This is a genomic window from Protofrankia sp. Cas3 (assembly GCF_963555955.1).
GTDB lineage: Bacteria > Actinomycetota > Actinomycetes > Frankiales > Frankiaceae > Protofrankia.
The window spans coordinates 1-44,073 of the sequence record NZ_CAUVXP010000031.1 but is presented as its reverse complement, the minus strand read 5'-3'; the positions used below and the strand labels follow the sequence as shown (position 1 = coordinate 44,073).

The 44,073-nt window shown below is 67.6% G+C and carries 30 protein-coding genes; 20 read left to right on the top strand and 10 right to left on the bottom strand.

Annotated elements, in window-relative coordinates; translation table 11 throughout:
• The first annotated feature begins 99 nt into the window (after positions 1-99).
• Entirely contained in the window at positions 100-1,095 is a 996-nt protein-coding gene (locus tag U9983_RS08665; protein ID WP_322753521.1) for a tetratricopeptide repeat protein, read from the top strand.
• Between the two features lie 216 nt (positions 1,096-1,311).
• Here U9983_RS08665 and glgB read toward each other — a convergent pair whose 3' ends face one another.
• From glgB to U9983_RS08645, 4 genes are read right to left on the bottom strand one after another with little or no spacing between them, the layout of a single operon-like run.
• Complete coding sequence (gene glgB / locus U9983_RS08660; protein WP_322753520.1) at positions 1,312-3,675, bottom strand: 1,4-alpha-glucan branching protein GlgB; 2,364 nt, start codon at positions 3,673-3,675, stop codon at positions 1,312-1,314.
• Positions 3,676-3,705: 30 nt separating this feature from the next.
• The gene (locus tag U9983_RS08655) at positions 3,706-5,061 is read right to left on the bottom strand and encodes a maltokinase N-terminal cap-like domain-containing protein (protein WP_322753519.1); all 1,356 of its coding nucleotides are present in this window, start codon (positions 5,059-5,061) and stop codon (positions 3,706-3,708) included.
• Positions 5,062-5,111: 50 nt separating this feature from the next.
• The gene (treS, locus tag U9983_RS08650) at positions 5,112-6,833 is read right to left on the bottom strand and encodes a maltose alpha-D-glucosyltransferase (RefSeq protein WP_322753518.1); all 1,722 of its coding nucleotides are present in this window, start codon (positions 6,831-6,833) and stop codon (positions 5,112-5,114) included.
• Positions 6,830-8,815 carry an alpha-1,4-glucan--maltose-1-phosphate maltosyltransferase gene (locus tag U9983_RS08645; protein WP_322753517.1) on the bottom strand — a complete coding sequence of 662 codons (1,986 nt, stop codon included), beginning with the start codon at positions 8,813-8,815 and terminating at the stop codon, positions 6,830-6,832. Before U9983_RS08645 ends, treS begins: the two co-directional genes overlap by 4 nt.
• 595 nt (positions 8,816-9,410) lie before the next feature.
• Here U9983_RS08645 and U9983_RS08640 point away from each other — a divergent pair.
• The 10 genes from U9983_RS08640 to U9983_RS08595 all read left to right on the top strand — a co-directional run bounded on the left by U9983_RS08640 (position 9,411) and on the right by U9983_RS08595 (position 23,852).
• Complete coding sequence (locus U9983_RS08640) at positions 9,411-9,986, top strand: TerD family protein (RefSeq protein ID WP_322748853.1); 576 nt, start codon at positions 9,411-9,413, stop codon at positions 9,984-9,986.
• 436 nt (positions 9,987-10,422) lie between these two features.
• Positions 10,423-11,574: a DUF475 domain-containing protein gene (locus U9983_RS08635; RefSeq protein ID WP_322753516.1), complete on the top strand. Its 1,152-nt coding sequence runs from the start codon at positions 10,423-10,425 to the stop codon at positions 11,572-11,574.
• Positions 11,575-11,649: 75 nt separating this feature from the next.
• Positions 11,650-12,336, top strand: coding sequence for a Tellurium resistance (locus U9983_RS08630; protein ID WP_322753515.1), 687 nt, complete (start codon positions 11,650-11,652; stop codon positions 12,334-12,336).
• A 28-nt stretch (positions 12,337-12,364) separates the two neighbouring features.
• Positions 12,365-13,432 carry a hypothetical protein gene (locus U9983_RS08625; protein ID WP_322753514.1) on the top strand — a complete coding sequence of 356 codons (1,068 nt, stop codon included), beginning with the start codon at positions 12,365-12,367 and terminating at the stop codon, positions 13,430-13,432.
• Between the two features lie 30 nt (positions 13,433-13,462).
• On the top strand, positions 13,463-15,133 hold the full coding sequence (locus U9983_RS08620; RefSeq protein WP_322753513.1) for an Hsp70 family protein: 1,671 nt from the start codon (positions 13,463-13,465) through the stop codon (positions 15,131-15,133).
• A 210-nt stretch (positions 15,134-15,343) separates the two neighbouring features.
• A complete protein-coding gene (locus U9983_RS08615; RefSeq protein ID WP_322753512.1) occupies positions 15,344-18,577 on the top strand; it encodes a zinc ribbon domain-containing protein in 3,234 nt (1,077 codons plus the stop codon).
• Positions 18,578-18,611: 34 nt separating this feature from the next.
• Positions 18,612-19,889, top strand: coding sequence for a glycoside hydrolase family 26 protein (locus U9983_RS08610; RefSeq protein WP_322753511.1), 1,278 nt, complete (start codon positions 18,612-18,614; stop codon positions 19,887-19,889).
• 223 nt (positions 19,890-20,112) lie between these two features.
• A complete protein-coding gene (locus tag U9983_RS08605) occupies positions 20,113-21,300 on the top strand; it encodes an HpcH/HpaI aldolase/citrate lyase family protein (protein WP_322753510.1) in 1,188 nt (395 codons plus the stop codon).
• Positions 21,301-21,369: 69 nt separating this feature from the next.
• Positions 21,370-22,722, top strand: a complete 1,353-nt coding sequence (locus U9983_RS08600) for a phosphoribosyltransferase family protein (protein WP_322753509.1) — start codon at positions 21,370-21,372, stop codon at positions 22,720-22,722.
• On the top strand, positions 22,719-23,852 hold the full coding sequence (locus U9983_RS08595; protein ID WP_322753508.1) for a cysteine protease StiP family protein: 1,134 nt from the start codon (positions 22,719-22,721) through the stop codon (positions 23,850-23,852). Before U9983_RS08600 ends, U9983_RS08595 begins: the two co-directional genes overlap by 4 nt.
• A gap of 192 nt (positions 23,853-24,044) precedes the next feature.
• Here U9983_RS08595 and U9983_RS08590 read toward each other — a convergent pair whose 3' ends face one another.
• Complete coding sequence (locus U9983_RS08590) at positions 24,045-24,533, bottom strand: hypothetical protein (RefSeq protein WP_322753507.1); 489 nt, start codon at positions 24,531-24,533, stop codon at positions 24,045-24,047.
• A 426-nt stretch (positions 24,534-24,959) separates the two neighbouring features.
• Between U9983_RS08590 and U9983_RS08585 the strand changes: the two genes are divergently transcribed.
• The 5 genes from U9983_RS08585 (at position 24,960) to glgP (ending at position 33,082) form a co-directional block, all read left to right on the top strand.
• Positions 24,960-25,853, top strand: a complete 894-nt coding sequence (locus tag U9983_RS08585; protein ID WP_322753506.1) for a sucrose-6-phosphate hydrolase — start codon at positions 24,960-24,962, stop codon at positions 25,851-25,853.
• Positions 25,854-26,056: 203 nt separating this feature from the next.
• Complete coding sequence (locus tag U9983_RS08580; protein WP_322753505.1) at positions 26,057-26,674, top strand: TetR/AcrR family transcriptional regulator; 618 nt, start codon at positions 26,057-26,059, stop codon at positions 26,672-26,674.
• A 104-nt stretch (positions 26,675-26,778) separates the two neighbouring features.
• Positions 26,779-28,272: an MFS transporter gene (locus tag U9983_RS08575; protein WP_322753504.1), complete on the top strand. Its 1,494-nt coding sequence runs from the start codon at positions 26,779-26,781 to the stop codon at positions 28,270-28,272.
• 126 nt (positions 28,273-28,398) lie between these two features.
• Positions 28,399-30,420 (top strand): acetate--CoA ligase, encoded by a 2,022-nt coding sequence (gene acs, locus U9983_RS08570; protein ID WP_322753503.1) that lies wholly within the window; start codon positions 28,399-28,401, stop codon positions 30,418-30,420.
• Positions 30,421-30,523: 103 nt separating this feature from the next.
• Positions 30,524-33,082 carry an alpha-glucan family phosphorylase gene (glgP, locus tag U9983_RS08565; protein ID WP_322753502.1) on the top strand — a complete coding sequence of 853 codons (2,559 nt, stop codon included), beginning with the start codon at positions 30,524-30,526 and terminating at the stop codon, positions 33,080-33,082.
• 54 nt (positions 33,083-33,136) lie between these two features.
• Here the strand turns inward: glgP and glgX are convergent, their stop codons facing one another.
• Positions 33,137-35,401, bottom strand: coding sequence for a glycogen debranching protein GlgX (glgX, locus tag U9983_RS08560; protein ID WP_322753501.1), 2,265 nt, complete (start codon positions 35,399-35,401; stop codon positions 33,137-33,139).
• A gap of 247 nt (positions 35,402-35,648) precedes the next feature.
• Here glgX and U9983_RS08555 point away from each other — a divergent pair, with 247 nt between their 5' ends.
• Together U9983_RS08555 and U9983_RS08550 are read left to right on the top strand one after the other, a co-directional pair.
• Complete coding sequence (locus U9983_RS08555; RefSeq protein ID WP_322753500.1) at positions 35,649-36,425, top strand: enoyl-CoA hydratase/isomerase family protein; 777 nt, start codon at positions 35,649-35,651, stop codon at positions 36,423-36,425.
• Positions 36,426-36,635: 210 nt separating this feature from the next.
• On the top strand, positions 36,636-37,640 hold the full coding sequence (locus tag U9983_RS08550) for a M48 family metallopeptidase (protein WP_322753499.1): 1,005 nt from the start codon (positions 36,636-36,638) through the stop codon (positions 37,638-37,640).
• A 104-nt stretch (positions 37,641-37,744) separates the two neighbouring features.
• Here the strand turns inward: U9983_RS08550 and U9983_RS08545 are convergent, their stop codons facing one another.
• The gene (locus tag U9983_RS08545) at positions 37,745-38,743 is read right to left on the bottom strand and encodes an endonuclease/exonuclease/phosphatase family protein (RefSeq protein ID WP_322753498.1); all 999 of its coding nucleotides are present in this window, start codon (positions 38,741-38,743) and stop codon (positions 37,745-37,747) included.
• Between the two features lie 258 nt (positions 38,744-39,001).
• Complete coding sequence (locus U9983_RS08540) at positions 39,002-40,213, bottom strand: transcriptional regulator (RefSeq protein ID WP_416211321.1); 1,212 nt, start codon at positions 40,211-40,213, stop codon at positions 39,002-39,004.
• Positions 40,214-40,689: 476 nt separating this feature from the next.
• On the opposite strand from U9983_RS08540, the gene U9983_RS08535 reads away from it, so the two are divergent.
• Positions 40,690-41,475 carry an electron transfer flavoprotein subunit beta/FixA family protein gene (locus U9983_RS08535; RefSeq protein WP_322753496.1) on the top strand — a complete coding sequence of 262 codons (786 nt, stop codon included), beginning with the start codon at positions 40,690-40,692 and terminating at the stop codon, positions 41,473-41,475.
• A gap of 13 nt (positions 41,476-41,488) precedes the next feature.
• Complete coding sequence (locus U9983_RS08530; protein ID WP_322750175.1) at positions 41,489-42,448, top strand: electron transfer flavoprotein subunit alpha/FixB family protein; 960 nt, start codon at positions 41,489-41,491, stop codon at positions 42,446-42,448.
• Between the two features lie 120 nt (positions 42,449-42,568).
• Here the strand turns inward: U9983_RS08530 and U9983_RS08525 are convergent, their stop codons facing one another.
• Together U9983_RS08525 and mftE are read right to left on the bottom strand one after the other, a co-directional pair.
• Entirely contained in the window at positions 42,569-43,360 is a 792-nt protein-coding gene (locus U9983_RS08525; RefSeq protein ID WP_322753522.1) for a mycofactocin-coupled SDR family oxidoreductase, read from the bottom strand.
• A gap of 14 nt (positions 43,361-43,374) precedes the next feature.
• The coding region (gene mftE / locus U9983_RS08520) for a mycofactocin biosynthesis peptidyl-dipeptidase MftE (protein ID WP_322753495.1) at positions 43,375-44,073 on the bottom strand (699 nt) is incomplete at its 5' end.

The window sequence follows — 44,073 nt, the reverse complement described above, 5'->3', positions numbered from 1 at the left end:
AATGGGGAGATGCACGCATCGTAGGCATCCGGTCCGCGTAGGCCGTGTCCGGTTTCGCTGTTCAGATGCAACGATGGAGCCATGCCACGGAGGTCAACCATGTCACCTGGGTCCCGTTCGCCACGATCGGTACCGCCCGGGTCGAGGAACGCAGCGGCCGGGGATCCACGGATTCCCAACGAGCTCGCCAGTCTCCGCTTTGCCGGCGCGGTCCCGCTCGATCCCAAACCCGTGCCGACGCGATCCCCGGCGAGTGCCGCGGGCGCCGGCTCCGGCCCGGCGCGCAACGGGTCCGCGGGGCAACCCGTCGTTCTGGACGTCACCGAGGAGACGTTCGAGGCCGAGGTCCTGCAACGGTCCCTGCAGGTCCCGGTCGTGGTCGATTTCTGGGCAGCGTGGTGCGGCCCGTGCAAGCAGCTCAGCCCCATCCTTGAGCGCCTCGCCGAGGCCGACGCCGGGCGCTGGGTGCTCGCGAAGATCGATGTGGACGCGAACCCGCAGCTCGCCCAGGCAGCCGGCGTCCAGGGCATCCCCGCGGTCAAGGCGGTCGTCGGGGGCCGGATCATCGGCGAGTTCACCGGGGCGGTTCCCGAAGCCGAGGTCCGCAGCTGGCTCGACCAGCTGTTGGCACTTGTCGACGAGGCGGCCGCGGGCTTGGCGGGCGCGCCGGCTGACGCCGCGGCGGAGGAGGACCACAGCGCCGCCGAGGAGGCGCTCGCCAAGGGCGACCTCGACACCGCGGCGCAGGCCTACCGCCGCCGGCTGGCGCAGGCCCCCGATGACGTGGACGCCACGCTCGGGCTAGCCCGGGTCGAACTCTTCCAGCGGGTGGCCACGATCGACGTGGCCGCGTTGCGCAGCCGGCTGTCGGCCGATCCCGATGACGTCGAGGCGGCCATCATGCTGGCCGATGTCCTGGTCGCGAAGGGTGAGATCGAAACGGGCCTGACCCGGCTCGTCGGCGTGGTCCGGCGGACCGCAGGCGACGAGCGGGAACGTGTGCGGGCCCATCTGGTCAGTCTGTTCGAGGCGCTCGGTGATTCCGAGCCGGCGGTCGTACCCGCGCGTCGAGCGCTGTCAGCCGCCCTCTTCTAGAGGGCCAAAGGGTGCGCGACGATTGTCAGATCGCGCGCCCGGAGGCCGCAGGTTCTGGCACTGACCGGCTCTCGGTGGCTGGCTGTCGGTGGCTGGCATCCTGCCGGTTGTGTGGTTCGCTGCCGGCATGGTGCGCTGCCGGCCTGGTTCCGCCTGCCGGCCACGTCCCGCCGCCCGACTCGTGATGCGGCGGGGCGTGGCCGGCCACCCTGGGGATCAGGGCCGGTCGTCGTGCTCGTAGGCCAGCCAGAGGGTTGCCAGCGCGGGCACGGTCAGCGTCACGGATGCGGGTTGGCCGTGGTGGGTGGTATCGACGGCTATCACCGCGCCCAGGTTCCCCAGACCGCTGCCCGCATAGTCGGTGGCGTCGGTGTTGAGAACCTCGCGCCAGCGGCCGCTGAACGGTAGGCCGAGTCGGTAGTCACGGTGCGCGACGCCCGCGAAGTTGGTGACGCAGGCCAGCACCGTACCGGTCGGCCGGCGCTGGGATGTCGCGTCGCGGTCGGCCCACCGCAGGAAGGAGAACACGTTGTCCTCGGCGTCGTTGGCGTCGATCCAGGAGAAGCCGTCGGGAGAGGTGTCCTGTTCCCACAGGGCGGGCGTGGCCCGGTAGGTCCGGTTCAGATCCCGCACCAGTGTGGACACCCCGCGGTGGGGTGGATCGTCGAGGTGCCACCAGTCCAGTGACCGGGCTTCGGACCACTCGGCGTCCTGGCCGAACTCGCCGCCCATGAACAGCACCTGCTTGCCCGGGTGCGCCCACATGTATCCGTAGAGTGCGCGCAGGTTGGCCAGTTGCTGCCAGCGGTCACCGGGCATCTTGCCGACCAGGGAACCCTTCCCGTGCACCACCTCGTCATGGCTGAGCGGAAGGATGAAGTTCTCCGAGTAGGCATACATCATGGAGAACGTGAGCTGATGGTGGTGATATGCGCGAAATACCGGCGCCCGCGAGAGATAGTCCAGCGTGTCGTGCATCCAACCCATGTTCCACTTGAAGCCGAAACCCAGGCCGCCGAGATGGGTCGGCCGGGTGACGCCGGGCCATGCCGTCGACTCCTCGGCAATCATGAGTACGCCCGGTACGCGCCGGTAGACCGTCGCGGTGGTCTCCTGCAGGAATGACACGGCTTCCAGGTTTTCCCGGCCACCGTGGATGTTGGGTACCCAGCCACCGTCGGGTCTGGAGTAGTCGAGGTAGAGCATGGACGCGACGGCGTCGACCCGCAGCCCGTCTATGTGGAACTCCTCGAACCAGTACACCGCGTTCGCGACCAGGAAGTTGCGTACCTCGGGCCGGCCGAAGTCGAAGACGTAGGTTCCCCAGTCGGGCTGTTCACCGCGCCGCGGATCGGGATGTTCATACAGCGGCGTGCCGTCGAATCGGCCCAGGGCCCAGATGTCGCGGGGAAAGTGCGCGGGTACCCAGTCGACGATGACGCCGATGCCGGCCTGGTGAAGCTGGTCGACGAGATGGCGAAAGTCATCGGGGTCACCGAATCGTGACGTAGGGGCGTAGTAGGCCGACACCTGGTAGCCCCAGGACCCGCCGAAGGGATGTTCGGCGACCGGCATCAGCTCGACGTGGGTGAACCCCAGCTCACGCACGTGGTCCACAAGCTCGGTGGCGAGCTCCCGGTAGGACAGCCCCCGGCGCCAGGAGCCCAGATGCACCTCGTAGACCGACATCGGCGCGGCATGCCACGGGGTGTTGCCGCGGCGCTCGAGCCATTCCTGGTCGCCCCAGGTGTATTCCGACTCGAAGACGACGCTCGCCGTGGCCGGCGGGATCTCGGTGTGCAGCGCGAGCGGATCGGCCTTCTGCCGCCAGACGCCGTCGAAACCGAGGATCTCGTACTTGTAGCGGCAGCCGCTGCCGATGTCGGGTACGAACAGCTCCCACACGCCCGCGGCACCCAGCGAGCGCATCGGGTAGGCCCGGCCGTCCCAGAAGTCGAAGTCGCCCACCACCCGGACGCCGCGCGCGTTCGGCGCCCACACGGCGAAACCGACACCACTGATGTCGCCGGCCGTGCTCGGGTAGCGTCGCACCCGCGCGCCGAGCGCCCGCCAGAGCTGCTCGTGGCGGCCTTCACCGATGAGATGGCGGTCCATCTCCCCGAGGGTCGGCAGGAACCGGTAGGGATCGTCGACGACGTGCGTCGCGTCGCAGTACCTGACCTCGAGCCGGTAGTCCGGGACCGTACTGGTGGGCAGTGCCACAGCGAACACCCCGCCGCTGTGTAGCCGGGTGCATTCGTGGCGTTCACCACCGGTGAGGACGACGACTCCCACCGCGTCCGGTCGCAGCGCCCGCACGATCGTGTGATCACCATGGGGATGGGCGCCGAGCACGCTGTGTGGATCGTGATGCGCGCCGCTCACGAGCCGTTCAAGATCGGCATCCTCAACGAGCAGGGACGCGGGTGGGCGCTTCTCCTGGTCGGCGCTCGCGCCATGCTCGGCTACCGCGACGCGCCGCGAGCCGGTGCCGGTGCCGGTGCCGGTGGAGTTGCTGTCAGAAAGATCGTGCGGATGATCCCGGCCGGGGCCGCCCACCGCGTCGTCAGATATGATCATGGACAACACGCCATCCTTAGTAAAAAACGATCATCCGCTCGTGGACGTCAGTCGTTCGACCGAACCGAGCGGGATCGGCAGCCACGACGGTCGGTGCCGCGCCTCGTAGACGACTTCGTACACGGCCTTGTCGAGCTCGAAAGCCCGCAGCAGAACCGTGTCCTCGCGTGGGTCATACCCACCGACGCCGGCGTACCCGGCGCAGAAGGCGTCGCGGTTGCGCGTCGCCCATTCCTGCGCGCGGTAGCTCAGCGCCGACTCGCCCTCCCGTTCCAACAACATCGACTGGGCCGCGTAGTCGAACGACCGGAGCATGCCGGCGACGTCACGATGGATGGACTGTAGCGCCGTCCGGTCGGCAACCGGACGCGCTGGTTCCCCCTCGAAGTCGAACAGCACCCACCCCGAGTCGACCCGTAGGACCTGACCAAGATGGTAGTCCCCGTGAATGCGTTGCAGCGTGACCGGATGCCGGCGATGGGCGAGTTCGTCGAACGACTCGCGCAGCCCTGCCTCGAAGGATCGCAATTCCGGCACGGCCTCGATCGCGGCGTCCAGCCGGCGGTGCATCTGCACCGCTTCCGCTCGCAGGTTCCCGGCGTCACCGACCGCGGTGGGCAGCACGTCCGCGAGCAGGTCGTGCACCTGCGCGGTGGCGGCGCCGAGGCGCTCGGACTCGGCCGCGAAGTCCCCGCCGACCTCGTCGGCATGCAGGTCCACCTCGGCGTAGAGATCGCGGACGCTGGTGAGGGCGAGCCGCCAGCCCTCGGTGCCGCTGCGCATGAACTCCTGCATGAACGCGAAGGTGGTGGTGACTCCGTCGAGGATGCCGTCCAGCCAGGAGACCGGGCGGGCCACATGGACGCTGCCCGCATCGGCGAGCGCACGGGTGATCTCCAGATCCGGGTTGCCGCCGACCCACAGCCGCCGGAAGACCTTCAGGATATAGGCGTCGCCGTAGACGATCGAGGTGTTGGACTGCTCGGCCCCGACCGCGTGGGCGGGCAACGTTTCCAGCTCCTCCAGCGTGTGCGGCACCAGACCGTGGTGGGCCTTGTCGCCCTGAATGAACGCCAGCAGGGCGGCGCTGCCGTCCGGGTCGTGCAGGCCGTCGTACACCAGACCGTCCGCGGCCTTTCCGAGCAGGAAGCTCTCGTGCCCGTAGGGCGCGTCCGGCCGGGTGACCAGCGGCACCTGGTAGTGATCGATCGGTCCGCGATCGGCGTAGCGGACCTCCACGACCAGGTGCCGGAGACGGTCGGACAGGTGCACGTCCCCGATGATGCGCAGGCCGCCCCAGGGCCGTCCCTTGCCCGCGAACCAGCGTTGCCGCGGCAGCCAGGAGGTCAGGAGGTCGACCAGGTCAGAATCATCGCCCACCGTCATCGCCCTCCCGCGCGTCGTCACCCGATTTATCGATCGTAGGCATTGGTTCGTCAGGGGGTGAATTCCCCCGGTCGGGTGAGCGCGAACCAGTAATGTCCGTGACCGGGCAAGGTCAGTAGGTAGGGCAGTTCGCCGATCGGCGGGAAGTGCACGCCGCCCAGCAACTCGACCGGAACCAGTCCGACGAACCGCCGTAGATCAAGTTCGACCGGCTGTGCGAAACGCGATAGGTTGGCCACGCACAGTACCCGGTCATCGCCGAATTCTCGCACAAAGGCGAAGACGGACGGATTGGACGCGGGCAGCTCCTCGTATGTGCCGAGGCCGAAGACGGGATGCCTCTTCCGCACCTCGATCATCCGGCGTGTCCAGGAGAGGAAGGACGTCGGCATCCGCTGCTCGGCCTCGACGTTGAGCGCCTGGTAGCCGTATACCGGGTCCATGATCGGCGGCAGGTACAGCCGGGCCGGATCGCCGGTCGAAAAGCCGGCATTGCGGTCCGGTGACCACTGCATCGGAGTTCGGACGCCGTCCCGGTCGCCCAGGTAGATGTTGTCGCCCATCCCGATCTCGTCGCCGTAGTAGATGACCGGCGAGCCGGGCAGCGACAGCAGCAGCGCGGTGAACAGCTCCATCTGGTCACGGCTGTTGTCCAGCAGCGGCGCCAGCCGACGGCGTATCCCGATGTTCGCCTTCATACGCGGGTCCTTCGCGTACTCGGTGTACATGTAGTCGCGCTCCTCGTCGGTGACCATTTCCAGGGTCAGCTCGTCGTGGTTGCGCAGGAATATTCCCCACTGGCAGTTCGGCGGAATCTCCGGGGTCTGCGCCAGGATCTCCGAGATGGGATAACGGGATTCTCGACGGACCGCCATGAAGATACGCGGCATCAATGGGAAGTGGAATGCCATGTGACACTCGTCGTCGTTGCCGAAGTACTCGACCACGTCCGAGGGCCACTGGTTCGCCTCGGCAAGAAGGACCCGATCGGCGTACTTCGCGTCCACCTCCTTGCGGATCCGTCGCAGATACTCATGGGTATCGGGCAGGTTCTCGCCGTTGGTCCCCTCCCGCACATAGAGGTAGGGGACCGCGTCCAGGCGGAAGCCGTCGATCCCGAGGTCGAGCCAGAATCGCAGGACCTCGAGCATCGCCTCCTGGACGTCGGGGTTGTCGTAGTTGAGATCAGGCTGGTGGGCGAAGAAACGGTGCCAGTAGTACTGCCCACGCACCGGGTCCCACGTCCAGTTCGACTTCTCCGTGTCGACGAAGATTATCCGTGCGTCCGGGAACTTGTCGTCCGTGTCCGACCACACGTAGAAGTTGCCGAAGGGGCCGTCCGGGTCGGTGCGGGACGCCTGGAACCAGGGGTGCTGGTCGGACGTGTGGTTCATGACCAGGTCCGCGATGATCCGGATGCCGCGCCGGTGAGCCTCGTCCACCAGAGTGACGAAGTCCCCGAGGTCGCCGAACTCCGGCAGGATGCGGAAATAGTCGGCGATGTCGTAGCCGCCGTCCCGCAACGGTGAGTCGTAGATCGGCAGCAGCCACACGCAGTCGACTCCGAGCCAGCTCAGGTAGTCGAGCTTGCTGGTGACTCCTCGGAGGTCGCCGGTACCGTCGCCGTTGGAATCGGCGAAACCACGGATGAGGACCTCGTAGAACACCGCCCGCTTGAACCACAGGGGGTCACGCGACGGCTCCTCGGAGTCGGTGTCGGAAGCCGCGCGGTCAGCGGTCACGTTGTCGGCGCGGGAGTCCTCGGCGCTCATCCTCTGCGCCGGATGGTGAAGACATGGGCCGGTTCCGTCGCCGGATCCAGCCGGACGTAGTTCTCGTGCCCCCACCTGTAGTTCGCCCCGCTGATCTCGTCGTGGATATCGAATGTGTCCCACCACTGCAGGCCGAGGGCGGGCATGTCGAGACGAACCGTCGTCTCCTGGATGTTGTGGGAGTCAAGATTGACGACGATCAGAACACGGTCGTCGTCGGGTGCCTGTCCGACTCGCTTGGAGAAGGCCATGATTGCGTCGCCGTCCGCGTGGTGAAAGCGGAGATTGCGTAGCCAGTGCATGGCCGGATGATCTTTTCGTATTCGGTTGAGCGTGGCCAGATAGGGCGCCAGTGAACGTCCCGCGGCTTCGGCACCGGCCCAGTCCCGGGGGCGGAACTGGTATTTCTCGGAGTCGAGGTACTCCTCGCTCCCGACCCGGACGGGAACGTTTTCGAACAGGTCGTACCCCGCGTAGACCCCCCAGGTCGGGGACATCATCGACGCCAGCACCGCACGAATCTTGAATGCGGCGTCGCTGCCGTCCTGGAGATATCCCGGCAGGATGTCGGGAGTGTTGACGAAGAAGTTCGGACGCATGTAGTGCGCGGTCTCCAGCAGTTCCCGCCCGTATGTCTCCAACTCCGCCTTCGTGTTGCGCCAGGTGAAGTAGGTGTAGGACTGGGTGAAGCCCACCTTGGCCAGCGCCTGCATCATGTGCGGCCGGGTGAACGCCTCGGACAGGAACAGCACGTCCGGTTCGGTCGACTTCACTTCGGCGATGAGCCACTCCCAGAACTGGACCGGCTTGGTGTGGGGGTTGTCGACCCGGAATATCCGTACACCGTGCGAGGTCCAGTACCTGACCACGCGGAGCACTTCATGATAAAGACCGACCGGGTCGGTGTCGAAGTTCAGCGGGTAGATGTCCTGGTATTTCTTGGGCGGGTTCTCGGCGTAGGCGATGGACCCGTCGCTCTTCACCGTGAACCACTCCGGGTGCAGCTTTGCCCACGGGTGGTCCGGGGCGCACTGCAGGGCGAGGTCGAGAGCGATCTCCATACCGAGCGCCCGGGTCTGGGCGACGAACTCGTCGAAGTCCTCGATCGTGCCCAGGCCCGGGTGGACGGCGTCGTGGCCGCCGGCCTCACTGCCGATCGCCCATGGCGAACCGGGGTCGTCGGGGCCGGGGATCAGAGTGTTGTTCGGACCCTTGCGGTTGATCTCCCCGATCGGATGGATCGGCGGCAGGTAGACCACGTCGAAACCCATCGCGGCGACGGCGGGCAACCGCTGCGCCGCGGTCGCGAAGGTTCCCGAGCGGGGCGGATCCAGACCCGCCCCTTCGGATCGCGGAAAGAACTCATACCAGCTCCCGAACAGCGCCAGCGGACGGTCGACCCAGATCCGGTAGAACGGCGAACGGGTGATGAGCTCCCGCAGCGGGAACCGGTTGAGCAGGGCGACCACCGCCGGGTCGCGTGCCGCGGCTATCCGGCCGTGTGGGTCTGTGAGGGTGTCATCGCGTAACGCGTCGACGGCCCGCTGGATGTCGGCACGGCGGCTTTCCGGGACCCCCGGTAGCGCGCGGAGCAACAGCCGGGCCCCGTCTTCGAAGTCGACCGCCAGTTCGTCCAGGCTCTGGCCGGCCGCTGTTTTGATCTCAACGGCGTGCAGCCAGGTTGCCACCGGGTCGGCCCATGCCTCGATGCGAAAGCCCCACAGGCCCTCCGAATCGGTGCGTACCTCGGCCTGGTACCGGTCGGTCCCCACGTCGACCGGCTGCATCCGTGTGAACGGCGTGCCGCGGCCATCCGGACCTGACAGCGCCACATTGGCACCGATCAGATCATGGCCATCCCGAAACACCGTCGCGGTGACGGTGAGGATCTCACCCTCTACCGCCCGCGACGGCCACTGTCCACATGATACGGCGGGGCTGATGTCAGAGATGACAACCCGGCCTATTGAGCGTCCGATCATCGCCGCGACCTTATCGAGGGGAACCACTCCTTGATAATCCGCCTCTGCTGTACCAGTCGGAGGCGCCCCAACGTGAACAGCGTGGGACCACCGGGTGGGGTTGTGTTGGTGATACGGAGGCGGTCCGCCGGGCGGGGAGGATGTCGGCATCGGATCGAAGTCTCCACGTTGATGCGCGTTCCGGGTAGGTCAGTTGCCATGGGTGGACCGGCCCACCGTCGGTATCGGCTGGGGGATACCCATGCCGGCCACGCTCACGCGTGGGTGGGCCGTTGCTGCCCCGGGGACTACGGCCTCCGGGCGCGCGATCTGACGATCGTCGCGCGCCCTTTGGCCCGTTGCTGCGCCGGGGAGTGCGGCCTCCGGGCGCGCGATCTGATGATCGTCGCGCGCCCTTTGGCCCGTTGCTGCGCCGGGGAACCCCCGCGTGGCCCCGTTCGTCCCGCAGGAGGCAGACCCCGGTGACCCCATGTCGCCGTGGGTATGCATGATCGAGTCCAGTAGGCTGCGTCGCGCTCGGTGCGGGGGGCGGCCAGGGCCCCGAAACACCCGGGATACAAGACCAGCCCCGATCGCAAGGACAGCAGGAGGAGCAGTGGGAGTCAGCCTCAGCAAGGGCGGAAACGTTTCGCTGACCAAGGAGGCGCCGGGCCTCGCCAACATCGTCGTCGGCCTCGGGTGGGATGCGCGGAGCACCACCGGCGCAGATTTCGATCTTGATGCGAGTGCGATCGCGTGCAGGGCCGACGGCAGGGTGCTCTCCGACGGCCATTTCGTCTTCTTCAACAACCTCAAGAGCCCGGACAGCGCCATCGAGCACCAGGGCGACAACCTGACCGGTGAGGGAGAAGGCGACGACGAAGCGATAAACGTGAATCTCGTCAGCTTGCCAGCAGAGATCGACAAGGTTGTGTTCCCGGTTTCGATCTACGATGCGGAGTCACGCCAGCAGAACTTCGGCCAGGTACGCAACGCGTTCATCAGGATCGTGAACGGTGCGGGGGGCGCCGAGATCGCACGTTACGATCTCACCGAGGACGCCTCCACCGAGACTGCCATGGTCTTCGGTGAAGTTTACCGGCACGGTTCGGAGTGGAAGTTTCGGGCGGTCGGTCAGGGTTACGCCACCGGTCTTGCCGGCATCGCCCGGGACTACGGCGTCAACGTCTGATCGCCATCTCCCCCACGCCCGTTGCCGGTGTGGCGCACGTCCGCAACGGTCCGGGTGTGACGGGGGTGCTGGTTTGGGCGGTTACGATGCCCGGGACCCGGCGCTCGGCCGGCCGGGTAGGTCAACGTGCGGGCGACCATGGCGCAGGGTAGACGGCGCACGGTAGAGGGCGAGGCGGCAGGGTAGAGGGCGAGGTGGGATGGCGAAGGTATCCCGCCCGGCGCCCGTCACGGGGGACCCGTCAGAACATCTCGTGATCGGACGAGTCCCCCGGGACCCCGGTGGCCGCGTCATCGTCGGCCCTGACGATTCCCGGTGGACCGCTACGTAGACCTGCGGTTGACGTGCTGCCTCGATGCTCCGGACCGGGGTCGGGGCGCGGTGGTGCTCCCGGCGCCGCGCCCCGACCCCGGTCCGGGGGAGGTACCTGTTCCTCGTGCAAGTCTTGCGCATTTTTGGTTGGTCACTGGCGGTCACCGTCGTAGGTATCGCAGTGGCGGGAGTGATCGGGGGTCCTCAGACCGCCGCTCTCGTCGCCATCCTCGCGGTCCTTGAGATAAGCCTGTCGTTCGACAATGCGGTGATCAACGCGACCATCCTGGGTCGGATGAACGAGTTCTGGCAGAAGATCTTCTTGACCGTGGGCGTCCTGATCGCGGTCTTCGGGATGCGGCTGTTGTTCCCGATCGTCATCGTCGCCGTCACCGCCCATCTGGGGCCGCTGGAGGTCTTCGACCTTGCGCTGAACAACCCGGACGAGTATGCGGCGCGGCTGGCCGACGCCCATCCCTCGATCGCGGCCTTCGGCGGGATCTTCCTCTTCATGATTTTTCTGGATTTCATGTTCGATCCCGAGCGCGACATCCAGTGGCTGCGCTGGCTCGAGGAACCGCTGCGCAAGGCCGGCCGCCTCGACGTGCTGTCGGTCGTGGTCGGGCTGGTCGCACTGCTGGTCGTGGCGGAGGCGTTCTCCGATGACCACACCCAGCAGGTGCTGAGCGCCGGTGTCGCGGGTCTTGCGACCTACCTGGGTGTACGTGGTCTCGGGGAGTTCTTCGAGGCGCGCGGCGTCGGTGCGGACACCGAGGAGGACGGCGCGGAATCCGACGGGGTCGGAGCCGGGACCGGGTCAACCGGCGGTGCGAACGCGGTGGTGCTGGCCGCCGGGAAAGCCGCGTTCTTCCTCTTCCTCTATCTGGAGGTGCTCGACGCCTCGTTCTCCTTCGACGGCGTGGTGGGCGCATTCGCGATCACTCAGAAGATCTTCGTCATCGCGGCTGGCCTTGGTATTGGCGCGATGTACATCCGGTCGCTCACCGTGTATCTGGTTCGCCGGGGAACCCTGCAGGAGTATGTGTACCTGGAGCATGGTGCCCACTACGCCATCGGCGCCCTGGCGGTGATTCTTGCCGTCAGCATCGAGACCGAAGTTCCCGAGATCATCACCGGTCTTGTCGGTGTCGGGTTCATCGCCGTCGCGTTGGTGACCTCCATCCGCAACCGCGACCGGCAGCGGGCTACCGGTGCAGGGGGGCAGGACGGCGATCCCGACGCTCGGTCCGGCGAGGTGGTGGCAGCCCGTTCCTAGCCTGTTCCCGCGACGCCACGCCCCTGTCGCCGGGCGCTCTAAGCTCATATCACGACCACCGCAAGGGAGCGGATCATGCCTATTGACTACACCAAGCGGTCCGGCGGCCAGGATTCCAACCCGGCGCCGGTGTCACTGAGCAAGGTCACTTTGACCAAGAATGCACCTTCGGTGTCTCTGAGCAAGCAGGGCGGAGGCGGTCGGCTACACGTCAACCTCAACTGGACGGCCCAGAGTGCCCCGGGCTCGGCCGGCGGCCCGGGCGGATTCCTCAAGCGTGTTCTCGGCGGTGCCTCCGACGGGGTCGACCTCGACCTGGCGTGTCTCTACGAGCTCACCGACGGCCGCAAGGGTGTCGTCCAGGCGCTGGGTAACACCTTCGGGTCCCTTGACGCACCGCCGTACGTCCAGCTCGATGCCGACGACCGGACCGGAGCGTCCGTCGGCGGGGAGAACCTGTTCGTCAACCTCGCCCATGTCCGGGAGATCCGCCGGTTGTTGATCTTTGCTTTCATCTATGCCGGTGCCCCCAACTTCGACCAGGCGAACGCCGTGGTGACGTTGACGCCGGCGCGCGGCGCGCCGATCGAGGTACGGCTGGACGAGAGTGCCGGCAACGCCCGGATGTGCGCTATCGCCCAGTTGACCAACTCCGGGGGTGACGACCTCGTGGTGAACAGGGAGGTCCGCTATGTCACTGGTCATCAGGATCTTGATCGAACCTATGGATGGGGTCTGAACTGGACACCGGGACGCAAGTAGGCGGCGGAACACAACCATGAATCGCCCTGTGTCGTCACCTTTCGGGGATGACGGTCGTTATTCGATGTTCCGGCCGCGCCAGGAGCCGGTGCCCGACGCGCCGCGCTGGTACCCGCCGGATCCGCCGCCGGCAGACCTCGGTCGGCCGCCGACCGCCGGGACCGCCGGCATGGACGGGACCGCCGGCATGGACGACGAGGTTGTGGAGGCTGTTGTTGTAGAGGACGCGCTGGCGGAGGACTCGCTCGAAGTGGATGCCCATCCCCTCGGGGACGCCCCCCTGGGGGACGTGGATGTGGCTGTCGCTGTGGACCTCCCCTGGCGCGATGACCGGGTCGGCCCGTTCGCAGCCGCGGCGACGGGGCCGACCGACGAGGCAGCTGAGGCCGACGAGGCCGACGAGGCCGACGAGGCCGCTGAACCCGACGAGGCCGACGAGGCCGACGAGGCTGGCAATGCCGACGAATCCGACGAGGCTGGTGAGGTTGAGGATCTGGCCGGGCCGCGATGGTCGGATGATCATGGTGACGGAGAGGTTCGCGACGACCCAGCCATCGAGGTCGATCTTCCGCCGGCCGCGGCAGGGGCGGCTGACGCCGACACTGCGAACCTTGGCGCCCTCGCCGACCTCACCGCCGCGAGCGCCGCGGCGGCCCTGCGGTTGGACGAGCTCCACCAGCGGGCCGAGGAGCTGATCAGGCTCCGGCGCCACGACGCCGACCTGGTGGACCGTCTGCACGCTGAGAACACCCGGCTTCGGGCCGGCGAACTGACCGAGGCGATGGCACCGTTGCTGCGGGGACTCATGCGCCTGCACGACCAGATGACCAGTCTCGGCGCGGACGACGGCCAGAGCGTCCCAGGCATCCTGCGTAAGCAGTTGCTGCAGGTGCTGGACGTCGCGGCGGACGTCCGTCCGTATACCGCGGTGGTGGGGATGCCCTTCGACCCGGTCCGGCACGTCGGCATGCGCCGGGTCGGCACTGACGACCCCGGCCGTGACCGGACGATCGCCCGCACACTCAAGCCCGGATTCGTCCGCGGTGAGTCGACCGTGGTGCGTCCAGCCGAGGTGGAGGTTTTTCGGGCACACTGAAACCGGCGGCGGTTTGTTGGAGGGACCTTCATGGCGCGAACAAAGGTGTTCGGCATCGACCTGGGAACGACGTACTCGTGCATCGCCCAGGTGGACGAGTACGGACGTCCCGACGTGATCCGCAATATCGAGTCGCAGCCGACCACACCATCGGTGGTGTTGTTCGACGAGTCCGCGGGCGGCGGTGTGACGTTTGTCGTCGGCACCCAGGCGAAGCGGCAGTCCCGGATCCGCCCGGACGACGTGGCGAGCCTGGTCAAGCGGCACATGGGCGAGGCGGACTGGCGATTTGTCGTGCACGGGGAGGAGTACAGCGCGCCTGCCGTGTCAAGCCTCGTGCTCAAGTCTCTCGCCGCCGACGCGCAGCGGGCGACCGGCGCCCCGGTGACGGACGTGGTCATCACCGTCCCGGCCTATTTCGGCGACGAGGAGCGTAAGGCGACGAAGCTGGCCGGCGCGCTCGCCGGGCTGAACGTGTTGGACATCATCAACGAGCCCACAGCCGCCGCCTTCGCGTACGGGTTCGCCCAGGACGGCGCGGCGGAGACGACCGTGCTCGTCTACGACCTGGGCGGAGGCACCTTCGACACCACGGTCATCCGGCTGTCGAAGAACGCGATCACAGTTGTGGCCACTGACGGTGACCACGAGCTTGGCGGCGCTGACTGGGATGCGGAGCTGGTGCGCTTCCTGGCCCAGAAGTTCACCGAGGCGCAGCCCGACGCCGGTGATCCGCTCGACGACGTCTACGACGAGCAGGAGCTGCTGACCTCGGCGGAGGACGCGAAGTTGGCGCTGTCTGGTCGCGACAGCGTCGATGTCCTGGTGGTTCACGGCGGCCGGCGGACGAACGTGACCGTGACCCGGGCGGACTTCGAGGAGATCACCGCCGCCCTGCTACAGCGCACCCTTGACCTCACCGGGTCGGTGCTCGCCCGGGCTCGGGAGCGTGGCGTCGACCAGGTGGACGTCTGCCTGCTTGTCGGCGGTATGAGCAAGAGCCCGGCGGTTGCCCGCAGGATTGCCGAGCGCTTCGGTCTGTCTCCACGCCTCCTGGACCCCGATCTCGCCGTGGCCAAGGGCGCCGCGGTCTTCGGGCAGAAGAAGGAACTGGAACGGTACGTCCTCGACGATCTGGTTGCCCAGGGCAAGCTCGCGGCCGGTGCGACTCTGGATGCCGCGGCGCCGGCCGACGTCGCGCGCTCCGTGTCGGGCGCGGCGGGAGATTTCGGGTTGGCCACCACAGCGGTGGTCGATCTGGTCAAGACGAAGGTCACCAACGTGACGTCCCGCGGCTTCGGGATCTTCGCCGAGGACAGGGGCAAAACGATCGCGGCCTTTCTGGCGCATCGCAACGATCCGCTGCCGATTGAGATCACTCAGACCTTTTACACCATCTCCGACAACCAGACGGACGTCGACATCCGTGTGTTCGAGCAGGGGACGAGCGCTGAGTCGACCATCCCGCAGGACAACAAAGTGATCGTCGAAGGTGCCATCGCGGGGATTCCCGGCGGACATCCCCGCGGCACACCGGTGGATGTCACCTTTCTCATGCGGTCGGACCAGACGATCGTCGTCACCGCCACGCATCCTGGCGCGACCGGGCCGCTCGTCCTGCAGATCACCGCGGGTGTGGGCAGCGAAGCGATGCGGGACGAGGAGACACAGAAGATCACCCTGCTCAAACAGCGGGACTGACGTCGCCGTGGCGGCCGCAGGCATCAGCGTGCCCGACGTTGTCCAGCACATGACGTTGTCTGTTACATAACGTTGTCTGTTACCGGACACTGTCCGGTGCATATGGTGAATACCGAGGCCGAGGCCGAGGCCGAGGCCGGGGCCATGTCCGGGTGCCGCCTTCATACGCTCTGTGATGGGGATGCTGGCGGCGGGGACGAAGGTGGGGCGGTGAGCGCGGCGTTCGACGGCAGCAGCTACCGGCAGCGGGTGTTGGCCGAGCTGCAACGCCGATCCCCGCTTGACTGTGACGACCCGTTCTTCGTCGCCGCGCTGGACCCGGCTGCCACGTACACCGACGCGGAGGTGCGCGCGCACCTGGCCCGCGTCGTGGCCTTCCTGCAGCGGCAACGGAACGCTGCACGCTACGCGACCCTGGCCGCGGCCCTTATCCGCCGGCGGGCCGAGTGGGAGGCGCCGCTGCTGGACCCGCGTACCCGCGAACAGGTCCGGGTACGCGTGCTGGCCGCGCGTCGCAGTGGGGACGCCGACCGGCTGGCCAAGGTGGCCCGCAACCTCGCGACTGTGCGTGAGCGTTTCGGCGGAATTCCCCGGTCCCGCGTTGCGGGTCTGCGTCGGTTGGCGTCGGCTGACGGGGTGACCACCGAGCAGTTCGACGCGACCCTCGCGGGCGAGAAGGTGATCGAGGACGGCTCCGGTGAGGATGTCGAGCCGCTCGCGCCGGGGCTGCGGCGCCAGATCCGTGACGGCCTCACCGAGCTGCGGCAGCTTCGCGAGGGGGATCGGGTTGGTACCGCCTCCCTGTGGGCTCTGCTGGGTATCCCGGCGGACTCCGCGCCGGCGCGGATCCAGGCCGCACACGAGATCCTTGTCGAGCGCAACCAGCGGCGTCCGCATGACCGCGAGAAGACGGTGACCGCTGATCTGCTCGCGCAGGTGCGCACCAGACTCCTCGACGGTGATCCGGCCGCCTATACCGCCGGGCTGGTCGCAGACGCCCGCGATGAGATCCGGCCGAAGGTCGAGGAGCACGTCGTGCTCGACGGTGAGCTCGGACCGGGCGCCTTTGAGGGGTTGGTCCGCGAGGTCCTCGCGGCCGGGCGAGGACTGTCAGCGGCACAGGCGAAGGCGGTGTTGCTCGACATCGCCCGGGATCTGGGTGCGGCGATGACGACCGGAGCAGTCGTCGACTACGTTGTATGCCCACGCTGTGGCCGTCCGGAGCCGGTTGACGGTTCGCGCGTCTGCCGATATTGCGATACCGAGCTCTACATCCCGTGTCCGTCGTGCGGCCGCGCGACCGAGGCCGCCGCGGCGGCATGCCAGTTCTGCGGGCAGAGCCTGCGCCAGGCTCGGGAAGCCGGCGACGCCCTGACCGCGATCCGCCGCGAGCTGGAAGACGGCCATCCCAGGCATGCCGCCGAGCTGCTGGCCCGGGCGCGTCCGGTGCTGGGCGCGGTCGGCGGGTCCGCGGCCCGCGCTGCCGATGATCTTGGCGTGCGGGTGCGGGCGGCGCTGGCCGCCGCGGACGCCGGCTGGCGGGCACTGGTCGAGCACCGCGAGGCCCGGTGCGACGACGCCGCCACCGCCGGGGCCCGTTGGCTCGTCGCCCAGGCGTTCGACGTACCCGGTCCGGACGGACGCTCGCCCGAGGATGTGCTGGCCGAGCTCACCGCCCACCAGGACGTCATCCGCCGCCGGGTTGCCGCGGCGGCGGCGCTTGCGCCAGCCGACCAGGAGAATGCGCTGGCCGCGGTGCTCGCGACGGTGGCGGACAACCGGGAGGCGCTGGCGGCATTGGCCGCGCTGCCACTCCCGCCGCCGACGGAGCTGACCGCGAGCAACGAAGAAGGTGCCGTGGTGCTGCGGTGGCGGCCATCCCCCTCGGCGCTCGGTCCCGTGTCCTACCGGGTGGTCAGACTGGTGGGGGCCGGCGTGGGGGAGCCGGGCGGCCAGCAGGGAACACCACCGGTCGAGCGCAGCCTGGGTACGACCCGGTCCACCGAGTTGTCCGATGCCGGGGTTCCGGCCGGGGTGCTGGTCCGGCACGAGGTGACGGCGGTCGTGGGCAGCCGGCGCTCGGTTGGGGTGCGCACACCCGGCCTCGTGGTCGTGCGGGACGTCGCAGCCCTGCGTGCGGAGCAGATCGGTGCCGGGGTGAGGCTGTCCTGGCGGCTGGATGGCCCGGTGGATGCGGTGACGATCGATCGGACCGTGGACGAGTCATCGCCGGTACAGGTTCCGACGCGTCGGATCAGGGCGAACGCCGGTCAGTACCTCGACACGGCCGTCCAGCCCGGTGTCACCTACCGTTATCAGGTTTATGTCGAGTTCCAGGATGTGGACGGACACCCGGCCAGAACCGCTGGTGCACGGATTGCGGTTACAGCGACGCCGCGCCCACGAGCCGTACGCGATCTGGCGGTCACCACTGTCGACGGGCGTACCGTGCTGCGCTGGAGCGCCATGCCAGCCACTCATGTGCAGATCTACGCCGTGCCCGTGCCCGTGTCGGACGCCGGGCCGCCGCATGCGGCTGGAGTCGAGGACACCGAGATCGACCTGGCGAAGATCGCCGAACGGGCCCGGCTGGTCGGGTCGAGCCGGAGCGGCCACCTGGTGGACCCACTGGCTGCCGGTGAGTTGGACTATCTGCCGGTGACTGTGTGTGATGGTCGGGCGGTGGTCGGCACCGGTGTGCGGCATCTGGTGATCGAAGGCATCCGGGATCTGCGCGCGGACGATCGCGGTGAGGAGATCGTGCTGTCCTTCCAGATGCCGCCGGGGATCACGCAGGCCCGCGTCCTGTGGCGCCGCGACCAGCTCCCGACCGGGCCGGACGACCCGGACGCGTTCCGGGCGAAGGTCACCAACACCAGCCTGGAAATCAAGGGCGGCTGGCATCTGGCCGCGCCGCGGGACGGTTCGGCCTACTTCGTCTCCTGCTACCCGCTGGTGCGCACGGGTGGGACGTGGCGCGCTGTCGGTCCGGGCACGGCGATGGTGGCCCGCTCGGCGGCATCGCCGGATGCGGACGATGACCTGGATGACCTGGATGACCTGGATGATCTGAATCAACCGGAACGCCATGAGCACCACGATCGGGAACGGACGGTCACCTACACGCTGGCCCGGTCCGGCTGGCGTCGTCGCACGTTGCGCGTACACGTGCGCGCGGACGGGCCGTTGCCGGCGATGGTGCTTGTCGCGCGGCCGGGAACGACTCCGCCGCAGGCGAGCGACGACGGACATCCGCTCGCACGAGTGTCGGCGTCGCCACCAACACCGCAGCGCACCCTCGAGGTTTCCCTCGAAGGTGCCGAGCTTCCCTGGGGGGTACGACTGTTCCCGGGCTCGCCGGCGAGCCCGGGTGTACCGGTTGGTGGGGTGCCCGGTGCGGTGATTGTCCGCCATCCACCGGATGATTCCCTCATAATCCGCTAACCCGACCGAAAGGCTCCTCGCGAGGATGGCGTCCATGTTCGGCCGCCGGCGCTTCTACCGGGTCGCGCTCGGGTCGCGGGTGGTGGTCGCAGGCGTGCTCCTTCTCGGCGTCGCCCTCGCCGCCGGGCTCCTTGCGGTCGGGTTGAACCTCCGCGGAAGCCGCCCGGCAGGGGTGGCTCTGACCCTGGTCGACACCGACATCGTGCTGGTGCGTGGGCACGGTTTCCCGGCCGGTGCCGAGATCACCGTCGACCTTGTCGGGGGTGATCTCACTACCACGGCACCGGTCCGGGCGGACCCGGACGGGCGCTTTCTGCTTCGCTTCCCCCTACCCATGGATTTTACCGGCACTGTGTCGGTGACGGCGAGATCGGGCGCCATCACGGCCCGCGGTTCGCTACCGGTCACCGTCTGGGATACCCGGGGAAAACTGTCGGGCCTGCCCTGGCTGTCCGGAGTACATCTGGCCAACGATCTGCCGCCCTATCTGGCCTTTGGCGCATGGCGGGGCCGACCGATCGACGTGGCGCTGGTTTTCACGATCCGCGACCAGGGCTGGGGTCCGATATCCGAGCCCAGCTGGCCGCTGGACGATTTCGCACCGTTCCCGGGAAAACTGGTCATCAGTCAGCCGCCGTTCCCGCAGGGGCAGGGCGGCAACGCCGAGTGTGCCCGTGGCGCCTATGATGAGCACTGGCGGAGGTTCGGCGCCTTTCTCGTGCGCAAAAACCGGGCTGACTCCATCGTGCGGATCGGTTGGGAGTTCAACGGCACGTACATGTACTGGCACGCGGATGCGAGCGCGAGGAATTTCACGGAGTGTTTCCGCAGGATCGCCACGGCCATCCGCTCCACGGATCCGAAGGTCAAGATTGACTGGACGTTCAACGCCCACGATTCCCCGGTGCCGTCGAGCGGGAATCCATGGGATGCTTACCCCGGCGACGAATACGTCGACATCGTCGGCATCGATGCCTACGATCACTACCCGCCGTCGTTGAACGAGGCTAGGTGGACGCGGCAGTGCAACAGTGTCAACGGGCTCTGTCACCTCATTCGGTACGCCCGTGAGCACGGTCGGAAGGTCGGTGTGGGTGAGTGGGGTGTGACGTCTTGTGGTGGCGATGGCGGCGGAGATAATCCTTTCTATATCCGGAAGATGTATGACACGTTCGTCGCGAACGCCGACGCGATGGGTTACGAAAGTTACTTTCACGACTCGGCGCCGGACAATGTGTGTTCGACGATCATGAATGGGGGTCAGAACGCTCGGTCGGCCGCCGAGTACAAGCGGTTGTTCGGCGGGTCGTGACCGGCTCGGCCGGGCGGCGTGGTCGGCCGGCCGGGGTGACAGGCGGTTGTCCGCTGGATGACAGCGGTCGGGAAGTTGGCGGACCGCATTCCACGCCGTCGGTGGTCGATGTACCGTCTGGCAAGCCTGACGCCTCGCAATGGAGGACGGATAGGCCAAAGGGTGTGCGATCATGGTTTTTTCGCACGCCCGGAGGCCCCAACTAGCACAGGGGGTTTGCTGGGTGCGTCACTTCGGTTTTCTGGACGCGGACCGGACGGACGCGCTGTTTCACCGTCCGCCCGAGGAGATCCTCCCGGACGGGGACCGTCGGCTTGTGGCGACGGCCCTGGGCGCCACCCTTTACGCCCCGGGTACGCGGCCGACGCTTGCCGCGGACGTGCGCCGTCAGGTCGCAGCCGGGGTGACGTCGATGGTGCTCTGTCTTGAGGACGCCATCGCTGACCACGAGGTTGCTGCGGCAGAGACGAACGTGATTGCCACGCTTCGTGACCTGGGTGAGAGCCCACCGACTGCCGGCGGCGGACCCCCGTTGTTGTTCATCCGGGTCCGTGACACCGCCCAGATACCATTGCTGGCCGCACGGCTTGATTCCACCGCGGCGGAGATGTTCGCCGGCTTTGTCCTGCCGAAGTTCGGTCCCGGGAACGGAGCGTCGGCGTTGACGGCTGTTCTGCGTGCCTCGGAGCGCCTGGGCCGGATTCTCTGGGCTATGCCCGTGCTGGAAAGCCCCGAGGTCATCTTCAGGGAGAGCCGAGCGGGGGCGTTGTCGGGAGTCCGGGAGCTCGTCGACAAACATTCCGACGTTGTGCTGGCGGTCCGCCTGGGTGCTACTGATCTTTGTGGTTTGTTCGGGTTGCGACGGAACCGGGATCTGACGATCTATGACATCGCGGTGGTCCGAGACTGCATTGCCGACATCGTCAACGTGTGTGCCCGCGGCGGCGATCATGTGGTGAGCGGCCCGGTATGGGAATATTTCGCCCAGCCCGAGCGCCTGTTCGTCAGTTCCCTGCGGGTCACCCCGTTCCAGGAGGCTGATCTGATCGACGACAGCGAGGACGGTGCCCGGATGCGGTTACGTCTTGTCTCCGCCGATCTTGACCGGCTCATCCGCGAGGTGGTTCTCGACAAGGCGAACGGATTGCTGGGCAAGACGGTGATCCATCCCAGTCACGTTCCTGCTGTGCACGCTCTGCATGTTGCCAGCCATGAGGAGTATGTGGACGCCATGGCGATTCTCGCGGAGGATGCCGGCGGGGTACGGCCCAGTTGGTATGCGAACAAGATGAACGAGCTGGGACCGCACCGGACCTGGGCCGAAGCGGTACTGCGGCGGGCTCGGGCCTTCGGTGTCCTGCGGGAAGGCCACACATTCGTCGATGTTCTGGCCGCAACCGGGGCGTCATGAGGCCCGGATAACGTACGGCTCGTGCATGGATTGTGCCCGGGTGACAACGGCGGTGAAGGCGGAGGTCGTGTGAGCCTGGCGGGCTACAGCGGGCACTGTTCGGACGGCATGAACTGGTTGTGGGACGAACTGGGGCTTGACATCAGGATCAGATCCGACGTGGTGGGTAAGGGTCTGCACGGGTTGGTCGGGCTCGCGTTGCGGCGGAACCCGCTGCGGGCGCACCTGCTGGTCAGTCGGGTTCTCGGCAAACATCTCCCGGTGCGTCCGCGGGAATCGCTCGCGGCTGGTCGCCTACTGGCGGCACAGGCATGCGATGGTTTCCCCGGCGCAGGGGGCGAGCCGATGACGCCGGGGCCGCTGGTGGTCGGATACTGCGAGACTGCCACGTCGCTGGGCCATACGGTGGCGGACGGTATTGCGGGGTGTGACTATATGCATACGACCCGTCGGGTGGTCCCCGGTGCCACCCCCCTGCTTGACTTCGACGAGGCGCATTCCCACGCCACGTTCCACTGGCTCATGCCGACCGATCCCGAGTTGGTACGGGCACCGCGTCCGCTGATCCTGGTGGACGATGAGCTCTCGACCGGCCGGACCGCGCTGGGAACGATCAAGGCGTTGCACGCCTTCGCGGCGCGGCCGTCCTACACCGTGGCGACGCTCTTCGACGCCCGGCCAGCGGAGTCCCGCCGTGCGTTCAACGAGCTTGCGGACCGTCTCGGCGTTTCTGTGCGGGTGGTGTCGCTGTTGGCCGGGGAGCTGGTGCTGCCGCCCGATGTGGCCGTGCGGGCGCAGCGGCTGCGGGCCCGCCACGGGGACGGCGGCCTCGGTGCTGATCCGCCGGACGTGCCCACCTGGCGTCATCCCGTCCGCTTCGTGCGGCCCGACTGGCCGGCCGAACTTCCCGACGGTGCGCGCCATGGCTGGTCGCAGGCGGACGGGGCCCTGCTCGACAGGGCCATCCCGCTGGTCGCCGGTGAGATTGCCACAGTGTTGACCAATGCGTCTGGACGCATTCTCCTGCTTGGTACTGAGGAGTTGATGTACACGCCGTTGCGGATCGGGGCTGCCCTCGACGAAATCGTGCCCGGTGACGTGGTTTTTCACTCGACGACCCGTTCGCCGGTCTACCCGATCGACGCCGAAGGCTATGCGATCCGCTGCGCGCTGACGTTCCCGGCGCCGGATGATCCCGCGCGGGTGAGCCATGTCTACAACGTCCGGCCGGGTTTGTACGACGACATCGTCGTCGTGGTCGACTCGGCCGCCAACGGTGGGGGCGCGGAAGCCGACGTGTCCGGGATGGTCGGGATGCTGCGTCGGTGCGCGCCGGTGACCGTGGTCACGATACCGACACGAGGCCCGGATGGGCGTCCGATGACCCGGCAGGCCGGGCGGGTGGCAGGGGGAATGTGTTGAGCGACGGCACGGTGCTGGGAGCCATTCCGGGCACGGTAGGTTCGGGATCCTATGATCCCGCGGATGTGACCTTTTTGTTGAAGGATCTCAGCGACATCCCGCTGGAACGTCCTACCGAGGACCGCGAGGAGGACTTTTCCAAGGGACGCCATTACTCTGAGGACCTGCCCGTCGAATACGAGCCCTCGGATTCCTATCTTGCTCTTTTTGAAAGCGCGCTCATCCGTTCGGCGGAGCGGGTTGCCACCGCGGTCGGGGTAGCCACCGAGCTTGTGCTTGCGAGAAAGGAGAAGCCGGTCATCGTGTCGCTCGCGCGGGCCGGAACGCCCGCCGGCATCCTTATGCGGCGCTGGGCCCGGTGGAAGCACGGGCTCGAGCTGACGCACTACTCGGTCTCCATCATCAAGGACCGGGGGCTCGACGAGAACGCGCTGCGGTGGATTCTTGACCGCCATGACCGCCAGGCGCTCCAGTTCGTCGACGGCTGGACCGGCAAGGGCGCCATCCTGAAGGTTCTCCAGGCGGCGTCGGAGCAGCTCGGGGTGGACGGCTCCATGGCGGTGATCTCGGACCCGGGCCACTGCACGTCGCTCTACGGCACCCGGGATGACTTCCTCATCCCGCACAGCTGCCTGAACTCCACGGTCAGTGGGCTGGTGAGCAGAACCGTGCTGAATTCGACGCTGATCGGTCCGGCCGATTTTCACGGAGCCAAATACTATCGGCAGCTGGCTGACCGGGATTATTCCCGCCGGTATGTCGACACCGTCGTGAACGCCTTTCCCGCCGTATCGGCAGCGGTCTCGCGCGGTCTGGGCCAGGCGGAGGACCGAACCCCGACCTGGGCCGGCTGGCGCGCTGTCGAAATGTTGGCGAAGGACTACGGCATCGCGAATATCGGCCTTGTCAAGCCCGGGGTCGGCGAGACTACCAGGGTTCTGTTGCGACGAGTGCCCTGGAAGGTTGTCGTCGCGCCCGACCGGTTGGCGGAGCTGGCTCATGTCCTGTCGCTCTGCGCAGCCAAAGGAGTGGATGTGGAGGAAAGAGCCGATCTGCCGTATTCCTGCGTCGGGATCATCAGGCCGATCGAGGGCAGGCCTGACCGGGCGCTGTTCAATGTACCGTCCTGACATTTAGAGCGACCGGCAACAGGGGACGCGGCGTCGCGGGGCTCGGGCACGCACCTCGCGTCATCGCTCCCCGTCCATCGCTGCGCGAGGCACGGGTACCCCGGCTCCGTCGGTCGACACCCGACACCTCCGGTGCCTCCCTCCTCCGCCTCGCGATGCACGCACCCCAGCCCCGCTCCTTGATCCACGCCCTTACTGCCGGGCGCTCTTAGCGGGCGTTGAACAGTCGGCACGTTCCAGCTCGTCCAGCATTTTCATGATCATATTTCTTTGTCTGATCGGACCGCGGGTCCGGGTCACAGCGCGCAGTTCTGCGACGGTGGTCAGGCGTTGGTACACGGCGGCTGCGAGGACGGCGTGGGAATTCTGCGGCCCCGTCGCCCAGTTGGCCATGTCGACAACGGAACGGGCCAGCCGGGTTCGTGGCGGATACAGCGCCGGACACAGGTCCATGGGGCCGAGCCGGGCGCTGTGGTGGATGACAACGCCGGGGCGCGGGCTCGGCCGCCGCTGTGGCGGTACCAGGACGGTGACGTTCTCCTCGGCAAACCCGTGCAGACCGCCGAGAGCCGCCGCGCACGCACCGCCGAGAACAGTCCCGGGGCCGATGGACTCGACCACGCACCACAACAGCTGCATACGGGTGAGCGGCTCGGGTCGGGTTAGGAGGACCCCGGGCATGGGCAGCTGCCATTGTCCGGCTTTGACCCGCCATCGAATTGTCGACCGGCTTGTGCCAGCCGCCCTGGCAGTGCGGGTCGCGATAACGCCGCACTGGTTGTCGGCTGTCTTCTGCCAGGAGTGCTGGCCGGGGCCCGGGGCCATGCACACAAGCCTCGCCGATCCGCGAGTCGAACGGAACACCGTCTGCCGGGCTGTGGAAAATTCGCGGGCGGAGCCCCCGGCTGTGGACGAACGGTCCACCCGCCGGGCCTGTCACCCCCGGTTCTCACAACCGGTTCTCACCCTCGGTTCTCACAACCGGTTCTCACCCTCGGTTCTCACAACCGGTTCTCACCCTCGCGGGCGCCGGCGGTGCAGTCATCCTCCAGATCCATCTTGTCATCGTGACGGGTGGTCGCCGTGTGCGTACGGTGGCTTCTCGTAATGGTGTGGATCGTTCGGGTATCCGCGTCGTACAGTCTGGCCATCGACACACGACCTCCGCCGCTGTCGGCGGCCGTGACTCCTCCGCCGCCGTCGCGTTGGCTGGTCGCCTGCGATCTTGATCAGACGTTGATCTACAGTCGGAGTTCCTTCCGGCTCGCTGCAGGCAGCGGCGAACCCGCGCTGGTGACTGTTGAGCGGATTGACGGCCAGCCGGCCGCCTTCTGTACCGCGCGGGCCGCCGAACTGATCGCGCGGCTGGATGCCGTGGCCACTCTCGTCCCGGTCACCACGCGGACGCGGGCCCAGTACGCGCGAGTGGATCTCGGTGTGCGTCCCAGGTTCGCGATCACGACGAACGGCGGCCACCTACTGGTGGACGGCCGTCCGGATGAGGACTGGGCGGCCGGGGTCCGCGCCCGGATCGAGGCAGCGGCGGGCCCGCTCGCCGGCGTCCGGGCCGTGGCTGAGCGTCTCGCCGCCGACGGCTGGGTCAGGGTCACCCGGGTTGCAGACGACCTGTTCGTGTATCTCGTCGCCTATGAGCGTGCCGGGGTCCCCGATCTCCGCGAGATCGCTGCCGACCTTGCCGCCGACGGATGGCTCCTGTCCATCCAGGGACGCAAGGTCTACCTCGTGCCGGCCGTTCTGACCAAGGAGGCGGCGCTCGCCGAAGTGGTGCGCCGGGTCGGGGACGTCGGCCTGGCCGCGGCGGGTGATTCGCTGCTCGACCGCGGGATGCTCGCCGGCGCGGACGTCGCTGTTCGTCCCGCCCATGGTGAGCTGCACGACAGTGGCTGGACCGCCGCGAATCTGCGGATCACCGCCGCGGCCGGACTGCTGGGCGGGCAGGAGCTGCTGGAGATTCTCGCCGCGCAGCTCCCCGTGGGTTGACCGGCGCGCGCGCCGCATTTCTGCTTACCACTTCTGCTTACCACTCGGCCGGCTACTTCTCCGTCGCCCTGCGCCGCATCGCCCCTGTGCTGCGTTCCGTAGTCGTCATGTCGCGTGTCGTGGCCATCGCGGTTGGCCGGGTTCAGGTACGGTACGGTACTGTATTGAAAATGATCGGACGTCGAGAGGGGTTGGGGATTGAGATGATCTCTCTGCCGCCGTGTGGCCGATCCCCGGGTCGACCCCGGGATGATGCCCGCGAGCAGGCCATTCTTGATGCCGCCCTCGAGCTGCTGGTCGAGGTCGGTTACGAGCGGATGAGCATGGTCGCCGTTGCAGCCCGGGCGCGGGCGAGCAAGGCGACGATCTACCGGCGGTGGGCCAACAAGGACGAACTCGTCATCGAGGCCATCCGCCGGCGGGGCGGGGGCGATGAGATCGTCCCCGCCGACACCGGCAGCCTTCGCAGTGACCTCATGGACGCCGTGTCTCAGATGGTCGACCACGTGTCCCGGCAAGATGCCGCGCTGGTCGCCGGGGTGTTACTGGCCATGCGGGAGTCGCCCGACCTCGCGGTGGCGCTGCGGGTCCAGATGATCGAAGAAAAGCGCTGGATCGCCGATCTCATCGTGCAGCGCGCGATGGACAGGGACGAACTGCGTTCGCCCGCCGCCGCCGAGGTCTTTCGCGAGCTGGCGCCCGCACTGCTCTTCGCTCGGCTGCTCATCACCGGGGATCCGCTTGACAGCGCATTCATCGAACATATGATCGACGATGTGCTGCTGCCGCTCATGACCTCGGCGCGCGCCGAGGGCGACTGAAGCTGGATTTTCTGACACCGGATTCCCTGACACCGTGTCCGGCCGCGCGTCCACCGGCGCCCGAATATTCCGTCATCTTCGGATTGGCTGGTCAAGGAGCATTAGTGACTACGACTGTTGAACGCCCATATGGAAGCATCGGAGCGCAGGCCGGGGGTGGCGTAGACTCCCGGCGATGGCTTGCGCTCGCGATCATTGCAGTGGCTCAGCTGATGATAGTGCTCGACGCGTCCATCGTGAACATCGCCATGCCCAAGGCCCAGGCTGATCTGCACATTTCCGTGGCTGATCGGCAGTGGATCGTCACCGCGTACACCTTGGCATTCGGTGGCCTGCTGCTTCTCGGCGGCCGGATCGCCGACTTCATCGGGCGAAAGCGCGCCTTTGTCGGTGGTCTGCTCGGTTTCGCCACGGCATCGGCGATCGGTGGCCTCGCTCCGGACGCCTCGTTCCTGTTCGCCGCCCGTGCGCTGCAGGGAGCATTCGCCGCGGTTCTCGCGCCGGCAGCGCTCTCCCTCATCACGGTCACGTTCACCGAGACCAGAGAACGTGCCCGCGCATTCGGTGTTTATGGTGCGATCGCCGGTGGCGGCGCCGCGCTCGGGCTCATCCTCGGCGGCGTGCTGACCGAGTACACCTCCTGGCGCTGGTGCCTGCTGGTCAACGTCCCGATCGCACTGCTCACAGCCGCCGCCGCACTGCCGATCGTGGGGGAGAGCCGGGCCGAGGGCAAAGCGCGCTACGACATTCCCGGGACGCTGACCGTCACCGCCGGGCTGGTCAGCCTGGTTTACGGTTTCACCAAGGCGGCTGAGGACGGCTGGAGCTCGGCGGTCACGCTCGGGTTCCTCGCGGCGGCAGCCGCGTTGCTGGTCGGGTTCGTCATCGTCGAGGCACGCAGCGCTGCGCCGCTTCTTCCGCTGAGAGTGATCTGGGAACGCAACCGCGGCGCATCCTTCCTGTCGTCCCTGCTCATCGGTGGCGGCCTGTTCGCCATGTTCCTTTTTCTCACCTTTTATTTCCAGGTGAGTCTCGGATACAGCGCGCTGCGGACCGGATTCGCCTTCCTGCCGTTCAGCGCTGGGATCATCGTGTCAGCCGGGCTCGCCAGCCAGCTCATGCCGCGTACCGGGCCCAAGGTCCCGATGGTCGCCGGAACCGTGCTCACGGTGGTCGGTCTGTTCACGTTGACCCAGATCGGTCTCGACACCAGCTATGTCAGCCACGTCCTGCCCGGTGAGCTGCTCATGAGCATCGGCCTTGGCCTGATATTCGTACCGATGTCGAGTCTTGCGCTCATCGGTGTCGAGCCCCATGACGCCGGTGTGGCCAGTGCCCTGGTCAACGCCACCCAACAGGTCGGTGGTTCGCTGGGAACGGCACTGCTCAACACGGTGTTCGCCACCGCGGTGACGAACTATGTCATCGACCACGGCGCCAGCCCGCAGAGCACGGCCCAGGCACAGATCTCCGGTTACACGACGGCGTTCGTCTGGGGCGCGGTGCTGATTCTGCTCGCGTTGGCGACCATTGTCGTCCTCGTCCGGGCCGGAAAGGACGAGGTGCCGGCGCAGGCGGGTGCCGTACACGCGGGGTAGCGTGCCCGGTGGCGTGCCCGGATCGGGCAGGGCCGGGCCCGCCACCGTGGCGGGATCCTGTGGGTTGTCGGCACTTCGTGGTACACCCGGATGCGGATGAAATGGCAGCCGGACGCAGGAGGACCCATGACCAGCACCGCGGACGGCACCGGTATCACCGGCACCGACCAGACCGAGACCAGCGTCGCAGGCAGGGGTCTGGAACATGAGCTGGAGCGGATGCTGTCGGTCGACCGCTTCGATCCGCCGGCCGATTTCATCCCCCGGCAGGCTTATGCGGCCGATGTCGACTCGGCCGCCGCCGACCCGGTGGCTTTCTGGGCGGACAAGGCCCGGACCCTGCTGGCATGGGACGTCCCGTTCACGACCGTGCTCGATGATGAGAACCCGCCTTTTTACCGCTGGTTCACCGACGGCCGTCTCAACGTCTCGGCGAACTGCCTGGATCGGCACGTGGCAGCCGGCCGCGGTGAGAAGGTCGCCTTCCACTGGGTCGGTGAGGAGGGCGAACGACGGGCGCTGACCTACACCGACCTGCTGGCCGCGACCCAGCGGCTGGCCAATGGGCTCAAGAGCCTAGGGGTCGGCCGGGGCGACGTTGTCGGGATCTTTCTGCCGATGATTCCCGAAGTCGTGGTGGCGATGCTCGCCTGCGCCCGGATCGGCGCCGTCCACAACGTCGTCTTCGGCGGGTTCGCCCCGTCCGCGGTCCGTGAGCGGATGGAGGTCTCCGCGGCCAAACTGTTGATCACTGTGGACGGCGCCCGCCGCAAGGGGCGGACGGCGGCGGTCAAGGAGGCGGTGGACGCCGAACTCGGCGAGGTGAAAACCCTTGAGCACATCGTCGTGGTCCGTTCGACCGGCATACCCGCCCCGATGCTCGCCGGCCGGGACGTCTGGTACGACGAGCTGTGCGAGCGGGTCGACCCGGTGTGCCCGGCCGAGCCGATGGATGCCGAACATCCGCTGTTCATTCTCTACAGCTCCGGCTCCACGGCCAAGCCCAAGGGCATCCTGCACACCACCGGGGGATACCTGACCGGGGCGACCTACACCCACCGGCTCGTCTTCGACCTTGACCAGGCCTCGGACGTCTACTGGTGCTCGGCCGACGTCGGCTGGATCACCGGGCATTCCTACATCGTCTACGGGCCGCTGTCCAACGGCGCGACCAGCGTGATGTTCGAAGGCGCTCCCGATTATCCCGACCGGGACATCTGGTGGAAGATCATCGATGAGTTCAAGGTCACGATTTTCTACACTGCTCCGACGGCGATCCGGACGTGCATCAAGTGGGGCCCGCAGTACCCGGGCAGGCACGACCTGTCCTCCCTGCGACTGCTGGGCACCGTGGGCGAGCCGATCAATCCGAAGGCGTGGCTGTGGTACCACAAGGTGATCGGCGGTGGGCGTTGCCCCATCGTCGACACCTGGTGGCAGACCGAGACCGGTGCGATCATGATCTCTCCGGTGCCGGGTGTGACGTCGACCAAGCCTGGTTCGGCCACGACCGCGTTGCCCGGGATCTCACCGGCACTGCTGTCCGAGGATGGCGCGCCGATCACCGAGGGCACCGGCATCCTAGTGATCACCAAGCCGTGGCCGTCGATGCTTCGGACGCTCTATCGGGACGACGAACGGTTCGTGCAGACCTATTTCTCCCGATTCGGTCGGAGCGTGTATGTCGTCGGTGACGCGGCCCGGCGCGATGCCGACGGCTATTTCTGGATCATCGGCCGGATCGACGATGTGATCAATGTGTCGGGCCACCGCCTGTCGACGGCCGAGGTCGAGTCGGCGATCGTCGCCCACGAGGCGGTGGCGGAGGCTGCCGTCGTCGCCCGGTCCGACGACCAGACCGGCCAGGCCATTGTTGCTTTTGTCACATTGGTTGGGGATCGTGTCGGCGACGATGCGATGGTAGACGAGATCCGCGACCATGTGGCCGCGCGAATAGGGAAGCTGGCCCGTCCCAAGCAGGTGATCTGGGCCGACGACCTCCCGAAGACACGCTCAGGGAAGATCATGCGGCGGCTGTTGCGGGACATCGCCGAGGGGCGCGAGCTCGGCGATGTCACGACTCTGCGCGATCCGATGGTAATGGGGGCTTTGTCCGCGAAAGTCGCCGCAGCCGGCCCGGACGAGTGAACAGGGGGTTCGGGGCGTCGGGTGGCCGAGGGCCCGGCTGCATCCTGGCCTGCCGACACCCGGGTGGATTCCGGCGCTCGGCGGTGTCTAGGCTCACAACTTCGTGAGAGCCCTTCGACGCTTCACCGTCCGTGCACAGCTCCCCGAGCAACTCCTCCCGCTCGGCGAGCTTGTGCTGAACCTCCGCTGGTCATGGCACCCGGAGACACTCGATCTTTTTGAGTCCGTTGATCCCGAACTGTGGCGCTCCTGCAAAGGGGATCCGGTTCGCTTGCTCGGCGAGGTCGACCACGAGCGCCTTGAGACCCTGGCAGCTGATCGCCGCTTCATCCGCCGCCTGCACGACGCCGCCGAGGACCTGCAGGAATACCTGACCGCTCCACGCTGGTACCAGGCGCTGCCCGATGCCCCGAGGGCGATCGCCTACTTTTCCCCGGAGTTCGGCATCACCGAGGTGCTGCCCCAGTACTCCGGCGGCCTGGGGATTCTCGCCGGCGACCATCTCAAGACCGCCAGCGATCTCGGGGTGCCGATCGTCGGGGTGGGTCTTCTCTACCGGGCTGGCTATTTCGTGCAGTCGCTGTCCCGGGACGGCTGGCAGCAGGAGCGGTATCCCGGCATCGACCCCCACGGCCTGCCGCTGACCCAACTCATCGATGCCTCGGGCGCTCCGGTCAAAATCGCGATCGGGCTTCCCGAAGGCCGCACCCTGCACGCGCAGATCTGGAAGGCACAGGTCGGGCGGGTGCCGCTGCTCCTGCTCGACTCCGACGTCGAGGACAACCAGCCGGCCGAGCGGGGTGTCACCGACCGGCTCTACGGCGGTGGCACCGACCATCGCCTGCTCCAGGAGATGCTGCTGGGAATCGGCGGGGTTCGGGCGTTGCGGGCCTACTCGGCGGTTTCCGGTGCCCCGACTCCGGAGGTTTTTCACACCAACGAGGGCCACGCGGGTTTCCTCGGCCTGGAGCGCATCCGCGAGCTGACCGAGACCGGCCTGAGCTTCGACGAGGCGTTGGAGGCGGCCCGCGCCGGCACGCTGTTCACGACCCACACTCCGGTGCCCGCGGGAATCGACCGGTTTCCCAGGGACCTGGTGGCCCGTCACTTCGGCGGGGACAACGCCTGGCCGGGCGTGCCCGTCGACCGCGTGCTGGATCTCGGCGCGGAGTCAGACCCGAACATGTTCAACATGGCCCACATGGGCCTGCGGCTGGCTCAGCGCTCCAACGGGGTCAGCAGGCTCCACGGAATCGTCAGCCGCGAGATGTTCTCGGGCCTGTGGCCCGGGTTCGACCCGGCCGAGGTCGCCATCGGTTCGGTCACCAATGGCGTCCATGCCGCCACCTGGGTATCGCGCAGCGTGATCGAACTTGCTGACCGGGAGCTCGGTCCATCTCCCCTCGAGGATGGCGGCGAGGGTTTCGCAAAGATCGCCCAGGTGTCGGACGACGCGGTCTGGTCGATGCGTCGAGAACTGCGTGAACGCCTGGTGACCGAGGTTCGGCGGCGGCTGCGCACGTCGTGGCTGCAGCGTGGCGCCGCACCCAGCGAGCTCGACTGGATCGACGGCGTGTTCGACCCGGCCATCCTGACGATCGGGTTCGCCCGTCGGGTCCCCTCCTACAAGCGTCTCACTCTGATGCTGCGGGACCGGGAACGGCTCACCCGGCTGCTGCGCCACCCGCAGCGCCCGATCCAGATGGTCATCGCCGGCAAGGCGCACCCGGCCGACGACGGCGGCAAGCAGCTCGTCCAGCAGATCGTGCAGTTCGCGGACTCCTCCGAGGTCCGTCATCGCATCGTGTTCCTGCCGGACTACGACATCGGGATGGCGCGTTTCCTCTACTCCGGTGCGGACGTGTGGTTGAACAACCCGCTGCGCCCGCTGGAGGCGTGCGGAACGTCGGGCATGAAGGCCGCGCTCAACGGTTGCCTCAACCTGTCCATCCGGGACGGTTGGTGGGACGAGATGTTCGATGGGCAGAACGGCTGGGCGATCCCCACCGCGGACGGTGTCGAGGACCCCGACCGGCGTGACGACCTCGAGTCGGTCGCCCTGTACGAGCTCCTGGAGAACACGGTCACCGCACGGTTCTACGACGTCGCCGGCGCGGGCGCGCCTCCTCGCCAGTGGACCTCGATGGTCAAGCACACCCTGTCCACGCTCGGCCCGCAGGTGCTCGCCACCCGGATGGTGCGCGAATACGTCGAGCGGTACTACCTGCCCGCCGCGGCCTCTGCGCGGGTGGCCGCGGCCGACGGGCTGCTCGGGGCACGCGAGCTCGCGGGCTGGAAGGCGCGGATCCGCCAGGCATGGCCAGCCGTGCGGGTCGTCAACGTCGACTCGGCCGGGCTCGGTGACACTCCCCAGGTCGGGCAGTCGTTGGTGGTCCGGGCAACTGTCGAGCTCGGTGGCCTGGACCTTGGGGACGTAGAGGTTCAGGCGTCCTATGGTCGCATCGACGAGGCCGACCGGTTGCTCGACTCAGCCACCGTCGGGCTGGCCCACACCGGTGCCGGCGAGGGCGGCGGGCTGCGCTTCGAAGGCACCATCCCGTTGCGGCGGACGGGGGCCTTCGGCTACACCGTCCGGGTGCTTCCGCGACATCCGCAGCTCGCTTCGCCGGCGGAACTCGGGCTCGTGGCGAATCCCGACTGACACTGCCGCCACCGGGTGGGGGGCCCGGTCGCACCCCGGCAGCCCCCCACCCGGTTATCCGGTGGCGCGCAGGAGCAGGACCGCGCGTCCGGTGACGTGGAGCTCCTGATCGGCGTCCAGGTGCCGGGCAGGTCCGTCGAGGGTGCCGGGGAAGCCGGCGAGGTCCTCGGCGGAGGTGTCCAGCAGCAGCTCGTAGGCGTTGGCCCACGGCTCACCCGGCAGGACGACGGCCACCTCACCAGGGTCGGGATGCAGGACGAGCAGGAAGCTGTCGCCGGTAACGGTGGCGCCGTCCGGCGTGCGCCAGGGCAGCGTCCGTCCGGACAGATGGGCCACGACCGTGTGGACCAGTGGTGAGTTCCAGTCGGCGTCCAGCATGATTGTTCCGTCGGCGCGAAACCAGGTGATGTCCGCGAGCGACCCGATGCTGGACGGGCCGCCGTGGAAGAACGCCTGGCGGCGCAGTGTCTGTGACGCCCGCCGCAGCGCCACCAGGCCGCTGACGAGCCCGAGCAGCATCGGATCGTCTCCGGCGGGGTCGGTCGGGGATGACGGGCCGCCGTCGGCCGGTTCGTCCACCGGCCCGTCCACCGGCCCGTCCGCCGGTCCGTCTGTCGGTGCGCCGGTGGGCCAGCGGAGCCAGGAGATCGCGTTGTCCTGGCAGTAGGCATTGTTGTTGCCGTTCTGCGAACGGCCGAACTCGTCCCCGGCGAGCAGCATGGGTACGCCCGCCGACAGCAGCAGCGTCGCGAGTAGCGCGCGGCGGGTGTGGCGCCGGCAGGCCAGCACGTCCGGATCATCGGTCGGGCCCTCCACGCCGCAGTTCGTCGAGTGGTTGAAGCCGTCGCCGTCGCGGTTCCCCTCGCCGTTGGCCTCGTTGTGTTTCTCGGCGTGGGAGACGAGATCGGCCAGGGTGAAGCCGTCGTGTGCGGTCACGAAGTTGACCGAAGCCCACGGCCGCCGGCCCGAGTGCTGGTACAGGTCGCTCGATCCGGTGATCCGGTAACCCAGCTCGGCCACACCGGACGCGCGCTGGGTCCAGGCCGCACGGACGGTGTCGCGGTAGTGGCCGTTCCATTCCACCCATGGCGCGGGGAAGGCGCCGACCTGGTAGCCGCCCCAGCCGACGTCCCATGGCTCGGCGATGAGCTTCACACCTGACAGCAGCGGGTCGGCGTGGATGGCGGTCAGCAGCGGCGCGGCCGGGTCGAATCCGTCGGGGTTGCGGGCGAGCGCGGTTGCCAGGTCGAACCGGTACCCGTCCACACCCATCTCGGTGACCCAGTAGCGCAACGAGTCCATGATCAATTTGATCACGTGCGGGGATGAGGTGTTCAGGGTGTTGCCGCATCCGGTCACATCCCGGTACCGGCGTGGATCACTCGGCTCCACCCGGTAGTACGTGGTGTTGTCCAGCCCGCGCAGCGACAGTGTCGGCCCGCGTTCGCTGCCTTCGGCGGTGTGGTTGAAGACCACATCCAGGATGACCTCGATACCGGCCGCGTGCAGGTCATGGACCATGGCCCGGAACTCGGCCACCGGATTGTCCGTGGCCGCGTAGCCCGGATGCGGGGCGAAGAAGCCCAGGGTGTTGTAGCCCCAGTAGTTGACCAGGCCCCGCTGCGACAGCGCCGGTTCGGAGAGGTTCGCGTGGACGGGCAGCAGCTCGACGGCGGTGACACCGAGGGTACGCAGGTGGTCGATGACCGCCGGGTGTGCCAGCCCCGCGTAGGTGCCCCGCTGGCCGGTCGGGACATCGGGGTGCCCGTGGGTGAACCCCTTCACGTGCAGCTCGTAGAGGACCGTGTCGGGCCAGGGTGTGCCCGGCCGGTTGGCGGCCGGGTCGGTACTGCACGGCCGGGGGTCGACGACCACGCATCGCGGGACGAAGGCCGCGGAGTCGCGCCCGTCCGAGCCGTCCGAGTACGGGTCGGTCTCGTCGAAACCCGAGATCGCTGGATGCAGGACAAGACCGCCGGTCAGCATGCGGGCGTATGGATCGACGAGAAGCTTCGCCGGGTTGTAGCGCAGGCCACGGTCGGGGGCGTACGGCCCGTGTGCGCGCAGACCGTAGCGCTGGCCCGGCCCGACACCAGGCAGGTAGCCGTGCCATACCCCGCCGTCACGTTCAGGTAGCCGGTAGCGATTCTCGATGCCCTGGCCGTCGAACAGGCAGATCTCAACCGCGGCGGCATTGGGGGCTGCCACCGCAACGTTGACACCGGATCCGTCCCAGTGCACGCCGAGCGGGTCGGACGACCCGGGTAGGGCGCGGTGGGACAGATCCACGATGCCTCGGACCGGGGACAGCGTCGTCACGTCCGTCACGGTAGCTGTCGAATGATGCAGGCGCTCGCAGTAGGAGATCACCTCACGTGGCGATCGGAGGCCGGGGTCGATGTCGGACTGTGATCATGACGTATCCGTGAAGATCAGGCGGTTACGGCCTAAGGTGCGTCAGGGGTCCGGAAAGCGCGGCACCGATCCCCGGTACTGATCCGAAGTAGTGGTCCGCAGGAGCGATTCGCGGTAGTGATCCGCGGTGGTGAGCTGAGGAGGTCGGCCGGTGGCGGTCGTGCACTTTGAGGTCGACAACGCAATAGGCACGATCAGGTTGGACCGGCCTCCGATGAACGCGATTGACAGCCAGCTCACCGGCGAGCTGAGGGTGGCAGCGGCGCAGGCGGCGGCCCGTTCCGACGTTCGGGCCGTCGTGCTCTACGGCGGTCCCAAGGTGTTCGCGGCCGGAGCCGACATCAAGGAAATGACCCCGATGGGCTACGCCGAGATCCTGGCGTGGGTCAGTGAACTCACCGCAACCTTCGAGCAGGTGGCCCGTATCCCCAAGCCCGTGGTCGCCGCGGTGACCGGATACGCCCTCGGTGGCGGGCTGGAGCTCGCCCTGTGTGCCGACTTCCGGGTTTTCGGTGACGACGCCAAGGTCGGGCTGCCCGAGATCCTGCTCGGAGTCATCCCAGGCGCGGGCGGGACGCAGCGGCTGCCCCGGCTGATCGGCGCAGCCAGGGCCAAGGACCTGATATTCACGGGTCGCCAGGTGCGCGCACCCGAGGCCAAGGAGATCGGTCTCGCCGACCGGGTGGTGGCCCCGGACGACGTCTACGCCGAGGCTCTGCGCCTGGCCGGCCGGTTCACGCAGGGGCCGTCGCTGGCGCTGCGGGCGGCCAAGGTGGCGATCGACGACGGTTTGGACGTTGGACTGTCCGACGGGCTACGGCTGGAGACCGCGGTGTTCACCGGGCTGTTCGGGACCGAGGATAAGCGCATCGGCATGGAGTCCTTTGCCGAGCGGGGCCCGGGCAAGGCGGACTTCGTCGGCCGTTGACGGTGACCGGTTGCCGACGCTCACCTGCCGACGCTGACCTGCCGACGCTCATCGTTGCCGGTCGGGTGTGGCGGGTCCGGTGTCGCGCAGGTGACGTCCTCGCGTTCGAGCGTAGGGCTGTCGTGGGGCGACGGGGCGCTCTACTATGACGCCTGACATCCCGCTTCGGTCGACAATGCGACCGGGGACGGGCGCCACGAGAGGTGGGGGATGGCCGAAGCCGACGAGGTTGTCAGCATCCGGAAGCCGTCGGTGAACGCCGTTCCAGACAGTGGACGGATTCGCCTGCCAGGGCTCGATCCGGACGCGTTCCGACATCCGCTTGACCGGCGGGCCACCCGTACGTTGAAGCGCCTTCCCGGGTTCGACCGGGTCGTGGCCAAATACATCGAATGGGGTGTCGAACGTACCCAGTACGTGGAGAATACGGCATCGAGCGTGAAGGTCGGTCCCCGCCAATTTCCGGGGATCCACGCCATACTGCGCGAGACGTGCGCGATTTTGGACGTTCCAGAGCCTGAGCTCTACATCCGGCGTGGGCCGGTCGATGCCTATACGGCCGGGCACAACCATCCGTACATCGTGCTTTTCACCGATCTCATCGAGATCATGGATGACGATGAGCTGCTGGCCGTGCTCGGGCATGAAATCGGGCACGTCAAATGCGGTCACGTTCTATACGGGACCATGGCACGAATTGTCAGCGGGGCGATGGGCGCGGGAGTGGCCCGGCGGTCGAACGCCGTTGTCAACAACATCGCGGCCTTCGGCCTCGGGGCGGGGCTCGCGGCCTGGTCGCGCAAGGCGGAGCTGACCGCAGACCGGGCAGCGATGCTCGCGGTCCAGGATCCCGATCCATGCGTGCGGATGATGATGAAGCTGGCCGGCGGGGCGACCCGCTGGCTGGACCAGATGAACCCCGCCGCTTTTCTTGAGCAGGCGCGGTTGCTTGACGACATGGCCGAGCAGAGCAGGCTGACCCGGTTTCACCGCATGCGGATCCGGACCACCGGATCCCACCCACTCACGGTCGAGCGCGCCCGCTTTTTTGACCAGTGGCTGCGCGAGGACGAGCCCAGGAGGATCCTCGATGGGATCTATGCGGTGCGGGCCGGTAGTCGTGCATGCCTGACCTGCGTGAAGCCGGCGCGGCCGACCGAGAACTTCTGCACGGCCTGCGGAACCGGACTCGCGGTCTGGACCACCTCTGCCTAGCAGGACAGGGCGGGGTGCTGCCGAACGATGTGAATCCGGTGTTGCTCCCATCGCATCAGGTTCACATCGTTCGATGTGATGATCTCCCGGAACGGGTGCCGGAGTCAGCGCAGGGCGAGATCGACGATGAGGGGCTTGTGGTCGCTACCGAACGCCGCGCCCACCTGGTAGCCGGTGACGGCGAACTGCGGCGAGGCCAGGACGTGGTCGATGCGCAGCAGCGGCGGCAGCACCAGGTGGTTCGCGTTCCAGGTGGGTGTCCAGCCGGCACCGACCACGTCGTGGGCATCGCGAAGATGATCATTTAGCAGGCGTTGGAACGGTCGGTGGTCGCGGGTGGCGTTGAAGTCGCCTGCGAGCACCACCGGGATGGGCGTGCGGGCGACGTCGGCCCGCAGGTTGTCCAGTTGGCTGCGCCACCGAGGGGCGGAGCCGCCGTTGATCGGCGCGACCGTGTGGACAGCGAAAAGGCGGAACTGATGCGCCGCGTCCACCTGCACCGTCATCCGCAGTGACGGCAGGTCTGCAACCGACCGCAGCTCCGGCTCGACCAACGGAAAACGGGAGAACACCGCGATTCCGAACGGATTCGGCTGGGAACGGACATTCTGGTAAGGGAAAGCTGCCAGCGCCCCGGACTTCTCGACCGCAGCCAGGGTAAGGGGGGTGGCCTCCTCCAGAACGAGGATGTCGGGTCCCTCCGCGCGGATCTGGGTACCCAGCCGTCCGGCGTTCTCGTTCGTGTACAGCAGGTTCGCACTCATCATCCGCACTTTCACCGAGCCGGCGGGAGCGCTTTCGGGCTTCCCCGGCCAGAGCTCGGGTACGGTCCAGTACAGGTGGGCGATGATGACCAGCGTTGAGACGATCAACAGCCGGTTGCGTCGCAATGCGAAACTGACGGCCAACACCACATAGGCCGGCAGGAATTCGACCGGGGTGAAGGCGTTGATCCCCGAGTAGGGCCAGCTCAGCGCGTCATCCAGATGGAGGCCGCGGCCCAGCGTGATGACCCCGAGGCTGCCGACTGCCAGCCAGGAAAAAAAGATTACCAGAGTCCGCGGCGGAATCACCCCGGCGGCGCCGCGCTTCGATGGCACCACGTGGTCGTCGTCTTCGGGGTACACGGGCAGGTCAGAGCCGGTGTCCGAGTGCGGGGTCATGTTCATAGACTGCCGGCCGGGAGGTTCGTGGCCGGCGGCGGGGCCGACGGAGCGCTTTCAGTCATCGCCAGCCGGTCATCGCCAGCCGACAGGCGCGGCCGCGGCCGGCGTACGTCACAGGCACCGGCCGGCCGGCGTACCCGGCCGCGCCGGCCGGCCGCGTTGTATGTACCTGGCCGCGTTATGTACCCGGCCGCGTTATGCCACCGCCACCTCGGTGTGGCTCTCCGTGCGGGCGATCAGCGGTGCCGAGCGCGCCCGCAACTCCCGGACTGCGACGACATCGTCATGCCGGCTCAACCGGCGGTCAACCTCACGCAACTTGTCGGTGATCCGCGCCGAATCCAACTGGCCGGCGAGGTCAATCGCGCGGCTCGCCGCGTCCAGCGCGGCTTCGATGTCCGGGCCGTGCTGGCGCAGATACGACAGCGCGAGATCCGCCTCGGCATAGCTGCGGGTCCGGGTCCGGGAAGCAGGCGGGCGGGAACGGGATTCCAGCAGCAGGGGTTCGGCCGCCTTCGCCTTGCCGAGCAACAGAAAACAGTGGCCCTTGCATTCGGCCACGTCCACTTCGTCGTAGTGGGAGGCCCATTGTGGACCGTCACCAGGCTTCGCGCGTTCGAGTTCGTCCTCCATGTCGATCAGCGCCTGGCTACAGCCGGGCTCGTCGCCCATGCGGCCCAGTGCCCAGGCGTGTTTGTCGTGCAGCATCGCCCGGACCGTGGGAGACGCCGAGCCGTGGGAACGGTCGATGGCGGCCTTCGCCATGGCCAGGCTCTGCCGGTACTGACCGAGGCGGCCGGCCTGGTCGCTCATGGCGGACAGGATCCGGCTGGCGAGCATCGTGTCCCCGCTGTGTTCCGCGAGGCCCAGCGCTTGGATGTAGTAGCGCTGGGCAAGTGCCTGGCGGTCGCAATCCTGAGCGAGCCAGCCACTGAACTGGGTCAGTTCGGCGAGCGAGCTGAACAGGTCCGGCGTGTGGCGGTTCTCCAGCGCCGCTCTCGCGCGGTCGTGTAGGAAGGCGACCACCTGTCCGCGAATCTCGGCGCCGCCGTAGCGGGCGTCGAGCTTGCGGAAGGTCTCGGTCATATCTCTGATCATGGAGGCGGTCGGTACCGGAGGTACGATCTCGTCCCGGCTGATCGTTTCGACGACTCCGGTGAGGCTCGCCAGCACGGGGTCGGCGAAGGCGGCGGCGACGAAGACCGCTCCGTCGTATAAGAGGTCGCGTCTGCGCATATCTCGCCCCGAGAGTCCGGCAATAGTCCGAAGAGTGCCCGAGGGCTTTTCGGCTACGGCGAGCCCGAAGTCGTCGCCGTGATAGGCCTCGCCGCGCCAACCGAGATCGGATGGCGCGATGGGGTAGCCGACCAGCATCGACATCTCGGCGGCGGCGAGCTCAGCCACCATGGGGTCACGGGGGCGCATTCCGCGACGCCAGTGCCCTACCGTGGTACGCGCAAGACCGAGATCAACGTTTCGTTGTCGGCGCGCGCGTTCGTTGACCTGTCGGGCGAAGCGAGTGTCTGAGACGGACGCTTCGGCAAGTAACCGTCCGAATAGAGTTTGACGCGGTCCGCAGTTGATCGTTTCTTGATCGGCCGACGATTGTTGTCTGTTCATTGAGCCCCCGTAGCTCATTACGTGATATTTCATGATGCAATGGCCAGACGATGTGTTGCGAGACACAACGTAGTGGAGCTGTCACAATGATGGAAGGGGGCGTGCAGACGCGCGTGCGAATGCACGCACCAGGAGCCTGGCGTGCAGGATGGGTCGAGTGCGACCTGGGTCACGTCGACGATCATTGAGCGTGTCAACGACGCAGGTGCGACCATGTCAAGAGCAATGAAGACCCATGAATGTGGCTACGGAGGCCCCGAGGCGTGAACATCGTCGTCACCGTCAAGCAGGTTCCGGATACCTGGGCGGAGAAGAAGCTCGATCCCACAACCAGGACGACGGATCGCAAGAGCGTCGACAACGTCATGAACGAAATGGACGAGTACGGGGTCGAGGAGGCCCTGAAGATCAAAGAGGCTCATGGTGGCGAGGTGACGGTGGTCACCATGGGTCCCGAGAAGGCCTTGGAAACCGTGCGTAAGGCACTGTCGATGGGCGCGGACAAGGCCGTCCATATCACCGACGAGGCGCTGGCCGGCTCCGATGCCCTGCAGACGTCCGCTGCGCTCGCGAAGGTTATTTCAACGCTTTCGCCTGATATTGTTATCACCGCTACTGAGGCGTCCGATGCCCGAGGCGGTGTGCTGGGTGCGCTGCTTGCCGAGCGGCTCGGATTCCCGCAGCTGACCCAGGCCCGTAAGGTGACCGTCGACCCGGGCGCCGGCACAGTGCGGATCGAACGGCTGGCTGACAACGGCTACTTCCTCGTGGAAGCGTCCACACCTGTGGTTGTCGGGGTTGTCGAGAAGATCAATCAGCCGCGTTATCCGTCGTTCAAGGGCATCATGGCGGCGAAGAAGAAGCCGCTGACCACTCTGTCCGTCGCGGACGCGGGCCTGGATGCTGGCACGGTGGGCCTCGCCAACGCTGCGTCGACGGTGCTGGACGCTCAGGCCGCTCCGCCCCGTCAGAGCGGAACGATCGTCAAGGACGAGGGCGACGGTGGCACCAGGGCCGCTGAGTTCCTCGCCGCGCAGAAGCTGATCTGAGGGGTCTTGTCCGATGGCTGAGGTTCTAGTTCTCGTCGAGCATGCAGACGGCGAGCCGAAAAAAGTCACCGCCGAGCTGCTGACGCTCGCCCGGTCGCTGGGTGAGGCGTCCGCGGTCTTCCTCGGCGCGCCCGGAACGTACGCGAAAGCCAAGGACTTCCTGGCTCAGTACGGAGCGTCCACGGTCTACGTCGTCGAGTCCGAGGACGTCACCGACTACGTGGTGGCCCCGGTGGCTGAGGTCCTGGCCAAGCTGGTGACCGACAGGTCTCCGGTAGCGGTCCTGACCGCGGCCACCCCGGATGCCAGGGAAGCCGCCGCGCGCACGGCGGCCAAGACCGGGTCGGGCCTGATCTGGGACGCGGTCGGCCTCACGCCGGACCTGGCCGCTACCCAAGGCATCTTCGGTGGCTCCACGATCGTCACCTCGAAGGTCACCAAGGGGACGCCGGTCTTCGCGGTGCGGCCGAACACGACCCCACCGGTGGCTGCCCCGGGTACGCCGACCGAGGAGAAGGTCGACATCACGATCTCGGACTCCGCCAGGTCGGCGAAGATCCTTGACCGGGTTGTTGAGGCCAAGTCGGGTCGCCCCGACCTCACCGAGGCGCAGATCGTCGTCTCCGGCGGCCGCGGTCTGGGCGCCGCCGAGCACTTCGCCCTCGTCGAGAAGTTGGCGGACACGCTCGGCGCCGCGGTGGGGGCGTCCCGTGCGGCAACTGACGCCGGCTGGTATCCCCACCAGAACCAGGTCGGGCAGACCGGAAAGACGGTGTCGCCGCAGCTCTACATCGCGGTCGGCATCTCCGGGGCGATTCAGCACCGGGCCGGAATGCAGACGTCCAAGATGATCGTTGCGATCAACAAGGATCCGGAAGCGCCGATCTTCGAATTCGCCGACTACGGCATCGTGGGCGACCTTTTCAACGTCGTCCCGCAGCTCACCGACGCGATCGAGAAGCACAAGGCGTAAGAGCGTATCCCTGGGTAGGTGGCAGCGGTCGCCACAGCGACCGTTGCCACCTACTGTTCGGACGAATGTCGTCCAGCGGTAGGTGGCTTTCGTTGCCATAGCGACCGCTTCCACCGACCGCTAGCCGGTGAAGCCGGCGTCCACCGGCACGACAGCCCCGGTCAGTGCTCCGGCGGCGGGCGAGCACAGCCATGCGACCGCCTCCGCCACCTCGGCCGGGTCGAGGATGCGTCGTTGGAAGGCATGCCGGGCGAACTCGTCGACCCCGTCCAGGTCGTAGACCCGGGCCGTTTCGGCGAGCATCGTCGTGTCCATCGATCCCGGGCACACGACGTTGGCGGTCACCGCCGTGCCGGCCAGGTCCGCGGCCAGACTGCGGACCAGCCCGATGACGCCGTGCTTGGCCGCGCAGTACGCCGCCAGGCGTGCCAGCGGGCGGGTTCCGGCGGCCGAGGAAACCGCCACGAACCGGCCGGCCGGTGCCGCCAGCAGCGCCGGGACGGCCGCGCGGACCAGGTGGAACACACCGTCGAGATCGACGGCCTGCAGCATCCGCCAGGTCTGGTCGTCGGTCTCCCAGACCGGTGGCCCACCCGCGATCACCCCGGCGACCGCGATCGCGGCGTCGAGGCGTCCGAACCGGTCGAGGGCTGTCGCAACCGCGGCGTCGAGGTCGGTCTGGACCCGGACGTCGGCCCGCACGGCCACCGCCTCGGCGCAACCCGCAGCGACTTTCGCGAGATCCTCCCAGGCGGCGTACGGGTATCCGCCGTCCGTGGGAGCGGCCGGGCCGGCGGCACCGGTCGCGATGTCGGTGAGGACCAGTCGGTAGCCACGCTCGTCCAGGGCTGCCGCGACCGCGGCACCCAGACCTCGGGCCGCGCCGGTCACCACGGCGACCGGACTTCCCATCCCCGGGTCTTCCGTCACCGGTTCTCCTGCGGTCGGTTCTCGTCCCGGCGGCTTTCATCCCAGCGCGCGACGGCCGTGACCAGGTCGTCCACATAGGCGCGCAGTAGAAGCGCACCTTCGCCCGGCGACGCTCCGGTCGGGTCACCCAGCACACCCGAGGGGCTCAGCGACCCGACCCCACGGCGGATCAGCTCGGCGAGCGGCGGCGACGGTCCGGCGACGGCCCGGTCGAGACGTACCAGGCCGGGCGCCAGGTGCAGCATGAGGGACGTCTCGATTCGTCCCGCGTGCAGGTCCGTGTCGCCGGCCGGTATCCCGAGATCGGTGGCACGAGCCGACCGCGGTGCCCAGGCGAGCACGTGGCGTCCCTCCGAGCGCAGCAGCGTGACCGCTTCCCGCAGGGCCGGGGCGTTGCCGCCGTGCCCGTTCACGAACACCACGCCGGACGCCGTGATGTCGGCGGAGCGGGCGATTTCAACGGCGGCCAGCGCGAGGACGCGGTTGCCCAGCGACAGTGTCCCGGGGAAGTCCGCGTGTTCGCCGCTCGCGCCGTAGGCCAGGGCCGGGGCTGCAAGGACACCGGGCAGTCGCGAGGCCAACCCGTCCGCGAGCGCCCGCGCGATCCGGGTGTCGGTGTCGAGCGGCAGGTGCGGTCCGTGCTGTTCGGTGCTTCCCAGCGGCACGGCGACCAGTGGTGACTGGTCGCGAAGCTC

Bases quoted from the DNA above. Each gene is read 5' to 3' on its own strand.
- U9983_RS08620 (WP_322753513.1), top strand. From the start codon at position 13,463: ATGGCGCGAACAAAGGTGTTCGGCATCGACCTGGGAACGACGTACTCG.
- U9983_RS08645 (WP_322753517.1), bottom strand. From the start codon at position 8,815: ATGATCGGACGCTCAATAGGCCGGGTTGTCATCTCTGACATCAGCCCC.
- U9983_RS08540 (WP_416211321.1), bottom strand. From the start codon at position 40,213: ATGGTGGCTGAGCTCGCCGCCGCCGAGATGTCGATGCTGGTCGGCTAC.
- U9983_RS08525 (WP_322753522.1), bottom strand. From the start codon at position 43,360: ATGGGAAGTCCGGTCGCCGTGGTGACCGGCGCGGCCCGAGGTCTGGGT.
- U9983_RS08665 (WP_322753521.1), top strand. From the start codon at position 100: ATGTCACCTGGGTCCCGTTCGCCACGATCGGTACCGCCCGGGTCGAGG.
- acs (WP_322753503.1), top strand. From the start codon at position 28,399: ATGACCAGCACCGCGGACGGCACCGGTATCACCGGCACCGACCAGACC.
- U9983_RS08550 (WP_322753499.1), top strand. From the start codon at position 36,636: ATGGCCGAAGCCGACGAGGTTGTCAGCATCCGGAAGCCGTCGGTGAAC.
- U9983_RS08610 (WP_322753511.1), top strand. From the start codon at position 18,612: ATGTTCGGCCGCCGGCGCTTCTACCGGGTCGCGCTCGGGTCGCGGGTG.
- U9983_RS08585 (WP_322753506.1), top strand. From the start codon at position 24,960: ATGGTGTGGATCGTTCGGGTATCCGCGTCGTACAGTCTGGCCATCGAC.
- U9983_RS08590 (WP_322753507.1), bottom strand. From the start codon at position 24,533: ATGCCCGGGGTCCTCCTAACCCGACCCGAGCCGCTCACCCGTATGCAG.
- treS (WP_322753518.1), bottom strand. From the start codon at position 6,833: ATGAGCGCCGAGGACTCCCGCGCCGACAACGTGACCGCTGACCGCGCG.
- U9983_RS08580 (WP_322753505.1), top strand. From the start codon at position 26,057: ATGATCTCTCTGCCGCCGTGTGGCCGATCCCCGGGTCGACCCCGGGAT.
- glgB (WP_322753520.1), bottom strand. From the start codon at position 3,675: ATGATCATATCTGACGACGCGGTGGGCGGCCCCGGCCGGGATCATCCG.
- U9983_RS08630 (WP_322753515.1), top strand. From the start codon at position 11,650: ATGCCTATTGACTACACCAAGCGGTCCGGCGGCCAGGATTCCAACCCG.
- U9983_RS08655 (WP_322753519.1), bottom strand. From the start codon at position 5,061: ATGACGGTGGGCGATGATTCTGACCTGGTCGACCTCCTGACCTCCTGG.
- U9983_RS08530 (WP_322750175.1), top strand. From the start codon at position 41,489: ATGGCTGAGGTTCTAGTTCTCGTCGAGCATGCAGACGGCGAGCCGAAA.